This window comes from Methyloglobulus sp., assembly GCF_964779595.1.
In genome coordinates this window covers 1-57671 of record NZ_CBAROL010000006.1, presented here as the reverse complement: position 1 = coordinate 57671, position 57671 = coordinate 1, and the positions used below count along the sequence as shown (strand labels likewise).

The following is a 57671-nucleotide window of genomic DNA, read 5'->3' as shown; positions in this document are numbered from 1 at the left end:
AATAGCCCGCTCGATAGATGCAACGGCAGAATCCTGATTGCCGCCTTGGCTATTCTCATTAGCCGCCATAACTAGCGATCCTACAGCGGGAGTTTGTGGAGCAAAGGTTTCTAATGGGACTAACGCTTCGGGTGCTTTCGGTACTACCGGAGCTGGAGGAGCTATCGGAGCAACAATCTCTGCGGGTTTTGGTTGATCCGCAGGGGGCTCTGTTTCCGGCAGGTTTCCTGTTTCCGCCGTTGGATCAGTTCCAAATGGATCAGTCGTTTCAGGAGGTTGCGTGGGGTCACTGCCAGGTGCTACTGGCGGCGGCAAATCAGGTTTAATCTCTACCATTTCCGGCGCTTTACCTAAGCCTTCAAGCGGTTTAGTAACTATGATTTGCGGTGGCTGATGTTGGACTGGATTGTCTGGCGTACCCAGATACGGGTCATCGCCATTATTTCCAGCTTGTCCGCCAAATACCGGTGCTGGCGGTTGCCCACCAAAATCCGCACAAGCAGTAAGCAGAAATGTTACGAAAAAAGCGAATAGTAGGTGTCTGATTTGCATGTGTTATTGAAAACCCCTTTAAACTTCATAAGCCGTGAACAATGACTAATCAATTCATTTCTAGTCAGAAATGAACCCGTTTTGCGACATTCTAACCTACAAAGTATTTCTTCCAAAAATACCCTAAATTAGCAAAGATAACTCGCATTTTTTACAATCATAAACAATCAACATCGCTTTTAACAAAACTATATTATCAATAACTTAAAGCACAAACTTAATATTCTTATAGGAAATTAAGCTTAATCTAGTATTAAGCTGAATCCCACGAAGCGGCTAAACAAGCGACCGCAATCGCAGGAGCGCAATCAGCTACGGTATGTTCTGAGTTAAACCACGTGTCTGAACATAATTCGGCAAAATCCAGATACGGGCGACCTACATTTTGTGCTATCTGCTTGACCAGAAACCGCCCTACGCCAGCACCTATTATTGGGCTATTATTTGTTGCTAATTGAATGCGTTTCCCGTGTCGCTCACAAGCAGTTTGGATTCTTGCCAGTTGCTGTAGCCGAAGATTGTTAGCAAAGCATTGCCAGCGAGCCAGTTCATTATCGTGATAATCGCAACCTATCATTCTTGCCAGCCGTTTGGCACTGGCTGCTACGGTTTTTTCTGCGCCATCAGCACTATCGCATTGGTCGTGCGATTCGTTCAATTCGCCAGTTAGCCGATACACGTCTGCCATCGTGGCAAAATATTCTGCCATTATGCCGACTTCTTTGCCCTCATCCTGGGCAGATTGTGCGACTGCCATGACGGCGGTACGCACGATTCCGGTATAAATCATTTCCTGCGAAATTAACCGCTGATAGTCGCTATAACCTTCTGCCAACACCTTGCCACCACTTAATAGTAGAATATCGGTAGTTGTGCTGCCAACATCAACAAACAAACCGCTGCCAATCTTTTGCGCCGCCCAAGTCGCGCTTGCCAGCCAATTGGCTGACGCAATGTTGGCATAATGCTTCGGTTTAACCTCAGCCATCCGCAAAAAGCCGTCTTTACCTGCATAAACTATCACCTCAGCATTCGGTAAAAGCTGGCTCATTGCCACCAGAATATGCTTAACGCCATCATCCCTGCCCTCAAACAGATCAACCAATTCGCCGGTCATGGTCAGCACATGCTTATTGATGTGCGTTGGCGATTGGCTAAGTATTGCTTGCACGGCTTCATGCAGTTTATCTATGCCCTTCCATAACTGGCAAGGACGTTGATAGACAGCAATGATGTCCGATGGTGGCTGAATAATCGCGGCCTTAAGATGAGCACCGCCGATGTCCCAACCCATGATGTTAGTTTGCATGGTTTTCCTGCCCCGTGATATTGATGTAAACGGGTTGATTACGGGTCGGTTCTAGTTGCGGATCGCCCGACAATAAATCTAGGACTGCACTGGCGCAATTAATGCCCAGGGCTTCATGTATACCCGCATAAGATGTCGTAAGACGCGGATTGATTTCAAGAACAAGAATCTCACCTGCCGTTTCTATCAAATCAATGCCCACATAACCCCATAAACCCTGCATTGCTAGGGCTATGTTACTGACTATATGATATTTTGCGGTATCTGAGGTGAAATTCACGGTTATTCCGGTTAACTGGTATTGCTGGTCGATACGCTCAAAATATTGCCGATTAGCGCAGACCAACCAGCCGCGACCGTTTTTAAACAAGCAAGATAAGCTGGTTTTTTCACCTTGCTTGTGGGGTTGGATAATGTATTTTTGCTTGTCAATCGACTCTGTTATCGACGTAAATTCTTGTTCGTCTACAACTACATAGCTATCCGTGCAGCCGACTCCATTAACCGATTTTATTATCCATTCACCTGGCAGATAACTAAAATCGACCAGCTTTTGTGTTGGCACAGTCGCAATGCAATGCTTTTGCAAACATTGGTAAGTCAGCCATTTATTACCTGCAACAGCAACTGCGGTGGACGATGAATTCAGTAAAATTTTGCCGGACTTCTCTACGGTTTGACATAAGTTTTGTAAAACATCGTCACTTTCTGGTGCAACAACCCAAACTGCATCGCACTCCGCCAACAGACCTAGGAATTTTTGCTGACATTCGTGTTCCGGTTTAATAATATGGCTGTTAATGTGGTGCGTTAACCTTCCTATCATGCGGTAATCCAGCATGACTAAAGGATCTACTAATTCTATCCTGGTGAGATCATCCACCAAAGCTTGCAACATCAACAAGCCTTCCTGCGCCAAAGGTTCGGGAAGTTTGAACGAATTGAAGCCGCCACCAGTGATATACTCAAACACGAGAGTTTTTAACTTTTTCATAGCCGCTATTCTAGCATCACGCACCCAGACAGCGGATTAAGGTCAGATAAGCTATGCAAATAATCCCCGTCATCGACCTCAAAAACGGCATTGTCGTTCACGCCAAACTCGGCAATCGCGACGACTATGCACCATTGAAATCCGACATTTGCGCTTCTTCAGATATTTTTGACGTAATCAATGCCTTTTCGTCACTTTTTGGCTTTTCGATTATTTACATTGCCGACCTTAATGCGATTACTCGACTAGGCAATAATGCAAGCTTGCTGGATGACGTGCTAACGGCATTTCCTCACCTCCTGTTCTGGGTAGATAGCGGTTATCCTTTATGTGATGCGAGTCTACAAAAGCACAAAAATTTTTTTCCGGTGTTAGGCAGTGAATCTTTTCAGGATGAAAATACTGCTGAAATAGAACAATTTGGTAACCGTTTTATTCTATCCTTGGATTATTCAGCCACTGGCGAAATGGGCGCAAAAACTTTGTTTTCTAAGCAAGAATTATGGCCTGAAAGCATTATTATCATGAGCTTACCCAGAGTGGGCAGCAAGCTAGGTCCTGATTTTGATAGCTTAACAGCTTACCGCAAGCGCTATCCCCAACAAAAAATCATTGCCGCAGGTGGCATAAGGGACAACGAGGATTTGATAAAATTAGCGCACATAGGAACTTACCAAGCTTTAGTAGCTACTGCGCTGCATAATGGCAAAATTAGCCCTGATGACATCGCACGCTTGCAGAAAAAATAAGCTTAAAACCAAAAATGCACACCCGCAACAAATCGGGTTTCTTCGGCTTGTTTACCTTGGAATTGAATTATATCAGCCGCTGAGCCAAAGGTGCTTGCCCATTCTATGCCGATATAAGGTGCAAATTCACGTTTGATTTCATAGCGTAAGCGTAATCCCGCTTCAATATTAGATAAACCACTGCTAACCAAACGTGACGGATCACTTTGGCTATAAAAATTCACTTCGACGCGGGGTTGAAGTATCAGTTTTTGGGTGATAAGCACGTCATATTCTGTTTCGAGACGAAAGGCGGTGCGGCCTTCTTCACCTACATAAGCGGTCGCTTCTACGTATAGCCAATACGGCGCAAAGCCCTGTACCCCAAAAGCCCCCCAAACTCGGTCAGTTCCTAAGCCACTATCGACACGAACACCCAGTTGCGTATCCCAGAACGCGGTCAGGGCATGACCCCAAAGTGCTTCATTACGGTTATTTTTGAATGTACCTTGGTCGATTTCGCCTTCCGCCCTGATAACTAACTTATCGTAGTCTTGCCCGTACCACGCTTGCCAGTCGTAAGTCATGGAAAAGTCATCTCGTGCGTTTACGCCTTCCAAACGATCAACAATAAAAGCACCTAAATAGTGTGAATCCCCCATTACTGGTTTCGATAAGTCACTGTAATCGTGACCATCAGTATAAGCATGGGGATCGCGGTTGTCTTTCAGTTGTTGAATGCCTTGGTCTGGCTTTAAGCTGTAATTTTTATGTTCCTCAGTTTGATCATCAGTTAGAGGCTCGTGAAGCATCATTTTGGAATGATCCATGCTTTGGTGGTCATGGCCTGGCATCATGTCCATGTTGTTTGATTCAGGCATTTCTGCCCAGGCATTTGCACACACAGTGACAAGCAATACGAAGGTAATCTTCATAAAAACATTAAGGAATGCCTTATTATGTCCTTCGACAAAGCTCTCCTGAGCATAGTTGAAGGGTTCAGGTAGAACGGCGATGTGTTTATTCCGTTCGTGGTGAGCTGGTCGAACCATGAGTGGAATAAATACATCGCCCAGATGTTTTTTAAGTAAAAAACTCAAGACACCACCACTTCCCTAAACATTCCCGCGTGCATGTGGTAGAACAAATGGCAATGCCAAGGCCAACGACCTAGCGCATCGGCGGTGACCAGAAAGGTAACGCGTTGGGCAGGTTGCACGATAATCGTATGCTTTCGTGCCTGAAATTGCCCGTCCTCGGATTCCAACTCACTCCACATACCGTGCAAATGCACCGGATGCGCCATCATGGTGTCGTTGTGCAATATAACCCGAAGCCGTTCGCCGTATCGGAAATGAATCGGTTTAGCATCGTTATATTCCACGCCATCGAAAGACCAGGTATAACGCTGCATATTGCCAGTAAGGTGTAGCTCCATTTCCCGTGTCGGCGACCTGGCATCAAGCGTTCCACCTACCGTGTGCAAATCAGCATACGTTAAAACTCGTCTGCCGTTATTTCTTAAGCCAACGCCGGGGTCGTCCAAATTAGTACGTGGCGTATCAACCCGCATATCGACACTGGCATCAAACTCCGTGCTGGCATGGTGAACTTGGATACTTTTCTTGCTGGCAGTTTTGACATCACTCATGCCAGCCATAGCGTGCATACTGTGATCCATCTGGCTCATTTGCTCAGGTGTCATTTTGCTACGATCCATACCCGCCATATCATGATCCATCGCACCCATCATATCGCCCATCGTCAACGGCTGCGCTTTGTCTAACGCAGGCACAGGCGCAGATAAGCCTGATTGTGTTGCTAATGTGCCGCGAACATAGCCGGTGCGATCCATAGACTGTGCGAAAATGGTATAAGCGTTGTCTTCCGGCGTTACGATTACATCGTAAGTTTCCGCCAAGCCGATACGAAACTCATCGACTTCTACCGGATCAATATTTTGCCCGTCCGCCGATACCACAATCATTTTAAGTCCAGGAATGCGGACATCAAAAAACGATTGCGCGGAGGCATTGATAAACCGCAACCGAATTTTCTCACCCAGTTTGAATAAGCCTAGCCAGTTATCTGTGCTGGTGTGTCCATTGACTAAATACGTGTAAGTCGATGCTGAAATGTCCGCTAAATCCGTTCGATTCATCCGCATCATGTTCCATTCATGGCGCTTTTCAACTGCTGAGGAAAGCCCTTCATCGGCAACATCATCAAACAAATCAACAATCGTCGGCTGATTGTGGTTGTAATAAGCACTTTCTTTTTTAAGCTTGGCAAATACCGCCATCGGGTCTTCGTCCGTCCAATCTGACATTAACACCACATAATCGCGGTCAGCTTGATTAGGATCGGGTTTTAAAGGATCAATAACGATAGCGCCATATAATCCAGTCTGCTCCTGCATCTCGGAATGTGAGTGATACCAATAAGTGCCGGATTGCTGCACCTTGAAGTGATAAGTAAAAGTTTCTCCAGGCGCGATACCATCGAAACTGATTTGCGGCGCACCGTCCATCTGGTAGGGCAGGATAATGCCGTGCCAATGCAGGGAAGTTTCTTCGGGAAGGAGGTTTTTAACCCTTAAAGTAACAATATCGCCTTCCTGCCAGTGCAATGTAGGCCCAGGCACAGTGCCGTTAATGGTCGTAGCGTACTTTTCTGTGCCGCTGATATTAACTATGTTATGGGCAATTGTTAGGTCGAATTCTGTGCCATTCAGCACTGGGACGGCTTGTGCATTTGCCTGTGCTTTTGCTGGCTTGATATAAGGCAGTGTAGCTATCAGGACGCAACTGTTGAACAATCCTTTAAGGAATTTTCGGCGTGAACGGCTGGCTAAAGACTTTAGGCGATTTGTTGTGATGGTCATTTGTTAATTATCAATCAAGGCTTATTAAGCCATTAATTCCTTATAGAACAATCAGTTAATATTTCCCCCATAATCCATTTATGTGGATCAAGCCCTACCTAAAATCAACAAAATGGGTGCAATTATAGTGTTTTTACGCAGCTAACTTATGTTTTTAATCAACATTAGTGTATTCAGCTTTCAAGCTCTTTGGCTAAATTGCGACCAAGCTCTCAAAAATAATGCTATTGCCCTCTTGACTTATTAATGAGAATTGTTATCATTAGCATAACATTTAGCTAGTCAGGAAATTTCCATGTACGTATGCGTTTGCAAGGCAGTAACGGATACCCAAATTAAGCAAGCCATTGACGAAGGCCTGAGATCTCAGCGTGAGCTGTTCAAATGTTTAGGTGTCGGTGGTAGTTGCGGCAAGTGCAATCCCGATGTAAAAGAACTGCTGAATGACCACAGCCGTAATCAAACCTTGATGCAAAATAACGCAAATCCCTCTATACTCGCAGCTTAATCAGCTAGCGAGATAGACCGATGAAAGGTGACCCTAAAGTTATAGAATTCCTCAATACTGCCCTGACCAATGAATTGACGGCGGTCAACCAGTACTTCTTACACGCCAGAATGTACAAAAACTGGGGCTTTAGCAAGCTTAATGAGAAGGAATATCACGAATCCATCGATGAAATGAAACATGCCGATCAGTTGATTGAGCGCATACTTTTTCTTGAAGGACTGCCCAATCTGCAAAATCTTGGCAAGCTTAGGATTGGCGAAAATCCAGAAGAAATGCTGAAGTGCGACTTAAAACTGGAACTTGAAGCCATTCCGCCGCTCAGAGAAGCCATCGCCTACTGCGAGCAGATAAAAGACTATATTTCCCGCGAAGTTTTTCAGCATATCCTTGAAAATGAAGAAGAACATGTTGATTGGCTGGAAACTCAGTTTGAGTTAATAGGTAACATTGGCATCCAAAATTATCTGCAATCGCAAATGTAAGCACTTAGTCATCCTCGTTTTATCCACTTAATTTTAAAAAAGATTTACCCAGCAATGCCCCAAATAGTTGTTTGCGCCCTGTACAAATTTGTTGAATTGCCCGATTACCAACAATTGCGGCAGCCTTTGTTTGATGTTATGGACAATAACCAAGTTAGAGGAACGCTTTTGCTTGCTCGTGAAGGCATCAATGGCACAATTGCAGGCTCACGATTTGCAGTTGATACGGTAGTAAATTGGCTAAAATCAGATCCGCGCTTGGCAGGGCTTGACTGCAAAGAATCTTTCACCGACATCCCGCCTTTCAACCGCACCAAAGTAAAGCTCAAAAACGAAATCGTCACGATGGGCATTGAAGGTATTGACCCTAAACAGGTCGTGGGTACTTATGTTGCTCCTAAAGATTGGAACAGCTTGATTTCAGACCCTGAAGTCCTACTTATCGACACACGCAACGATTACGAATATCAAGTCGGCACGTTTAAAAACGCCATCAACCCCAGCACCGAAAGTTTCAGGGAATTTCCCCAGTACGTAAAAGATCATCTTGATCCAGTAAAACACAAAAAAGTCGCCATGTTTTGCACTGGCGGCATTCGCTGTGAAAAATCAACGGCTTATCTTAAAGAACAAGGCTTTGAAGAAGTCTATCATCTCAAAGGCGGCATCCTGAAATATCTGGAAGAAGTGCCTGAACAAGAAACCTTATGGCAAGGGGAATGTTTTGTGTTTGATGAACGGGTAACGGTTAACCTCAAGCTGGAAAAAGGCGGTTACGACCAGTGCAACGCCTGTCGTATGCCGATAACCGAAGCTGACAAAGCCAGCAATACCTATGAAAAAGGCGTAAGTTGCCCACATTGTTACGACAAAAAGTCGCCAGAACAAAAATTGCGTTTTGCACAACGTGAAAAACAGATGGGATTGGCTAAACAACGCGGCGAAACCCACATCGGTACAGATGCCGCCAAAGCGTTGATAGCCAAACGAGAAGCTAAATTAAAGCGCAGACTATACGCGGCAGAACAAGAAAATCTGGCATTGCCCACCACAACTCACCATCAGTCTTCTTGATAAAAGTTATTATCAACCATTCATCAAGTAACTATCCGATAACACGGCGAGTACTTTTTCCCTGGTAATTTCATCCGATGCTGTGCGACGAACGAGGCCAGCAAAGTATCCATCAAGGTCATGATGTGACTATCGCCGTTAATTTCAAAGTGGCCGTATTGTTCGATAGCACGTATGCCGGAATCTTTAACATTACCTGCAACAATGCCTGAAAAAGCGCGCCGCAGGTTGGCGGCGAGCAGGTGTTTTTCTTGATTGCTGTGTAAGGCTAGGGCTTTCATGCTGTCGTGGGTCGGGTTGAAAGGTTCTTGAAAAACGGGGTCTATCTTTAATAGCCAGTTGAAATAATAAGCATCGCCGTGTTGCTTACGAAACGCCCTGACTTGGCTGATACCCGCCTGCATTTCACGCGCAACCGATGCAGGGTCGTCGATGATAATTTGGTATCTACGTTGCGCCTCTTCTCCCAACGTGGCTGAGATAAAGCTGTCAATTTGCTCGAAATACGTTTTCGCGCTATCAGGGCCAGAAAAAATCAATGGAAACGGCATATCCTTGTTATCGGGATGGAGCAAAATGCCCAATATATATAGGATTTCCTCAGCCGTGCCTGCGCCGCCGGGGAATACCACAATGCCGTGACCAGTGCGGACAAAGGCTTCCAGACGTTTTTCAATATCCGGCAAAATCACCAAGTCGTTGACAATGGGGTTGGGCGATTCCGCCGCAATAATCCCAGGCTCGGTGATGCCCAAATACTGTCCGTTTTTGATGCGTTGCTTGGCATGACCGATGGTTGCGCCCTTCATCTGGCCCTTCATCGCGCCAGGGCCGCAACCGGTGCAAATATCCAAGCCGCGCAAACCCATTTCATGCCCGACGTGTTTGGTGTAATCGTATTCTTTGCGATTAATAGAATGCCCACCCCAGCACACGACCAGCTTGGGGTTAGCCATCGGGCGCAAAATATTGGCGTTACGGAGGATGTGGAACACGGCATTACTGATACCGTTAGAGGTTTCGAGATCAAAGTGTGAGTTATGATTGACCTCATCATTCACATAAATAATGTCTCTTACTACCGCAAACAGATGTTCGTTGATACCTTTAATCATGTGTCCATCGACAAAAGCGTGTGCGGGCGCGCTTTTTAGCTCCAACTTAATGCCGCGCTGTTCCTGCACGACACGTATGGCAAAATCGGGATAACGCTCCAGCAATTCCTTACCATCATCCATCTCGCTGCCGCAGTTCAAAACCGCCAACGCGCAATTTCGGAAGATTTGGTACAGCCCTCCTTGGCTGCTGTCCAGCAACTTGCTGACTTCTTGCCTGGAAAGCACTTCCAATCGACCATCAGGCGATATTTGTGCATCTATCACATCGTATTTCATCTTATTCCTCGTTTTTCTTATTAAATAGCGAAGTGAGTTATTGCCATCTTCGCCACATTGAATCTATGGTAGTGGGATAAACCTGTATTTTTAATGAATTGACCGACCTCATGCCTGTGAGTCGCGTGTATTTTGGTGTGACAAACCTAGGTTTGTCACTCCGCCGTACATCATTTTACAGATTTAAAACACTATCGAATTTTTTAGCCATAACACGCTATTGTACAAGTTTTAGGGCTTTGTTGATTGTGTACGCGCTCATCCAGATGTCATTCTGATTTCCAGATCATGCTTGCAACCTTAGGAAAATCTTTTAACATTTCAAAAGCAATTCAGACGTGTCTGTTAAAATGCTTCAACTTTCATATTAATACAACAACACGCTACATGGAAAAAACTTACGCACCGCACGACATCGAACAACGTCTGTACAAAAATTGGGAAGCCAAAGGCTATTTCGCGCCTTCAGGTCAAGGTGAGCCATACTGCATTATGATTCCGCCGCCCAATGTGACGGGCAGTTTGCACATGGGGCATGGCTTTAACAACACGATTATGGATGCGCTGATCCGTTACCATCGGATGCAAGGACGGAATACCTTATGGCAGGTGGGTACGGACCATGCTGGGATTGCGACGCAAATGGTGGTGGAGCGGCAATTGGCGGGCGAAGGGTTAACCCGCCATGACTTAGGTCGGGACAAGTTTCTGGAAAAGGTGTGGGAATGGAAAGCAGAATCCGGTGGCACGATTACCCGCCAGTTGCGGCGTTTGGGTTCGTCGGTGGATTGGACGCGTGAGCGTTTCACGATGGATGAAGGCTTATCCAAAGCGGTGCAGGAAGCCTTCGTGCAATTGTACGACGACGGTCTGATCTATCGCGGTAAGCGTTTGGTCAATTGGGATCCGAAGTTGCATACCGCAATTTCCGATTTGGAAGTAGTCAGCGAAGAAGAAAAAGGTTCGATGTGGTACTTCCGTTATCCACTTGCTGATGGCTCTGGGCATCTTGTTGTTGCAACCACCCGTCCAGAAACCATGCTCGGCGATACGGCGGTGGCGGTTAATCCTAATGATGATCGTTATCAGCATTTGATTGGAAAGACGATTTTACTGCCGATTACCCATCGTGAAATCCCTATTATCGCTGATGATTACGTTGATCCTGAATTCGGTACGGGTTGCGTCAAGATTACGCCAGCCCACGATTTCAACGATTACGAGGTGGGCAAACGCCACAATCTTCCGCTGATTAACGTACTGGATCTTGATGCCAAAATTGTTAGCGAATTCACCGTATTAACGTTTGAAGGTTATGCCAGTACGCACGGTGAAAAAGCACCGGAAGCCTATGCTGGACTAGATCGTTTTGAAGCACGTAAGAAAATTGTCGCAGAAATTGAAAGCCTGGGGCTGCTGGAAAAAATCGATCCCCATACCTTGAAAGTGCCGCGCGGCGACCGTTCCGGCGTGGTCATCGAACCGTGGCTGACCGACCAGTGGTACGTGAACGCGAAAGAACTGGCGAAACCGGCAATCAAAGCCGTGGAAGACGGCGACATCAAGTTCGTGCCGCAGCAGTATGAAAACCTATATTTCTCATGGATGCGGGATATTAAGGACTGGTGCATCTCGCGGCAACTCTGGTGGGGGCACCGCATTCCGGCTTGGTACGATAATAATGGCAAAGTCTACGTAGGCCGCGATGAAGCGGAAGTGCGTACAAAATATGCGCTAACTGCCGAGACTGCCCTACGTCAGGATGAAGATGTATTGGATACCTGGTTTTCATCAGGTTTATGGACATTTTCCACCTTGGGGTGGCCGGAGCAAACACCGGAACTCAAAACCTTCCACCCCACCGATGTGTTGGTGACAGGTTTCGACATCATTTTCTTCTGGGTGGCGCGGATGATTATGATGACCATGCACTTCATGAAGCATGAAGATGGCACGCCGCAAGTGCCGTTCAAGAACGTCTACGTGCATGGCTTGGTGCGCGATGCCGAAGGCCAGAAGATGTCCAAGTCCAAAGGCAATGTACTTGATCCATTGGACATTATCGACGGCATTAGCCTTGATGAACTGGTGGCGAAACGCACCAGCGGATTGATGCAGCCACAAATGGCGGAGAAAATCGACAAGCGCACCCGCAAGGAATTCCCCGACGGTATAGCACCTTACGGTTGTGATGCACTGCGTTTCACGTTTGCTTCGCTGGCTTCCACAGGGCGAGATATTAAGTTCGACATGGGACGGGTGGAAGGCTACCGCAATTTCTGCAACAAGCTGTGGAATGCGGCACGTTTTGTTTTGATGAATGTTTCAGAGGACAGAGGACAGTTGACGGAAGACAGATGCCAAGATAGTAATCAGTCCTCAGTCCTCAGCCTTCAGTTTTCTGTCCCTGATCGCTGGATCAATACTCGCTTAAATCAGGTAATTGCGACGACTAGCCAATCTATCGACACTTACCGTTTTGACTTGGCGGCACAAGCAATCTACGACTTTACCTGGAACGAATTTTGCGACTGGTATCTAGAATTAGCCAAAATTTCATTGCAATCTGACGATGCGGCTTTACAACACGGCACACGCAAAACCTTATTAACCGTGTTGGAAAAATTATTGCGCTTGTCGCACCCGATCATGCCGTACATTACGGAAGAAATCTGGCAAACAGTCGCGCCGCTTGCTGGTATTCAGGGCGAAACCATCATGTTGCAACCCTATCCCAGTGTCGATGACTCTCAAAATGATCCTGATGTTGTCACCGAAATGGATTGGCTGATGAATTTTATCTTAGGGGTTCGCCGTATCCGTGGCGAGATGAATATTGCGCTCGGAAAACCGCTGCCTGTTTTATTGCAGGATGTTTCTGAGCAAGACCAGCAATATTTGACTAATAATAAAATCTATCTACAAAAACTAGGCCGCATAGAATCTATTGCTTGTTTAGGCAATGGTGAGACAGCACCGGAATCGGCGATGGCTTTAGCCGGAAACCTGAAAATTTTGATACCCATGGCCGGTTTGATAGACAAAGCGGCAGAATTAGCGCGATTGGACAAGGAAATCCAGAAAATTAACAACGAACTGCCCAGAGCCGAAGGCAAGCTGAACAATCCGGCTTTTGTGGATAAAGCACCTGCGGACGTTATCGAAAAAGAAAAAGCGAAATTGGCAGATTTGCGCTCATCGCTTAAAAATCTTGAAGTGCAGCGCGAGAAAACCAGGGCGTTGTAGGTTAGCTCGGTACTTGGCTTGGCATTTAGGCGATTTAGTCCCTTCTCCCTTTGGGGGACGACTGCCAGGGATGGCGGAAGTGCAGTAGCAGGTATGGAACCTGCGCCGCTAAGGTTAGAATGAGGGGGATTTAAACAGTTGATTTTAACCCCCTCACCCCAATCCTCTCGGCAACTGCTCCTGGGTTGCTCTACTAACCTACATAATCCACATGGATGTGGTGAATGCAGATATTGCAGGAGCAAATATCTGTCCATGTAGGAATCCAACAGGAGAGGGATTTTACTTTCTTAACTTTAGCGGCATTGCTTATCATCCACCACGCAGCAATCGCCCAATCGCACAACACCGTCAGATAACACATCGGCCCGTAAGCCACCTTTGTTTGTAAAAGCCCTGATGATTTGTGCTTGTGTTAATGAGTCCTGCGGCAGTTGCCGTGCCAGCACACGGCAGGGCTCACACAATTCTATGCCTCTGCATAACACATCACCTACGCGGAAGGTCTTGCCGACCAATTCATTCAATCGAATGTCCCTCGTAACAAAATTACGTCGGGTAGCGTTGAGTTCGATGGATTGTTGATAGGCTCTATTAAACCCATCAATCACTTCTACCTCGATAAGAGTGATATTTCGACCAGGAATTTTTTGGCTAAAGCCAAAAAATCGGTCACCAACCACGCCTTTCCCTGTTTTCAGTTGCACGGATTCAACAGCTAATTGTTCAGCGTGTCTGGTTGGGGCAACAAAAATGGCGATGATGCTACCTGAAGTATTAAGCGATTCGAATGCCATTGTTTAGTTAAGAAGCGAATTCAACCCAAACGTGTAAATCCAACTAATATCTCGCCACCGAACTATCACATTCAATCGACCACGCATCAATACCGCCAACCAGATTACTGATATTCTTAAAACCGACCTGCGTAAGAAAGTTGGCGGCTTGCATACTACGCATACCATGATGGCAAATCAGCACAACCTCCTGATCCATATCAAGTTCCTGCAACCTTTGTGGAATTTGGTTTAGCGGTATCAAAACACTGCCGTCGATATGGGCAAACTCAAATTCATTCGGCTCTCTTACGTCAAGCAGGAAGAACTGCTCTTTATCCTGAAGTTTAGTTTTTAATTCGGTGGCAGAGAGTTGTTTAATGGGCATGGTTATCCTCTTCTTGTTAAATCCGGCTAATAAAGTGTTCTAATCGTTGCATAGCAACTGCCATGCGTTCGATAGTGGTCGTATAGGCAAAGCGCAAATGATGATGGGCTTGATAGCTACCAAAATCTTTTCCTGGGGTTATGGCAACGCCTTCTGCTTCTAAAAATTCTAACGCGAATTGATAGCTGTCGTCGGTAAATTTCGCGCAATTAGCGTAAATATAAAAAGCGCCGTCGGGTTTGACGGGAATTTCAAAGCCTAATTTTATTAGTGCGTCATAAAGATAATCTCTTCTAGCGGAAAATTCGACTCGCCTTTTTTCCAATTCACGAAGGGTAAGCATATCAAAAGCCGCCAATGCTGCATATTGCGACAGCGTTGGGGTGGCAATAAATATATTTTGTGCCAGCATTTCTGTGGCTTCCACAAATTCATCGGGAACGATTAACCAGCCGATTCGCCAGCCCGTCATGCCAAAATATTTGGAAAAGCTGTTGATAACAAAAACATTATCAGCATATTCCAGCGCAGTGTGCGCGCTCTTGCCGTAAACTAGACCGTGGTAAATCTCATCCGAATAAAAACAGCCGCCCAACTGCTTAACGGCATGAAGCATTTTTTTGAGCTTTTGTAGTTCAACCACTGTGCCTGTTGGATTTGATGGCGAGGCAAGCAACACACCTTTTGTCGCTGGCGACCAATGTTGCCTGATTAACTTAGCAGTTAATTGATAATTCGTTGTCGCATCGACAGGCAGGGTTGTCGCTTTGCCTTCAAACAACTTGATAAAATTGCTGTTACAGGGATAACAAGGGTCAGCCATCAAGATTTCATCGCCAGGATTGAGGCTGACACCCAGTGCCAACAAAAACGCCCCAGATGCACCAGGCGTTACGAATATGCGTTCCTTATCGACAGTTACCGCATAACGGGTTTGATAAAAAGCCGCAATTTTTTCCCGTAATTCCGGCAAGCCAGCGGCAGGCGTGTATTTGATGTCACCCGTTTGCAGGTGTTTGATGCCAGCATCTATGATAGTTTGCTGGGTAGGAAAATCGGGTTCGCCGATTTCCATGTGGATAATATCGCACCCCTGGCTTTCCAATTCCTTCGCACGACACAATATCTCCATAACATAAAAGGGTGCAATATCGGCTGTACGTTTTGCTAATAGACTCGTCATAAAGGCAGGTTTGGTTTTATTGTCCAAAATCATAGCAATAATCCTTGCTAACTGCTGACTATTCTGCTAAAAATGCGCGGTTTATTTAGTTTGCCATTTAGGAGTTCTTGAATGACCGATAATCCCAGAGCGGGTATGTCGCCTTTCAGTTTTAAGCCTTACGTTGAAAAGGAAGGCGAAGAATACATGGATGATGCTCAATTAAAGCATTTTGAGACCATCCTTAACAATTGGAAAGTGGAATTGATGAAGGAGGTTGATCGCACCGTCCATCACATGCAGGATGATGCTGCCAATTTCCCCGATCCGAATGACCGTGCCACCCAGGAATCAGAATTCAGCCTGGAACTGCGGGCGCGTGACCGTGAACGCAAGCTCATCAAAAAAATTGATGAAGCCCTTAAAGAGATTGAATCCGGTAGCTACGGCTTTTGTGAGTCGTGCGGTATCGAAATAGGCATACGTCGCCTGGAAGCAAGGCCGACTGCAACCTTATGTATCGACTGCAAGACGCTCGATGAAATTCGTGAAAAACAGATGGGTTAATACTGATCCCACCTCTACTTAAGCCCGGTCAAGACATTTATACCGAGCGGTTTGCCCCCTCACCTACAGGGTCGCTACACCTCGGCTCTTTATTCACGGCACTTGCCAGTTATCTTGATGCCCGTTCCCGACAGGGTAAATGGCTGCTCAGGATTGATGATCTTGATTTGCCGCGCAATAAAGATGGCTCAGTTGCCGCTATCTTAAAAACCCTGGAGGCTTTCGGTCTGCATTGGGACAGTAGCGTTCACTACCAAAGCCAACATCTTGACGATTACGCCGCTTTTTTAGCAAAGCTGGCGCAAAACCAGCTTACTTATCGTTGTATTTGCAGCCGCAAATTATTGGCTCACTTGCCCCCTGACGAAAGCCCCAATACCAAACACAGTATTTATCCCGGTATTTGCCGACATAAATCAATTTCCCCTGATACGCCTCATGCCATCCGCATCAAAACTAGCGATTGCACCTTATCTTTCAATGACGAATTGCAAGGCACAGTTAGCCATAACTTGGCAGAGCAACATGGCGACTTCATTTTAAAACGCAAAGACGGCATTATCGCTTATCAATTTGCCGTTGCAGTCGATGATTATCTGCAAGGCGTTAACCGCGTCGTGCGCGGTTGTGATTTACTCGAAGAAACGCCTAAGCAAATCTATCTTCAACAACTATTGAGTTTTCCTACGCCCGATTACATGCACGTGCCTGTTATCGTCGATCACCACGGCTATAAACTCAGTAAACAAACCCTGGCAACGGCAGTCGATACCAAAGCCCCTAATCAAACACTCTTTGACTTGCTGGTGTTGCTTAAGCAAAATCCGCTTGATGAACTTAATGGTGCTACAGTTAATGAACTGTTGGCTTGGGCGATTGCAAATTGGTGTCCTGATGCTTTGGCTTTGTGCCGTGCCATCAATCCATAAGATATGCCATGTGTATGATAATGGTATGGATTACCGATTTGCCCAAATCAAGAGTTAAACTTGTAAAACCATACAGATAAAAACTGAGTAACTATATGTCCGAAGCCAAACTCTATGCCGTTAAACCAGAAATCGCTGCAACCGTGAACATCAATCAGGCTGAATACCAAGCCCTCTATCGCCGTTCAATAGAAGAACCGGAACAATTCTGGGCAGAACAGGCTGAGCAGTTCCTGGATTGGAGTCAACCTTGGCATACTGTCATGGAATACGACTACCCCAAAGGCTTTATCCGCTGGTTTGAAGGCGGTAAACTGAATGTTAGTGTTAACTGCCTGGATCGGCACTTGGCCCAGCGTGGCGACCAGGTTGCCATTATCTGGGAAGGGGATAATCCTGAGCATGACCAGAAAATCACCTACAAGGAATTACACCAACAAGTCTGCAAATTTGCTAACGTACTGAAAAACCAGGGCGTAAAAAAAGGCGACCGCGTGTGTATTTATTTGCCTATGATTGCCGAAGCGGCAGTCGTCATGCTAGCGTGTACCCGCATAGGCGCTGTGCATTCTGTGGTATTTGGGGGGTTTTCTGCCGAAGCATTGAAAGATCGCATCCTGGATGCCGATTGTAAGGTGGTGGTGTGTGCCGATGAGGGTTATCGCGGTGGTAAGGTCGTCCCCATTAAAGCGAATGTCGATCAGGCAATAGCGCATTGCTCAGGTGTAAACAAGGTTATCGTCATTAAAAATACGGCGAATCCTGTAGCTTGGGATGAAAGACGAAATATCTGGTATCACGAAGCGATGGCGGCAGCTTCAGATGTTTGCCCACCTGAAGAGATGGATGCTGAAGATCCCTTGTTCATCCTCTACACGTCCGGTTCAACAGGCAAACCGAAAGGCGTGTTGCATACCACGGGCGGTTACTTGCTGTTTGCGGCAATCACCCATAAATACGTATTCGACTATCATGACGGCGATATTTACTGGTGTACCGCCGATATAGGCTGGGTTACTGGGCATTCTTACATGATCTACGGCCCCTTATGCAATGGTGCAACTACCCTGATGTTCGAGGGAGTCCCCACTTATCCCGAAGCCGACCGGTTCTGGCGGGTGATTGACAAGCATCAAGTCAATATTTTCTATACGGCACCCACCGCCATTCGCGCATTGATGGCGCAAGGCAATGATTTTGTCACCCGTACAGACCGCAGCAGTCTTAGGATTCTCGGCAGTGTCGGCGAGCCAATCAATCCAGAAGCATGGGAATGGTACTATCACGTAGTTGGTGATGGTCGCTGTCCCATTATGGACACTTGGTGGCAGACCGAAACTGGCGGTATTTTGATTACACCTTTACCTGGCGTAACCCCGTTGAAACCGGGTTCTGCAACCTTGCCTTTTTTTGGTGTACAGCCTGAGATTATGGACGGCGAGGGTAAAATCATGGTCGGCGAGGCAACCGGGATTTTGGTTATCGGAATGCCTTGGCCTGGTCAGGCACGGACGATTTACGGCGATCATCAACGTTTTGTGGATACCTATTTTAAGGCTTATCCCGGTTATTATTTTGCTGGCGATGGCGCACGGCGCGATGAGGATGGTTATTACTGGATTACCGGACGGGTGGATGATGTCATCAACGTATCAGGCCACAGGTTAGGCACGGCAGAAGTAGAAAGTGCGCTGGTGCTGCACGAGAACGTCGCCGAAGCCGCTGTGGTAGGCTATCCGCATGACATCAAAGGTCAGGGCATTTATGCTTACGTCACCTTAAATGCAGGGGTAACGCCAAGTGAAGAACTGAGGAAAGAGCTAATCAAGCTGGTCAGGCATGAAATCGGCGCGATAGCCACGCCAGATGTTATCCAATGGGCAACAGGCTTGCCGAAAACCCGGTCCGGCAAAATTATGCGCCGCATCTTACGTAAAGTCGCCGCCAATGAACTCGATAATCTGGGTGACACCTCAACCCTAGCCGATCCGGCTGTGGTTGAGGATATAATCAAAAATCGGGCTACGCATTAAGGTTTGGCATACTCCAAAATTTCTTGCCCCATCAATAGGCATTCTGCTTTGATGTGGAAGTAAATCAAACGTATTCGGTAATTTCCTTTGTATTGCGAACCCCACAACTCAAGGACTTGAAACTTCTGTTTTTTGTATGCCGGATTGCTAATGGCGGGAAGCTCTTTTACCTTGCTATCAATTGCTAAATCTACGCCGTGAAATTTACCCAGTCTTTTCGCCTGTTCTATGGCGACATCGACACATTGCGGGTTTGTTGTTGCAATGGCATTGAAAGTGGTGAGCAAGCCTAGGATAACGATTACGTAATTGATTGTTTTCATTATGGCTAAGCCTGATTGGCTTGTATCCAAATCAATTTACTGGTGCTAATTAAAGCAAATGCCTAACAATATCCCGCTCCTCTTTTAATTCAGCTTCCGTTACTTGCATCTTTGCTAGGCTGAATTCGTTGATGTCCAGCCCTTTGACTACAGAGATTTCACCGTTTTTTACCAGCACGGGAAACGAATAAACCAAGCCTTGTTCAATGCCGTAACTGCCGTCAGACGGGATGCCCATGCTCACCCATTGGCCTTCGTCTGTGCCTAAAGCCCAGTTTCGCATTTGGTCTACCGCCGCATTCGCTGCCGATGCGGCACTGGACTGTCCACGGGCGTTGATAATTTCCGTGCCGCGTTGCTGCACTTTAGGGATGAAGTCGTTAACAAACCAATCGTATTCCACTAAGGATAACGCATCCAAACCTTTGACTTCAGCATGATGAATATCTGGATATTGGGTGGCGGAATGATTGCCCCAGATAATCACATTTTTGACATCTTTTGTGAGTACACCGCATTTTTCCGCCAATTGGCTTAAAGCGCGGTTGTGGTCAAGCCTGCTCATGGCGGAGAAATTTTCCGGTTTTAAATCCGGTGCATTCCGCAGTGCAATAAGCGCATTGGTGTTGGCGGGATTGCCTGTTACCAGCACTTTAACATTCCTATTTGCCACTTCATTGAGTGCTTTGCCTTGTGCAGCAAATATCTCGGCATTAACCGTCAGCAAGTCATTACGTTCCATACCTGCGCCTCTTGGACGTGCGCCTACCAAAAAGGCGTAATCGACTTTTTTAAAGGCCTTATAAGGATCATCGGTTATTTCAACACGATGCAGCAAGGGATTAGCGCAATCGCTTAATTCCATAACGACACCTTCCAAAGCTTTCAATGCAGGGGTAATTTCCAACAAATGCAGGATGATAGGTTGCTCAGGACCTAATAATTCGCCTGCTGCCAGCCTAAACAGCAAGGAATAGCTAATGTTGCCTGCTGCACCTGTTACCGCTATGTGGGCGGGTGTTTTCATGGTTATCCTTGTGTTGTTTTATGGCGATTGTGGGAGTTTAACCAGCAACACCCCATCCAGCAATAGCTAATTGAGTAATAGGTGTGAATTAGAGATTGTATTGGCTGAATAACGAAAAACTTAGGAGGCAAGCAGATTTGTTGACAAGACCAAAATCACACTTGCCGATTAAACAATCTAATAAGATGTTTTAGCCTATCTGACCGCTCAGGCGTTACCTGATCCCAGTGAAAACGCCACGTCCAATTGCCTGTGGTCGTTCCTGGCGTGTTCATCCGGTGTTCTGAACCCAGTTCCAGAATATCCTGCATCGGGATAACGGCAAGATTGGCAACAGAACCTAATGCAGCATGGATCAAAGCACAATGTATTGAAGTCTGTGGATTGCCCAGGTAATCGTAAATTTTGTCTTGCTCCTCGGTGGTGAGATTTTCCGACCAACCTAATGTCGTATCGTTGTCGTGAGTTCCGGTATAAGCAACACAGTTTGAGACGTAGTTAGAAGGTAGATAGGGATTATCTGAGCCGTCACCAAAGGCAAATTGCAGTATCTTCATGCCTGGCAGATTAAATTCATCGCGTAGTACTTCGACTTCTGGGGTAATAATACCTAAGTCTTCTGCTACCAAGGGAATATCCCCCAACGCTACCTTGATCGCACTTAGCAAGGCTTTTCCCGGTGCTTTTACCCATTGCCCATTGATGGCGGTTTCCTCTGTTGCAGGAATTTCCCAAGCGGCTTCCAGGCCACGAAAATGGTCGATACGCAGAATATCAAATAATTCCAATTGGGTTTGCAGACGATCAATCCACCAATGAAAGCTGGTTTTCTGTAAATAATGCCAGTTAAAGTGCGGATTGCCCCAACGCTGTCCGGTTGCGGAAAAATAGTCCGGCGGCACACCGGCTACAACCAGCATTTCACCATCATCATCCAGTTTGAACACGTCGCGGTTTGCCCAAACATCGGCGCTATCGTAAGATACAAAAATAGGAATGTCGCCAAAAAGTAACACACCGTGCTGGGTGGCATAAGCTTTTAGCTCTAACCACTGCCGGAAAAACACGTATTGTTGGAATTTGATGCAGTCGATTTGTGGTTTTAATCGCCGACGTGCTTCCTGCAAAGCTTTTAATTCCCGATTCTTAAAATGCTCAGGCCACTGATTCCAACATTGCTGTTTAAATTCCTCCCGAAGTGTCATAAACAGGGCAAAATCATCCAGCCAGAACGCTTTAGCCTGACAAAAATCAGCAAAATCATTTTTATAGCCTTCATCGGCATGTACCAAAAAGCCATGAAATGCCTTGGTCAGCAGATAGCTTTTTGGGTAATCGAAAGCGGATTTTGATTCCGTAGAAAGTTCAGCCAATCTCAGCCAGCCTTGTTTACATAACCAATCAACGCTGATTAATTCGGGATTACCCGCATGAGCTGACAGGCATTGATACGGGGAGAGGTCTGCGTGGGTGATACCTAAAGGCAGCGTTTGCCAGACAGTAATGCCGGTATCATGTAGAAATCTTACGAAACCGTAAGCTTCCTGCCCTAAATCTCCAACTGCACCTGAGCCAGGGAGCGAGGTAATATGCAGTAGGATACCTGCACGTCGTTTGTTTAAAATAGCAGACATCCCTAAATTCCTTGGTTATTCTGAAGGATTATTCTTTTGCTCCAGGTCGCATCGCCCCACCCATTGCAGGCGCACCAAAACCTTGCGTAAAAGACAATGCTAGATAAGCAGGTGGTTTTTCGCCTAATAAGCGGTATAAATTAGCCAAATTCAAGCGGAATTGCTTTTCAAAATTACTGACGGCTTCGCCAGGATTGTAATCACCAAACCACCAAAACCAGTCAGAACCTTCACATACAGCCAGTTGAATCTCGGCTACCTTGATCTGCTTATCGGTCAAGCGTTTCGCTGAAATGGCTTTATCGAAAGCCCACTTCACATCGCCCAACATATCCCAACCGCGATTCTTATCGGTGTCACCTATCCAAGTCGAAAACGTCCCATAGACCCAACTACCAGCAACCAGTCGATTCAACGGTTTAACCTCTACCTTATTTTTCAAGCAGTCGGAAAAGGTCGTGAGTTCAATGGCAGGATGTATTGCTAAACGCTTATACAAAGCACTCAGAAAATAATAGCCATTATCAGGGAAATATTCCCAGGCATTTTCACCGTCCATAATAATGGAAACCACCGAACCTTCCTGCTCATTGGCGGCAATCGTCTCCAGATGCTTAATCAAATCACCAACGGCATCATCCGCATGCCACTTTGAATATTCGAAGCCAATCAAGTCAGATAAGCCATCATCCCTGAAAAAACAGGGAATAGTGGTTTTCTTTAGCTTAAAGGGATAATGCAAGCTGATTGGTTTTTCATTTTCCGGCAACAGCAGGCTGTTATGCAGTACAGAACCGCCGCTGGCAGTCCATTTAAACCCGAAATCACCCAGTATTTTTAGGGTTTTGTCACTGATACTGCCTTCGGAAGGCCAACAACCTTCTGGTGCAAAACCGAAAAACCGTTTAAAGGTGTGTACGCCTTTTTCAAGATGCCAGTGAATTCTTTCTTCACCGCCAGGATACGCTTTTAAATCCGGTAATGGCGCAGTCGGCATAGCTTCATGGGTGGAATTCAAATCCAGCAACAGCGGCATGATGGGATGGGCGTAAGGCGTTACCGAAAGCTCAATTTGACCTTTTTTTGCTAACGCTTTGTAGCGACAAATCACCGTAGAAAGCTGCTCACCAATGATTTCCAGTATTTCAATTCGGTCATGCAAGGTGTAATCGCTGGCTTTTTCGATAAGGTATTTTATTCGATTATCGGTTAACTTTAAGGTTTCCCCCATCCAAGCGAGGTGATACCAAACGAGAATGTCACAAATGAACTGGGAATTCACATAATCCAGGGAATCGTAGTTTTTTTCCAACCACTCAGCCATTGTTGCCAGTCGCTTATAAGCAGGGTATCGGTTGATTTGCCGTTCCTGGTTTGCCCGTAAGCAATCTTTCACCAGTTTCATACGGTCTTCTGGCGATGTTGGTATGCTGGGGTCAACCAATGCTGCCAGCAAAGGATCGGTGATGGCTATGCGGTCATGTAAGTAGCCGCTAACCTGCTTGGCATATTCTTCAATTTGCTCCAGCAAAATCGGCGCAAAATTGACCACTGCTTTTGCATTGGGTACGGCTTCCAGATGTGCTGCCATATCCATATAATCTTTGATAACATGCAGATACGTCCACGGCAACTTGAATGTTCCTGTGTGCAAATCACGGTATTCAGGCTGGTGCATGTGCCAGCACAATACTAACTTCAATTTATTTTTTTCCATATTCTTTAATTTAACGGCTCTTTATCTGACATAGCGCAATTTTTGTCCTAACATATCGGGGGATACCAAAACCACCCCGTTTGAGCTGACGTGATATTTTTTCTTATCTTCTTCCAAGTTTTCACCAATCACCGTACCTTCTGGTACTTCGCAGCCTTTTTCTATTATCGCCTTGGTAATACGACAATGACTACCTATGGTGGTATCAGGTAGCACCACGCTATCTTGCACAGTAGAAAACGAATTTACCCTGACATTTGAAAATAACAAGGAATGCCGCACTGTAGCGCCAGAAATAACACACCCCCCTGAAACCATTGAATCAATAGCGATTCCTCGGCGATCTTCATCATCAAAAACAAATTTTGCGGGTGGATTTTGTTCTTGATACGTCCAGATCGGCCAAGTTTTATCGTATAAATTCAGTTCTGGATTAACGCCGATCAACTCCATATTAGCAGACCAGTAGGCATCAATCGTACCCACATCGCGCCAGTAACTTTGTCCACCCGTTTGCAAATCCAGGAAAGGGTAAGCATTAACCAAGTACTTTTCGATAACCGACGGGATAATATCCTTGCCAAAGTCACGAGTTGAGCCTTTGGTATCGGCATCTTTAATTAATTGCTCGTACAAAAAATCGGCATTAAATATATAAATCCCCATCGAAGCCAGCGCAGTGTCGGTACGCCCTGGCATGACTGGTGGATTGGCAGGTTTTTCCACAAATGCCCTAACACTGCGATTCTCATCGACATCCATTACGCCGAAAGCTGCGGCCTCTTCTAGCGATACTTCTATACAACCTATTGTTAAGTCAGCATTCTTTTTAACGTGGTCAGCGAGCATCGCGCCGTAATCCATTTTGTAAATGTGATCACCAGCCAACACCAAAATATGCTTGGGATGCCGCGTCCGCAGGATGTCAATGTTTTGGAACACCGCATCTGCCGTGCCTTTGTACCAGGAATCTTCATCATGCCGTTGCTGGGCGGGAAACAATTCGACGTACTCGCCAAATTCACCGCGCAAAAATCCCCAGCCTTGCTGAATGTGAAGAATTAAGGAGTGAGCCTTATATTGGGTTAAAATGCCTATCTTGCGAATACCTGAATTCATGCAGTTGGATAAGGGAAAATCTATGATGCGGAACTTTCCGCCAAACGGCACGGCGGGTTTGGCTCGCCAATCAGTCATGTTCATTAAACGTGAGCCACGACCACCCGCCAGGATAAGTGCAATGGTATTTCGGGTTAGGTGACTGATATGACGTTCTGACATGATTTATCTCCTGAGTTCGCGCTTGGTTTGAATAGACGCAGAGCAAGTGTTTTTTTGGTACTATGGGTTGGAAACAATTTTACTACATTGAGGCGAACATAAGGTGAAAAAACCATCTATCAACACACTGGATGTGGAATCTACCAAGATTGCCGAGGCCAGACATCATGACCCGTTTGCGGTCTTAGGTCGTCACCTTACCGACAAAAATAGTACTACGCATATCAAAGTTTACCTGCCTTACGCAGAGAAAGTTCAACTGACCCATAATGGTGCGGATTTTGTTCGGATAACTGATACCGATTTTTTTGAATATGTACTTGGCAAGGAACAATTACCTCAACATTACCAATTATCCTGGACAGATAAAAGCGGTAATACCCACATAGATTACGATCCTTACGATTTTCCGGTGCAGTTACCTGAATTTGACCAGCACCTGTTTGGTGAAGGCAAACATTGGCATGTTTATCAAAAACTGGGCGGACACCTCCATAATACAGATAGCATCGACGGTGTTTTGTTCACGGTTTGGGCACCCAGTGCTGGGCGGGTCAGCGTGGTGGGCGATTTCAATCACTGGGATGGCCGTTGTCACCCCATGCGTAGTTTGGGCGGCGGTGGCTTGTGGGAATTGTTTATCCCAGGACTAACAACGGGCTGTCTCTATAAATTTGAAATACTAAACCGCTTTAGCAACGAAGTGCTATTGAAAACCGATCCTTATGGTCAGCAGTTTGAATTTCGCCCCAATACTTCATCGATTGTTGTTGATGAAAATAGTTACGAATGGTTTGACCACCAGTGGCTTAAGGAACGTACCAGCAGTAATTGGTTGCACACACCCATGTCCATCTACGAAGTCCATCTGGGTTCATGGCGGCGCGATAAACTGGGCAATTTCCTTAACTACCGCGAGCTGGCAGACCAATTGGTCGAGTATGTAAAGCAACTGGGCTTTACCCATATTGAACTGCTGCCCATTACCGAGCATCCGCTTGATGCTTCCTGGGGTTATCAAACCACGGGATATTTTGCGCCAACCAGCCGTTTTGGATCGCCGGACGATTTCCGCTATTTCGTCGATACTTTTCATCAGAACAACATAGGCGTGATCCTGGATTGGGTACCTGCACATTTCCCTAAAGATGCCTTTGGCCTGGCTCGTTTTGATGGCAGTGCCTTATACGAACACGAAGACCCCCGCAAAGGAGAGCATCGCGATTGGGGGACGTTAATTTACAATTACGGTCGTAACGAAGTCAAAAACTTCTTATTGGCAAGTGCGGTTTTTTGGCTGGAAGAATTCCATCTTGATGGCTTACGCGTCGATGCCGTCGCTTCCATGTTGTATCTGGATTATTCGCGTGAAGCAGGAGATTGGATTCCTAACCGTTATGGCGGACGGGAAAATCTGGAAGCCATTGATTTTCTAAGGGAATTGAATGCCGTGACCCACGACCAGCACCCTGGAACTGTCATTATGGCGGAGGAATCCACGTCCTGGCCGCAAGTCACCCGACCTACGTGGACTGGGGGCTTAGGCTTTTCCATGAAGTGGAATATGGGCTGGATGCACGATGTGCTGGCTTATATGAGCCAGGAATCCGTACATCGTAAGTATCATCATGACCAGCTCACCTTCGGTATGCTCTATGCGTTCACGGAAAATTTCACCTTACCTTTTTCGCATGATGAGGTCGTTCACGGCAAAGGTTCTTTGCTAAATAAAATGCCCGGTGATGAATGGCAACGGTTTGCTAATCTACGACTTTTATTGGCGTTTATGTTTACTTATCCCGGCAAGAAATTGTTGTTCATGGGCTGTGAATTTGGTCAGGGTACGGAATGGAATTTTAACAAAGCATTGGACTGGTATGTGTTGGATTACCCTCATCATCACGGTATCCAAACGCTAGTGAAAGACTTAAACCACTTGTACAGAGCGCATCCGGCTTTGCATCACCATGATTTTGACCATAATGGTTTTGAATGGATTGATTGCCATGACGTGCAGCAATCCATCATAAGTTATCGCCGTAAAAGTGAGCAGGAAGATTTATGTATCGTGCTTAATTTCACCCCTGTAGCCAGAGAAAGTTATCGTATAGGCGTACCTAAAGCGGGAGTTTACACGGAGATATTCAATTCCGACTCCAAATATTATGATGGCAGTAACGTTGGCAATGGCGCGGTGCTATCAGAGCCAGTTCCCTGGATGAACCAGGAAAATTCGATTTGCTTATCCTTGCCGCCTTTAGGAGCGGTTATCCTGAAACCTTAGATATTGTAAATCAGAAGTTCGCTATAATCAGTGATCTTACGCCCAATCCTTAGTTAAATGATCGCCAAGAATCATCTATGAAAAAAATATTGTTTGTCACCAGTGAAGCCCATCCTCTGATAAAAACCGGTGGGCTTGCCGATGTTTCGGGCAGTCTGCCTAAAGCCTTAGCTGAATTGGGTCAAGACGTGCGCTTGATACTGCCGAATTATCAGGCCATAAAAACCAGTGGAGATTTACGGTTTCTGTGTTCTTTACGAGTTGATAACCGTGATGTGAGCCTACTTGAAACGCAAATGCCCGATAGCCAAGTTAAGGTCTGGCTGGTCGATTACCCTGAATTCTACAATCGTCCAGGCAATCCGTATTTAGATGAACTCGGCGAACCTTGGTTGGATAATGCTGACCGTTTTGCACTGTTCTGCCGAATTGCTGTGGAAGTCGCTATGGACAGGGCTGGAGTGGACTGGCAGCCCGATATAGTCCATTGTAATGATTGGCAAAGTGGCTTGGTGCCGGCCTTCTTATCGTTAGAGCCACGCCGACCAGCTTCTGTGTTCACCATCCATAATTTAGCCTACCAAGGTTTATTCCCCGCAGAAAGCACCCAAAGCTTAAACCTGCCCGGTCAGTTATGGCATCCAGAAGGGTTAGAGTTTTATAATATGCTGTCCTTCATCAAAGGCGGCTTGGTGTATGCTGACTGCATCACCACAGTCAGCCCGACTTACGCACAGGAAATCCAAACCGCAACCTTCGGTTACGGTTTGGAGGGCTTGCTAAGGCATAAAAAAGATATACTGACTGGCATCCTCAACGGCATTGATCTTGAAGTCTGGAATCCAGAATCTGACCCCTTTATCCCCCAGCATTACCATGTCGCATCGTTAGCTGAAAAGCAATATAACAAGTCTGAATTACAGCGCCGATTCGTTTTGCCCGTAAACGATCACATCCCCTTATTTGGCTTAATAGGGCGACTTGTAGAGCAAAAAGGCATAGACCTGATTATCGACTGCCTGCCCGATATGCTGTCCATGCCCATGCAGCTAGTGTTGCTGGGTTCGGGTGACAAAGCTTTTGAGCAACGCTTACAAAACTTGGCGCATGTTTATCCTGACCAGATGGCAGTTACCTTGGGTTATGATGAATCTTTGGCACATTTGATTGAAGCTGGCTCGGATGTTTTCCTCATGCCGTCGCGCTTTGAACCCTGTGGTTTAAACCAAATGTACAGCCAACGTTACGGTACCTTACCTATCGTCAGGAAAACCGGTGGCTTGGCCGATACAGTTACCGATACCTTGCCCGAAACGATTGCCGACCAAACCGCCACCGGCTTTGTCTTTAACGATGCCAGTGCCAGTTCACTGTTGGAAGCAGTCAAACGCGCCATGCTGCTTTATAGCGACAAAAAAATCTGGGCAAGCATCCAGACCAATGCTATGACAATAGATTTTTCCTGGCGACACAGTGCGGAGCAGTATTTGATGCTTTACCGGAGTTTGTAAACATAACTCAGGATAAGTTGATTCCGTTCGCGTTGATCTTGTCGAACCTTGAACGGAATCAACTTGCTTAGAACCTGTTCAAGATCGTCACGAGCAGTCGTCAGTTGTGGGCGGACGGAGCGCAGCAACCGGAGTTTACTTGCTGTAAATGAGGATTGCGAGTACCGCCCAACCGCAAATGGCGGCGGCGCAGTAGATCTTGAGCAGGTTCTTAGAGATTCCTTAATTCAACGAGCATGGTTACCGAAAGATGTTAGCTGCACCTTTTCGTCCTCAGAATCTGTGTCTTGTACATGTCATTGATTTTACTAAATATAACGATGCTCTAGCCGCCTTCAAAGAAATCGACCTTCCCCGTTTCAATATCGTACATGCCGCCGATAATTGCAATCTCCCACGCCGTTTCCATTGCGGCAAGAAGCTGACTTTTCTTCCTGACATGCCCAACGATGAGTTGGACATTTTTGTCCGCCACCTTTTGCACAAAATCGTCCTTACTTAATCCGCCGGAAGGCGAAATATCTTGGTGAACACAGTCAATCGCAGGTTTTATTTTGGATAACAAGCCGGTCAGATGATCCAATTGAGCATTGGCGACCGCACCTTTTATTGCGCCACAATGGGTATGACCCAGCACCACGATCAACTTTGAACCTGCCAATTTGCAAGCAAACTCCATGCTGCCTAAAATATCGTCGTTGATGATGTTGCCCGCAACACGGGTGCTGAACACATCGCCCAGACCAAAATCGAAAATGAGTTCGACCGATGTCCGCGAATCCATGCAGCTTAAGATGATGGCGATGGGGAATTGACCGTCGCTGGTGTCGTTCACTTGTTCCAACAGGTTACGGTTGGATTTAAGATTGTTGACGAAGCGTTCATTGCCTTCTTTTAGCAAGTCCAATACTTGGTTTGGCGTTAATGATTTCTGGGTCTCGTAAGTGTGCGTTCTGACATTTTCGAGCGGCGGCAGGGAACCAAAACCGCGCATGTTTTCCAGGATTATCTTGATGTGCTTGTGGTGAGCTTCGCTTTTGAAATTTTGGATGATTTCATGTACATCGTAGTCGATATATTGGGATCGCGTTGCGTCTATCACCACCTCGCTGTTGGGCGGCAAGGCTTCCAAAGTCTGCTGGATATTTGCCCGGTTGAGGAAAGAAACGTGTTCGGCTAACCGGATAATGGTCTTGTTGCCGATTTGCATTTCCTTGAAATAAGTCGCGCTTTTAAAGTTTTCCAGCAAAATGGCAAAGAGCGAGACGACCAGGCCAATGACGATGCCGAACAAGATATTGGTGAACACCAAGCCCAATACTGTGGCACAAAAAGGGATGAACTGATACCAGCCCGATTGGTACAGGGCTTTAAAAGCCGTTTGTGTAGCCAGCTTATAACCGACTACCAACAGGATGGCTGCCAAACTCGCCAGCGGGATTTTGTTCAACAACGTAGGTGCCAAAAGGATCGACACCAACAGCAACAAGCCATTGACGATCCCCGCCAACTTGGTTTTTGCGTTGGACTGGACGTTGATGGAACTACGGACGATGACTTGGGTCATGGGCAAACCGCCCAGCAAGGCGGAGCAGATATTGCCTACGCCTTGGGCGATCAATTCCAGGTCTGATGGTGTGACCCGCTTGTAGGGGTCGAGCTTGTCAACCGCCTCAACCGAAAGCAAGGTTTCCACGCTCGCCACGATTGCCAAAGTAATGCCCACCCCATAAACCTGCAAATTGGCTCGCTGGGCAAAATCAGGGAAATGCAATTGCTGCAACAAGGACGGAATATCCTGCACAACAGGGATCTCCACCAAATGGTTTTCACCTAAAGCAAGCCCGGGATAAAACTGCCGCAGCCATTCATTTATTACAACCGCAAACAACACCGCCACTAAGGGTGCTTGCAGCAGCTGGGCAAACTTTTGCTGTTGCATGGTCGACCTTTCCCACAGCAAGATAATCGACAAAGATACGATAGCGATCAAGACCGCGCCGAGTTGAAGGCTGCCCAACATGTGAAACAACTCGCTGAAAGACGAGTAATCGTCCGCTTGGGCAAAGTCGAAATCACCTTCGTAATCCTTATCGTAGCCGATGGCATGGGGGATTTGCTTCAAAAAGATAATGATGCCGATGCCTGTCAGCATTCCGCTGGTGACGGATGACGGAAAGTAATATGCAATTACACCCGCCCGCGCCAACCCCATGACGATTTGCAGCACCCCCGCGACGATGGCCGCGAGCAAGAACCCGTTAAAGCCCAGGCTTTGGATGGCGGGCAACACAATCAACGAAAGCCCAGCTGCCGTACCGCTGATACCCAAAGCCGAGCCACTCAAAGGCGCAACCACCAAGCCGCCCACGATGCCCGTGATTAGACCCGCAAACAGTGGCGCACCCGATGCCAAGGCAATGCCCAAAGACAATGGCACACTGACCAAAAACACGGCGATCCCTGCCGGAATATCATCCCTGATATTGGCGAAAAGCGATAAATTCTCGCTTTGATATTTTTTCTGTTGCAGTTCAGCCATGACTCAAAAAATCCTATCGAATAATTGCTTGCATTCCGCATCGCCCTCTTATTGGTTCGGCCTTTTAATGTTTGAACCGTTCGCCTTGAGCTTGTCGAAGCACACAGCATCTTTCGACAGGCTCAACGGTAGTTAATACTTCACAAGGTCGAATCAATAGTTTCGCTTACTATAATAGAGCCGCGTTAATTCAGTCCAATTCCAATTCCAATTCCAATTCCAATTCCAATTCCAATTCCAATTCAGATAAAGTTTAACACAACTTTGAGGGCATTTATTCATAGGCGGATCGACTACTAGGTTGCAATACCCATCGGGGTAACAGTTAAAGTTAACGGCATTATGTCCATACGATGGCATAAATAGTCTCCGCCTGTTATTGTTTTGGACTCTTTGATAGAATCAGTAGAGCCTTGTCCAAGCACACACCGCATTACGACAGGTACAAAGCGAACGGAAATTTAAAACTTCTCAAAGCCAGAACTATAATTGTTACACTATGGGGCAAAGGTACAACAATAGGAGACGACTTTGTGAACAACCAACAATTAACTTTGCTGCTGTTGCTGTTTATGGTTTCAACCCTAGCCTTGGCGGAATCCGTTGTCGAAGTCATTTCTGTCTACAACCGCCCCGCGTCTGAAATCCAGCCTTTGCTCATGCCTTTGCTGGAGAACACCGACCAAATTGTCGCCAATGGCGATTCGCTTATCGTAAAGACTACGTCGGAGCGTGTGCAAACCATCACTAACATTATCCGTAAACTGGATAACCCGCTGAATAACCTGCTGATTACCGTCATCCAAAGCCGCGATGTCACTGCCGCACAACTCAATGCGGGTATTGGTTTCGACATCCAAGTGCCGCTGCAACAACCTGGTAATGTTAGGGGCAATGTGCAAGGTTATTACAATCAATACCAAGACCAGAATAATCGCCAAAACACTCAAACTATCAGGACGTTAGAAGGCATTCCGGCACACATCAAAGTGGGTAATATTGTCCCAATAACAAACTATCAAACCTACCGTGACGGCTATGGTTATCCTTATGAAAGCCGATCTACCCAATTGGTCGAAGCCACGACCGGATTTGAGGTAACACCTAGATTGGTAGGACAACAGGTCATGTTGGACGTGTCGCCTTGGTCGGATAATATCAATGCTCAAGGTCAATTCCAAACCCAGGAAGCCAATACCTCCATCAGGGCAAACCTGGGTGAATGGGTCGATTTAGGCGGCGTTAATGAAAACACACAAAGTAGCGGTAATACGCCGTTTGGTTACAATAACCAGTCAGGGCAAAACAATCTGCATATTCTGGTGAAAGTGGATAGAGTGAATTAGAGATGGCACAGCGCACTTGTCCCCCCGTGTAACAAAAGATGGATAAATCTTGATAACTTAAGATACTCAGCACCGTTGGAGATAACGATATGAAACAATTACACAGAAAAGATTTGTTTGGCTGGTCGGAATTTAACCCTGAACGTAACCTGGATTTTCACAGTGTGCTTTGGGTGCGCGTGGACGGCAATGTGTTGTTCGATCCTTTGCCCTTATCAGCGCATGACCAAAACCATTTGCGGCAACTGGGTGGAGCAAAGTTTATCATTGTCACCAATAGTGACCACTGCCGTGATGCTTTTCATATCGCCAAAGTAACGGGTGCTGTTTTGTATGGTCCAGCACTTGAACAAGATAGCTTCCCATTCGCTTGCGAACATTGGTTGCACGATATGGAAGAGATTGTTCCTGGGTTGGTTGTGTATCAACTTGGTGGCTCAAAAACACCGGGTGAGTTGGCTCTGGTGTTGGAAGATAGCACCCTGATTACTGGCGATTTAATCCGTGGTCATATCGCTGGTGAGCTGTGCATGCTACCCGAAGCTAAACTTACTGATGTTATCCAGGCCAAGCAATCTGTACAACGAATGGCTGATTTACCAGGAATTAAAACCGTGTTGTTGGGTGATGGCTGGCATGTATTTAATCATGGTAGTGAAATGCTTAACGCTTTGGCAGATTCATTTTAGTACAGTTAGCATTGGCACTTTTACACACAGCTGATGTCGAAAGTTCGGGGTGGATTAGATGCTCTTCTAGTACCAAAACACAAAACACTATCCGTATTTTTCAACTAAACTTATAGCCAGATAGAATGAGGTTAAAGGTAAATGAACTTAAACGTGACCGATTTACGTAAAAAATTACGTCGATCACCCAAGGCGCAAAAGCCAACAGAACAAAGTTTGGAGGAGCGGCGAAAAACCAGTGACCGTCGTGTGCTACCTGTTGCCCCAAGCAATGTTGAACCTGAAGTACAACGCATTTGGTTAACGCCAGGGGAGCGGACATTGATAGAAGACCTTTACCTCCTGGAAGATGAGTAGTCGCTTATAACCAGTTTTTTGTAACTGACATCCGCTATTTATTCTGCTTACCTATTGGGTCTTTTTGTGTCAGGTTTAATGGGTGTTTGAAATTGTTCTTCCTGCATTCCAGCAAATTCAAAAAGTAACGCAAGTTCTTTAGCATCTAATTCATGAAAAGAATGCGCCTTTAAACGTTCTGGCAACACCACTGGCCCATAACGTACTCGCATCAAGCGGCTGACCACAATATTCTGCGATTCCCATAAGCGCCTGACTAGCCGATTGCGGCCTTCTTTAACGGTCACGTAATACCATTTATTAGCACCTTCGCCCGCATAGAAACGAATATCATCAAATTTGGCGATGCCGTCTTCAAGTTCTACGCCTTGCTTAAGCCTTGCCATGACAGCATCAGGAATTTCACCCAAAAGCCGCACCGCATATTCGCGTTCAATTTGGGTGGACGGGTGCATCAGTTTATTAGCCAATTCGCCGTTATTGGTGACCAGCAACAAACCAGAAGTATTGATGTCAAGACGACCTACCGCTATCCATCTCGATGCGTTTAAACTCGGCAATTGGGTGAAAACAACGGGACGACCTTCTGGATCGCGGCGGGTTACAACTTCCCCGACTGGTTTGTGGTACAGCAAGACCCGCGTAGGCTGGATGGTGAATTTTTCCCACAGTACTACGCGGTCATTAATGGTTAAATAATCGCCAGTTTTGATGCGCGTACCCAAAGATACCGTAACGCCCTTGATTTTCAACCGACCTTCGCTTATCCAACCTTCAATTTCCCGCCTTGAGCCAATACCGCCTCGCGCCAGCACTTTTTGGATGCGCTCACCCAGATCGACCTCACTGCTGTCGATTTTCCTGGTCGTAATCGGTTCAGACGGCTGTAGTTTCGCCGAGTTCTTCGCCAATATCTTCTTGGTTGTCGGCGGTCGCTTGGGTGCTGTTGTCTTGCTCGTCGGTGGTTTGTTCTTCACTCTCTTCCTGTAGGATGTGTTGCGGGTTATCTAACGATAAATCAAGGTCTTGTATCTCTTGCAACGTCGGTAGATCGTTTAGGGTGGTAACATTAAAATAATCCAGAAATTGTTTGGTCGTGCCGTATAAACCAGGACGGCCTGGGGCTTCCTTATGGGCGACCACCTTGATCCAGTCTCGCTCCAACAAGGTTTGGATAATGCTGGTGCTGACGCTAACGCCACGTATGTCTTCAATATCACCGCGTGTCACGGGCTGGCGGTAAGCGATAATCGCCAGCGTTTCTAGCAAGGCGCGGGAATAGCGTGGCGGTTTTTCCTCGAACAAACGCGATACCCAGCGGGACAGTTCCTGCCTGACTTGAAAACGATAACCACTGGCAACGTGCTTTAATTCAATGGGGCGGTCACGATAATCTTCGGTGATGGATTCGATTGCTCCCAGTATCTCAATGGTTTCCGGCTGTTCAATTTCAGGGAACACTTGTTGAATCTGCTTGATGGTCATAGGACGGTTAGCAGCAAAAATGATGGCTTCAACGATGCGTTTTATTTCCATGTTGACATCCAGTATTTCAATGACCGGATCCGGCAGTACTTGCGGTAATTCCACCGCTTTCACCAATTCCGTCAACTCCACCATTTCTATCAAGGGAGTGGGTGGAGCTGGCAGTTCTAACTCGCAGCTCTGCGTAAGGCTCGGACTGGAAGATGTCAATGAGACGCTCTTTACTGAGTTCGAGGATCGCCAGAAACGAGACGACGACCCCTTGTCGTCCTTCTTTTCTGAAGAAAAGTTGCGAAAAAAGGAGACTATCCGCTCCTTTAAGGTTTTCCAAAATGGCTGACATTCGTTCACGGACAGATAACGGCTCTTTAGTGATGTGATGGTGGCTGAGTTGCTCAACCCGTTTCAAGACATCCTGAAATGCCAACAGCATTTCATTTAGCTGGATGTCAGGCAGTACTTGTTCGATATTCAATTTCGAGACATCAACGACGGCGACAAAAATATCGCGTTCCAACCGTGGCATCAGGTCGATTTCCTCGGCAACGCTTTTAATGCACTCGTATTCCTGTAATCTGCGTATCAAAGTCGCCCTAGGGTCTTCTTCCTCGTCTTCCGACTCCGATTGCCTGGGCAGTAACATTCTGGACTTTATTTCGGCCAGCACCGCCGCCATCACCAGATATTCTGCCGCCAATTCCATTTTCATAGTACCCATCACTTGAATATAAGCAATGTACTGATGCGTTATCTGGGCTATCGGTATGTTGATAATGTCAACATTTTGCCGCCTTATCAAGTACAGCAATAAATCCAACGGCCCTTCAAATAACTCAAGGAACACCTCCAGCGCATCCGGCGGTATATATAAGTCTTCCGGCAGCTGGTTGAACGGCGCACCATTGACTATCGCATAAGCTGACGGCGCTGTCGGTCGTTTGATAGTGCTTTCGGGCATATTCATTGCTTTATTTCAACAAAATAAGTCAATGGCTAAGGACACATCTCAAGAATTTAATTCAGCCCAGCTAACGACAAAAACAGGTTTTGGGCTATGTACATAGGATAAGCAAGAATAATATTCAATACTTTGGTATACAGTAAAATTAGCAAAATTATGAAACCATATTTCTCTAATTGATTGTATTTCCAAGCCAATCTGGGGGGCAGAATGCCCGTTAGCACACGACTGCCATCTAACGGTGGTATAGGTAACAGGTTGATTAACGCCAACACGAGGTTAATGGAAATGCCTGCAATACCTGTGTAAATCAGCGGTAAAGAAACACTTTCCGCACTTGCACCTATCGTAACACCAATACGGGCAAGTAATGCCCAGAACACGGCCATGAGTATATTTGAAATAGGTCCTGCTAAGGCAACAATCGCCATATCGTGCAAGGGTTTTTTAAAGTTACGGGCATCAACAGGTACAGGCTTTGCCCAACCAAAAATGAATCCCGTGCCAGTTAGCAGCAACAAGCCTGGAAGAATAATCGTGCCTAGCGGGTCAATATGTTTGATGGGATTTAAAGTCAGCCGCCCCAATCTATCCGCCGTGCTATCGCCATATTTTTTTGCCACCCAACCGTGTGCCGCCTCATGCACGGTAATCGCAAAGACGACCGGCAATAGCCAGACGGCTATGCGCTGCACCATTGTTAATTCATTCATTATGGTTTTAATTCCTGTTAATTCAGCATAGCCGCAATGCCTTTGCCTTGCCGTATGATTTCGGGATCATGATCGGTAAATGCGATGATTGTGGTCTCTTCGTACGGTATCACACCAGCATCTATGACCAAATCTAATTCATATTCCAATCGTTCGCGGATTTCGTAAGGATCAGTCAAGCCTTCATCGTCCCCAGGCAATATTAACGTAGAACTGAATAAGGGTTCTTGCAATTCTTTGACCAGTAATTGTGCGATAGGGTGGTTAGGGATACGGATACCAATGGTCTTTTTATTGGGATGTTGCAAACGGCGCGGCACTTCACGAGTTGCATCCAGAATAAACGTGAACGGCCCCGGTGTTAAAGCCTTAATCAGTCGGTGGGCATTATTGCCCATTTTGGTAAATGTAGAGACCTGGGTCAAATCCATACAAATCAACGTAAAATCGTGTTTGTCATCCAATTGCCGGATACGGCGTATTTTATCCAACGCCTGTTTATCACCAATATGACAAGCCAGCGCATAAGACGAATCGGTTGGATAAGCAATAACGCCGCCGTTCTGGATGATTTCCACGGCACGATGAATCAAACGTAATTGCGGATTTTCAGGGTGTATTGCAAAAAACTGAGCCATGCACAGTGACATAAATAACGAAATTGAGTGCAATTATACCCCATATCCCTTTTAACTTTGTGCTATTGCAACCCCGACAATATCAATAGTTTCATAAGTTGTCGCATGTAAGATGCATGTATTAGTAGTGTTTGAGGCATGAAAAGGTGCAAGAACTTATGAAACTATTAATACTTATATCAAAGTAAATAGGGTGCGTTTTACGCACCAAAAACATTGGTGTTTTGAATGTTACCAAATTCGGCAGTCTTTTGGTTTATGGTTTTTTGGTGCATGGAATGCACCCTACCTTGCTACTTTGCTGAGTGAACATTAGATTTTCCAAGGTTACACATCGAGCAGAGTGTTTGCAGATTGTACAAAAACGTTTCGCCACCCTTGCTCCAGGGGACTATATGGTCAACATGAAGTTCGACACCAGGCGATAGAGCAGGGCTTGCCCCGCAAGTGCAGCAAGTAAATCGGTCTCTCTGTAAAACATGCCAGCGAAGCCGAAGCGATGGGTCGCGCGCCGTCTTAGGTTCGTTTACATTTTTTTCTACGGCTACGGGTGCTTCAGTTCCATTAACGTTAGCATACTCAATGAAAGCTTCTAATGCCGCAGTCCAAGAACCGAATCGTCTATTGTAAGGGTATTGGGAAATTGTTGAAGGTGGTTTTGCAAGCTCGCTACGTCGGGGTTGTCGACCATCATGTTGCCAAAGTATCAAAATATTCTCAAATAAGCGCTCATCGGAGATGTTGACTTCATTTGAGAGAGAAAGGCCGACTTTAAGTAGGGCATTGTTCCAAGAACCAAAGCGTCTGTGAACAGTGCTGACATCGTATTGACCACATTCGTTGTATTTCTGCTGAGATACTGTCGAAGCACCGATTATTTCGGCGACGCGCTTTAAGTCAGCCAAAAGTTCAGCGTCATCTACTGGCTGACCAGAAACACGCGTCAATATAAACTTACCTGATGTCGCCTTACACTGTAATTAGGTAATTTCAATATTCAACGCAAAAACCGTCCACCACTAATATCAATCAAAGCACCATTAATATGCGACGACATATCGCTGACCAGGAAAAGCACCGAGCTAGCAACTTCCTCAGCCATTGTATTACGCCCTAACGGGGTTTGTTTGCGGTAGTTTTCCAGCATTTCGGGGGTGGAGTGGATTTCGTGGTGCTGGGTTTCTACGGTGCCGGGCATGACGGAGTTGGTGCGGACGTGCGGGGCGAGTTCTTTTGCCAGGGTGTGGGTGAATACCATCAGTCCGCCTTTGGGTGCGGCGTAAGCACCAGCACCGTTCGCACCGCCGGTCTGTACGGACAAGGACAGCAGGTTGACGATACGGCCGCTGCCGGTATTACGTAAGTGTGGGATGGCGTGTTTGGTCACCAAAAATGCGCTGGTCAGGTTTATATCCAGTGATTTGCGCCAGTTATCCAGGGTAGTTTCTTCGATTTTTGCGCGTTTGACCAAGCCGCCGCTGTTGTTGACCAGAATGTCCAACCGTCCGGTTTCTGCAACCAGCTTATCAACGACCGCATTGGCTTGGTCTTCGTCGGTTAAATCGGCGGGTAACAGCATCCCTTTGAGATTTTGCAGGGCGAATGTCTCCATCAGGGTTTCGGCTGCGTCCTTACTGGTGTGGTAATTAATACCGACAAAAGCCCCGGCTCTGCCTAATGTCAAGGCACACGCCCGACCTATGCCAACTGCCGCCCCGCTTATGAGGGCGACTTTACCCGTTAAATCCAATGTCTGTTCAGGTATCATGCTGATACTCCTATCAAATTAAGACAATGCTTCACCCGCAAAATTAAGTTCTATCTTGATGCCGACGGGATCATACAAAAAAATCTGTGTCATTTCCCTATCCGCTAAAGATCGTTGTTCCAGCGTATGCGGAATATTTTTCTTGCTAAAATCCACCATAAACTCTGCCAAACCGGTACACGCGAAGGCGACGTGGTTAAAATGGATTTTGTCGGCTTCGTTCATCCAGTCTTCGGTGACGGACAAATGGATCACAGGTGTGTTGCCTGCATATAACCACGCGCCATCCCGTTTGGATTTTGCCCTGAACCCTAGCTTCAAGCCCAACACATCCTCATAAAACGCTTTTACTTTAGGCAGTTGTTCTGCGCTAACTTCAATGTTAATGTGGTTTATTCCTGCGACTGCCATAATTTCCTATCTTACGTAACTTGCTAATTTTAATGTTTCAAGGAAGACCTGACTAAGTCCTTCGACAAGCTCAGGACGAACGGCAAGAAGTTCCCCTAATTTACAAAGCTTTAATTTTTTCCAATACAGCCTGGGCATGACCTTCATGATTGACCCCGTACTCCACATCAACCAATTTGCCTTGTTTATCAATAATAAACGTTGAACGCAAGATCGCCATGCTTTTCACGCCGTTTTTCTCACGTTCCCGCCACACATTGTACAGCTCGCACAATTCACCCGACGTATCCGCCAACAAATCCACTTTCAGGCCGAATTTGTCGATAAAAGCAGTATGGCTTTCGCAAGAATCTTTGCTAACGCCGATGACGACTGTATCCAATGCGGCGAATTCGCTTGCCATCGCGGTAAAATCATTGGCTTCTATGGTGCAGCCTGGGGTGTCGTCTTTGGGGTAAAAATATAGGATGACGTTTTTTTCACCGTTGTAATCAGACAAGCTGACCATTTGATGATTTTGATTGAATGATCTGAAATTGGGCGCTGACTGTTGATTTTCTAACATAAAAATCTCCTCAAGGTAATTATCAGTTGATTATTGTTATCTGTACGCACACAAGAGCGTTAATAGCATCATAGTGAGCCAATGGCTGAATGTCCAGCCATAACTTTTGCGTTTTTGGTAACGATTTTTCGTGAATCTGCTAAGGTCTTACTTATTATTAAAAACTTGCTATCCTTCCAGTTTAAGCAGACCAAAAACATAAGCGTTTATCATTGGGAATGCTAGAATTAAACGTATAGGTAGCTAAGATTGCTGTTCGAAATAGCACCCTGAATGCCTGAAGAAATCATTTATTAATCATTATTTATTAGTCACTTAGGAAGACACATGACCAAAAAAGTTACCAAAGTCGTTTTTCCCGTTGCTGGTTTAGGCACACGCTTTTTGCCCGCAACCAAAGCCGTCCCCAAAGAAATGCTGCCTATCGTGGATAAGCCACTGATGCAATATGCTGTGGAAGAATCCATTGCAGCAGGTATTGATACGATGATTTTTATTACCGGACGTAGTAAAAATTCCATTATGGATCATTACGATAAAGCGTATGAAATGGAAAAGGAGCTCGAAGCCAGAAATAAAACCGAAATCCTTAATTTGCTGCGTAGCATTATTCCGCCCCATATCAAGTGCGTATTTATCCGCCAGCCTGAAGCGTTAGGGCTGGGTCACGCGGTTTATTGCGCCCTGCCTGCGGTCGGCGACGAACCGTTTGCTGTCATCTTGCCTGACGACCTGATAGAAGACGGTGAACGTGGCTGCATGAAGCAAATGGTCGATCTTTACGCACAAACCCAGATATCTATATTAGGTGTGGAAAGGGTAGACCCTTCCGAAACCGACAAATACGGCATCGTCAGGACGGGGGAAAGCAACGGTTCTTACGCGGCTATCGAACATATAGTCGAAAAACCGAAACCGGATGTCGCGCCTTCCAATTTGGCAGTCGTAGGCCGGTACATCTTGAATCCAGGCATTTTCGACAAAATTAAAAACACCGGGCGCGGTGCAGGTGGCGAAATCCAGTTGACCGATGCGATAGCCGATTTAATGAAAGACGAGCAAGTTTTGGCTTACGAATTCGACGGAAAACGTTACGATTGCGGTGCTAAACTGGGCTTTTTAGTGGCAAATGTGGAATATGGACTGCTGCATAAAGAGCTAAAAAACGACTTTAAGGCGTATTTGAAGGATTTTGTGGGAAAGCTATAGGGCTACTAGGTTGAGGTACGAAACCCAGCATTTCCGGCTACTTGCTGGGTTTACCAGCCCAGCCTACAGACTATCCTACGAATTATTTTTAAACGACAAAAACGCTCAATCCTGGCTTTTCTTCCCAGCGTGCCAGGATTCCACAGACTTCGGTAACCGCCCTAAATCGTCGATCACCGTAATGCTATGCGGTTGGGTGTCCGACCATTCCCACAACACCAGGTTACGGTTTTCTTCCTTACAACCCGGTGCAAAACTTTGCACGATTGCGCCGACCATGCCCATGCCATGCAATTTATCGGCGAGTATCCAGCTTGGTGGTTCCATATTTTGTGATGCCAACCCTTCCCAGGCGCAAGCCAAGCTTGCCGTCGTTTGCCCCAGTAAGGCTTGAATTTTGTGATGCGTTAAATCGACCAAATCGGTGCATTCGACTTGATAAGCGACTAAAGTCATGGGCTGCGGTTTGAATGGAAAGCCTTGTTGCGCCTCCATCCAGGCGGTGGTTGGGTCTAATGAGGTGTACAGTGCGTTTTTGCCGGAGCGGTTAAAACGTCCGCCGTGTCTTTTAGCGCCTTCCCCCGAAAGCGGCTGGTAAGACCACATTGGGTGATGGGCGCGGTAAACGATCCCAGAAAAATCAATAGTGGGTATTTTCAAGCATAGCCGCCGTCGGCAATTCGGGAAAGATAGGTTTTAACGGCATCGGCACGGCCTTCTTTGACGAGATCTTCAGCGGTTTTATCGCCAAAGGAAGATAGCGGTTGTGATCGAAACCAGGCAAAAGCACGACCTGAACTACCTGACCATTCCGTTACACGGTTGATGATTTCGACGGTATCCCTTAATCTGGCTTGGGTGGCCTTACTTTTGACCCGTGCGCTTTTGGAAACAGAATCATGCGACAAGCCGGTAACATCTGCCAAGTCATGTTGGGTAATATGCAAGACTTTGGCAAGTGCATTCGCAGCTACGTAACCTTCGTTGTTGATAACTGAATGTAAGAATTCAACGTTACTCATAATGCCTCTTATTTTGTACGTAATTATGGCATTATTGTAGGGCATTTTTGTATTATTTCAACATCAATTGCAAAGAACCGATTATTCCTGCAATAAGTTTTGCACCTGTGTTTCAAGCTCTGGATGTGAGCCAAACGCGCAATCCCTCAGTATTCCGTTTTTATCGACCAAAATGTGGGACGGCGTCCCTTTCAGGTTAAACAGCTCAAAAGTCTGTGCGTGATATTCCAGTTTTTGCAGGTAACTTCGGACTTGTTGCAAGACTTTTTCTTGATATGCTTTGGGTTGGTTTCCAAAATTGGGCAGTTGTTCCTCAATAAAGGCGTTTACTTCATCTTCACTGGCCTCAGCATCCCGCTTTATCAGCCTGTCCATCGCCAGCGGAAAAGGGATGCTAAAAGGTAAACGCCCATCCACCAGGATGCCGTGTTGGTTTAACATAGCTAAGGTTTCGCCGATGACTTCGCGGTCTTTGACGAGCCGAAGTAGATTTTCCAGGGTGTTTTTGTCGAAATCTTCAAATGCGGTGGCTATGCCAAGCACGGTTAAGCCTTTGCCTGAATAGCGTTGGTGCAAGCTTATCGCTTGCGGCAGGGCGTACAGGAAACAGCCTGGGCAATTGACCTGAAATACTTCCAGCAACACGACTTGGCCTGTAAGTTGGTCGAAATTGGTTGGCTTACCCTGAACCCAGTCAGATACTGAAAATAAGGGGGCTTTTTGACCTATACGCACTTTTATCAAGGTATTCGGTTTTTACCTGCCTGCTTCCACTACCGCTTTTAATGAAGCCAAACCTTGCTCAAACATGCCGCCGCACATTTTGTCGCAGTTCATGAATAAGCCCATGACTTTAGCCATGAAGTTGTTGATTCCGGTCATAGTCCAGGTCACGGCAGTTTGATCGCCATCAGGCTTGAAGGTAAATTCTGCGATGTTGGTAGCTTTCATCGGCTTCAGGAATTCAAGCCTGAACTGGATGAAATCGCTAGGACGGCTTTCGGTGACGGTCATGCTGCCTACGCCGACCTTGTTGTTGCCAGCCCAGCTCATTTTTGCATCGACTCCTTCCGATGGGCCTTCAAAGGAATTTTTGGCATTGGGATCGAGCTTTGCCCAAGGCGACCACGCCTCCCAGTTTTGTAGGTTGTTGACGTGGGGGAATATGGCTGAGGCAGGCGCAGTTATTGTGCCTGTTCTGGTAATACGAAAATCGTCTGGCTGCCTGTTTGCGAGTACAAAAACCACTATGATTCCAATTATTATTAAGAATAGTATGATATTGAGCATGGGATTTTTCCTCTTAGTTTATTGTGGTGCACTCTAACTATATACCCTGAAACAGCATCATTCAATTGGTGAATACAGCGATTGGGCATATTAGCTATTGGTCATATAGCAAAACCCAATGATAATATCGGTATCATTAACTTAACTTATGAGAAATCAATGAGCAATGTATTCAGTTTTACCGGAACGGTCGGCCGCGATGCGGAAGTCAGGTACACCCCATCGGGATTGGCGGTATTGAGCGTGACGGTCGCCAACAACATCGGCTTTGGGGACAAACAACAGACTTTATGGGTACGCGTGGCACTATTTGGTAAACGTGCCGAAGGTGGCTTGCAAAATTATCTGAAAAAAGGTCAACTAGTATTTGTCTCTGGCGAATTGACCCAAAACGAGTACAAAGCCAATGACGGTACGATGAAATCCAGCTTGGAACTTAATGCCAATATTATTGATTTACTTGGCAAAAGAAGTGAATCCAGCCAACCCCAGCAAGCCTATCAAGCATCAGAAAAACAGCCATCGACACCACAAAGCGGTAGCCATGATAATTTTGACACACCTTATGATGACGATATTCCGTTTTAACGGATGCCTGAGTCAGCTACTGTAAAAAATACAATTAAGCCCATGAAATAATTGAATATTTATCATTAAAATATTCGTCATGACATCAGGGTAGCGATATTGTCTGCTAAATGTTCGAGTGTCGCTTTGGTATGCTTTACCTGATTTCGTAGCTTCTGAAAAGCCATTGGATACCGATTTTTGAGACTTCTATGCTTCCTGCGGACACCTTCCAACATGCGTTAACTTCTATCAAGTCCCAATGGCTTCGGACGGTGCTGATTATATTGGCGATGAGCATAGGTGTGACTTCAGTAACCGTGCTGATTTCCTTGAGTGAAAGCGCACGTACCTACATCGTCAATGAGTTTGAAGCCTTGGGTACGCATCTTGTCATTGTTCTACCAGGGCGAACTGAAACCACGGGCGGCGCTCCGCCGGTGTTTGGTGAAACACCCAGGGATTTGACTTTAGACGATGCGGAATCTTTGTCGCATAGCCCTTATATTGCTGCGATTGCGCCGCTGACGATTGGTTCTGCGCCCGTTACGGCGGCAGGGCTAGAGCGGGAAACCAATGTGTTTGGTTCGACGCATGAGCTGCTGCGGGTACGGCATTTGACTATGGCGCAAGGCAGTTTTTTGCCAAAAACGGAATCCAATGAAGCCTTGTCCGTTTGCATAATAGGGCAAACGATACGCGAACAGTTATTCGCCAATACGTCCGCGCTTGGGCAATGGTTGCGTATTAACGACAGGCGTTTTCGTGTTGTTGGCATCCTGGCTTCGGAAGACCAATCAGTGGGTGTTGATTTTGATGAGATGGTGATTATTCCGGTTGCATCCGCCCAGGCCCTGTTCGATACGCAATCCCTGTTTCGTATTTTGATCGAAACCAAATCCAGGGACGCGATGATAAAAGCAGTTGATGATGTCAAAAAAATCATAAAGCTACGTCATGAAGGTGAAGAAGATATTACTATCATCACGCAAGACAGCGTGGTGAGCGCGTTCAATAAGATCCTGATTGCGCTGACTATTGCAGTCGCAAGTATTGGCGGCATTAGCTTGATTGTAGCGGGTGTGCTGGTGATGAATGTCATGTTAGTCAGCGTTACCCAGCGGACTGCTGAAATCGGTTTGTTAAAGGCATTGGGCGCATCCCAAACCCAGGTGCAGTGGCTGTTTTTGGCGGAAGCGGTCTTATTATCGTTGGCGGGTGCGCTGGTCGGTTTGCTGTTCGGTCAATTGGCAATTGCACTGTTGCACGTTGTTTACCCGAAATTTCCTATTGAGCTACCGAACTGGGGATTGCTGTCCGCATTAGGTGTTTCAATTTTGACTGGCTTGATTTTTGGTGTTTTGCCTGCGCGTAAAGCGGCAAGACTTGATCCTATCATAGCATTAGCAAAACGATAATCATGCACTTCATCGACATACTGCGGCTGTCATTTCGGACGATCACATCCTATAAATTGCGCTCTGCGTTAACGTCGTTAGGATTGATTATCGGTATTGCTGCGGTCATCATTTTGACCTCATTGGGCCGTGGTCTGCACAGTTTCGTCATCGCTGAATTTACCCAGTTTGGGACGAATATCATCGGCATTCATCCTGGCAAGAAGTCCACGTTTGGGCTATCTGCCGCTACCATGAACACGGTAAGACCCCTATCAATGGCAGATGCCGCTGCTATCAGTAAGTTGGGCGGCATTGTTGCCGTTGTGCCGGTGGTGCAGGGCAATGCGCGGGTTGAGACCGACAACAAACAGCGGCGCAGTAATGTCATCGGTGCTGGGGATGCTGTCCCGAAAGTATGGAACATTCGTCCAGCGCTAGGTCAGTTTTTGCCTGCTGGTGAGGAAACAAACCCGCGTGCCTTTGCCGTCCTGGGGGATAAGCTGGCTACCGAATTATTCGGGCAAACAAGTCCATTAGGAAAGCGCGTACGTATCGGTACTGATCGTTACCGCGTGATTGGCGTGATGGAAAAAAAAGGCCAAATGCTGGGTTTTGATATGGATGACACGGTCTACATTCCCGCCGGAAAAGCCTTGGAGATGTTCGACAGGGAAAGCCTGATGGAAATAGATTTGCTGTATGCCAATAACGTATCCGTCGCGACCTTGCAAAACAGTATTAAACGGTTATTAGTCGCCAGGCATGGCGGTGAAGATTTTACCTTGATTACCCAAAACCAGATGTTAGAAAGCATGGATTCAGTCCTGAATATTTTGACGCTAGCAGTGGCGGCTTTAGGTGGAATTTCATTATTGGTCGGTTCTGTTGGGATCATCACTATCATGACGATTGCCGCATCAGAAAGGGTATCGGAAATTGGCTTGCTCAAGGCAATAGGTGCGGAAAGGAAGATAATATTCAAGTTGTTCTTGTTTGAAGCCCTGACATTAAGTGCGGTGGGTGGCGTAATAGGCGTTATCGCCGGGATTGGGGTGGTCGGTTTAATCGGTATCCTAGTGCCAGCTCTTCCTGCTGAATTGGCGTGGGCGTACGTTGCAGCGGCATTTTTGCTTTCTTTGCTTATTGGCATTGTTTCCGGGGTGATGCCTGCGATCAAGGCTGCCCGTTTAGATCCCTTGCAAGCATTGCATTCTGAATAAACAATCTCCTGCCATACGAGTTTCATCCAAGCTATGCAATCTGCCCATCAACTATCCTGATCCTGTGCGGCGCACGATTACCTAATGCTTGGTCGTGGGTAATCATCACCAAGGTAACACCTTGCTTATTAAGGCTTTCCAATAGCTCCATAATTTCCAGGCCGGATTTGCTGTCGAGGTTGCCTGTGGGTTCGTCCGCCAACACTACTTCTGGGCGCATAATCATTGCCCGCGCAATCGCCACCCGTTGCAGTTGTCCGCCGGACAATTGGTTGGGCTTGTGGTGCATTCGATCCTGGAGATTAACGGCGACAAGAGCTTCCTCAACCCGCCGCTTGCGTTCTTTGCTGTCGATACCTGCCAATATCATGGGCATTTCCACGTTTTCTGCGGCGGTCAGGCGGGGAATGACGTGAAAAAACTGGAACACAAAACCGATGTTTTCCCGGCGTATTTGTGCCAGTTCATCATCGCTGCGCTTTATCACATCCAGATCGTTCAACACGTACCGCCCCGAAGAGGGTCGATCAAGCAAGGCGATAATGTTCAATAAGGTGGATTTGCCTGAACCTGACGGACCCATTATGGATACGTATTCGCCCTTGTTAATCGTGAGGTTGATGTCATCCAAGGCGTGGACGGTGTGTTCGCCGACCTGAAAATAACGGTGGATATGCTCCAATTGGATCACGGCTTTTCCTTGACGAATGTTCCAGCCACCACGCCATCTTGGCCGATTGATTTGACGATTTTATCGCCGACATTCAGACCAGATAGCACCTCTACGGTATTCCAGTTAGTCAATCCTGGCTTGAAACTGCGTTCTTCCAACAAGCCATCGTCTTTAACCAGCAATACGCGGTTATTTTCCATGACGGCTTCCGCCGGAATACGGACCGCCTGCGGCTTGCTGGTCAGCAAAACTTCGATGTCGGCACTGTAGCCGGGCAACAATTCTTTCAGGTCTTTGGGATCGGTCAGTTTGACTTCGACCTCGACAGTACGCGCCTGCTTTTCTTTTTCCAGCACATACGGGGCAATTCTGGACACCGTGCCGGAACAGCGTTTTTCCGCAAAGGCATCGAGTGAGACACACGCTGTCATCCCTGCCTTGATTTGCGGTGCATCGACTTCATCAATGGGCGCGGAAACATATAGGCAGCTAATATCCATCAAATCAATGGGCGGCAATGTCAATATTCCGGGCGGCGAAGGTGTAACGAATTCACCCAATTCCGCATTAATTTCTGCAATTGTGCCGTCAAAAGGCGCGAATACCAAGGTGCGTTCAACTGCCGCTTGTGCTGCATCCTTGCTTCTTTCGCTTACCGTAACGCTTTCTCGTGCAGCATTACAGCCTGCTTGTTTGGATTTGGCAGCAGATACTTTGCTATCTACCGCTTCTTCAGACACGATATGATTATTTTTGAACAACTTGGAGATACGTTGCGCTTCTCTCCCCGCATTTGCGCCCAACTGGCAAGCCTGTTCTGCGGTTGCTTTATTTGCTTTGATTTGTGCTTCTTGTAACTTAACCTGATCTTTTAAATCGGCATTCCACACTTCCAGCAATAATTGATTTTGCTTAACTTGATCACCTTCCTTCACATGCAGTTTTGCCACTTGCCCACCCGTTGCTGGCGCAAGAAACGCTCGTCGGCACGCTTTCACCGTTCCTACCCGCGTATTGGAAACCGTCGATTTAACTTCTCCTTTTTCGACCGTATAGACATCAACTTCTATAGCTACGGGCTGCTTTTTGTAAAAATAAGTCGCAATAAGCCCGATAAGGATAATTGCGATTAATAGATAGCGTTTTCTCATTTGCACATTCCGCTGTGGAAATTAACAATATTTTATTAACTAAAAAACATCCAATTTGAATCCGCCTTTTGTAAAAGTTCGCGTTATTTTTAAGGACACTGTGATTTTACCGTGGATTTACTTTTTCAGACCAAATTTGCCTAATATTGAGCAATGTCAAATTCTTGCAGGTCTGCGGTTTCTAAACCCATAAGTCCTAATCGCTCCGAGGCAGCATTTTCAATCCTTATCACCCCATTTCCAACCAATCCAATTCAGCATCCGAAAAACCCGCAATTTTCCGCATTTCTCGGTTAAATGGCCCTTTGGGTTTGCCGCCTCGGTAATACTGGGTTATTAATGCTTGGTATTGGGTTTCTGGCTGTAGCCCTTGCTGGTTGCAGAGGGTTTTAAACCAATATGAACCACGTTCTACATGCTTAACTTCATCACTTAAGATGCGGTTTAAAATCGCTACTCCAGCAGTATCTTCCTGAGCAGCAAATTTAGTAATGATGGCGGGCGTTACATCCAGCCCCCTTGCTTCCATACAACGGGGGACTAATGCCAATCGCGCCAATAAATCATCTGCCGTCTCAACTGCGTGATCCCACAGACCACCATGTGCAGGCAAGTCGCCGTATTCGACGTTTAAACTGCGTAAATGTTGCCTGATGAGTTCAAAATGCTGGGCTTCTTCATCGGCAACGCACAGCCAATCCTGATAGAATTGCTCTGGCAAGCCACGAAAGCGGTAAAGCAAATCCCAAGCCAAGTAAATCGCCATGAATTCAACATGGGCAATGGCGTGAAAAAATGCAATTACGCCTTCTGGTGATGTTATCTTGCGCTTGGGCATATTGCGCGGGGCTTGCAAAATCGGCTTTTCGGGGAATTTTACCCCTCCAATCGCTTGTACCGCTTGGTTTGAACTAAAATCCAATTGACCATTATCTAACAACAACTTGGCGTGATGGGTTTGTGCCAGTTTTTCATCGATAGTGGGATTATGGAGACAGGCTTCGGCTATCTCAAATATATTGTTCATCATGCAATTTAATACGGACTATGCTTAAAATTATCGATATTCTGACGTTGCTACTTTACTGCGCGGCAATTTTCTGGCTTTCACACAAGCCATCATTGCCTATACCCATGCTATTCGAATACCAGGACAAACTCCACCACGCAACGGCTTATTTTATTATGGCGATGTTGGCATGGCGCACTTTCCGGCATTTTGTTACACCGCCTTTTATACTGGCAATTGTCAGCGTTGTATTTTGCAGTTTATACGGAATCTCGGATGAATGGCATCAATCATTTGTGGTAGGTCGAACAGCCGATGCTTGGGATTGGGTGGCTGATACTTTTGGTGCATTTATGGCGATAGTTTTGCTGACACGATTTTACCCTTATCAAAAACTGAACTGAACAAAGTGGAAAAGCCATTCAAAATCCACAGCCCATTCCAACCCGCTGGTGACCAGCCCACGGCGATCAAGCAACTGATCGAAGGCTTGAATGATGGCGAAGTACATCAAACTTTGCTGGGCGTAACCGGTTCGGGCAAAACTTTTACCATCGCCAATGTCATTAGCCAAGTGCAACGCCCCGCCATGATTATGGCACCGAATAAAACGCTGGCAGCACAATTATATGGCGAAATGAAAGAGTTCTTTCCTGAAAACAGCGTGGAATATTTTGTCTCTTATTATGATTATTACCAACCCGAAGCTTATGTACCCGCCTCTGATACCTTTATCGATAAGGATGCTTCCTTAAACGAACATATCGAACAAATGCGGCTATCTGCTACCAAAGCATTAATAGAAAGAAAAGATACCATTGTAGTCGCAACCGTTTCTGCAATTTATGGCTTAGGTGAACCGGAATCGTACTTCCAGATGGTATTGCATCTGGTAAAAGGCGATATGATTAAGCAACGGGATATTCTGCGACGGCTTGCCGAAATGCAATATACCCGTAACGACATTGAACTGCGCCGGGCAACTTACCGAGTACGCGGTGAAGTGATCGACATTTTCCCTGCCGAATCCGAACAGGAAGCCTTACGGGTTGAGTTATTTGATGATGAAGTCGAACGATTGTCCTTATTCGACCCCTTAACTGGCGAAATCATCAGCCGGATTGTCCGTTACACAGTCTACCCTAAAAGCCACTATGTCACGCCCCGCGAGCAATTATTATCTGCCGTCGAATCAATCAAGATAGAACTTAAAGAACGCTTGGCTTATCTGTATTCTGCCAATAAGCTGGTGGAAGCCCAACGCCTGGAGCAACGCACCTTATTCGACCTAGAAATGATAATGGAAGTTGGCTACTGCTCGGGTATCGAAAATTACTCGCGCTACTTATCCGGCAGGCAAGCGGTTGAATCTCCGCCCACTATGTTCGATTACCTGAGTGAAGATGCCTTGGTGATTATCGACGAAAGCCATGTTACCCTGCCGCAGATTGGGGCCATGTTCAAAGGCGACCGTTCGCGCAAAGAAACCTTGGTGGAGTACGGTTTCAGACTACCTTCTGCGTTAGATAACCGCCCCCTGATGTTCGACGAATTTGAGGCAAAATCGCCCCAACGCATTTATGTCTCGGCAACACCAGGGCCTTATGAGAAAGCCCATTGCGGGGATTTTGTCGAGCAGGTCGTCAGACCGACGGGCTTGCTTGACCCCATCGTAGAAGTTCGTCCTGCCTCAACCCAAGTTGATGATTTGCTTTCTGAAATCAATAAACGCGTGGCGGTAAACGAACGCGTACTCGTCACCACCTTAACAAAACGGATGTCCGAGGACTTGACGGAATACCTTTCGGAACACGATATTCGGGTGCGTTATCTGCATTCCGATGTCGAAACCGTGGAACGCGTCGAAATTATCCGGGATTTACGTTTAGGCAAGTTTGACGTTTTGGTTGGGATTAACCTGTTACGCGAAGGGCTTGATATTCCCGAAGTGTCTTTGGTGGCTATCCTAGATGCCGATAAGGAAGGCTTTTTGCGTTCCGTCGTCTCACTGGTACAAACCATTGGCCGAGCCGCCAGAAATTTGCACGGCAAAGCTATTTTATACGGCGATAAGATCACCCGCTCGATGCAGCAGGCGATTGATGAAACCGACCGCCGACGTGAAAAACAACACACGTTTAATCAACTGCACCACATAGAACCGAAAAGCATCAACAAATCCATCATCGACATCTTACAAATCGCCATTCCAGGCTCAGGATTGCCCGGATTCAGCAAAACTCAAGGAAAAATCGCGGAAAGCGCAGCGGAATATCAGGTAATGTCACCCAAACAATTGGGCAAAAAATTGAAGCAACTTGAAGATTCCATGTATAAACACGCCAAAAACCTGGAGTTTGAACAAGCCGCTAAGATCAGGGATGAAATTAAGGAGCTACAGGAACGCGCTTTGGTTTGATTGTTTTGTGGAATTGAGGATTTTATTAAGCCCCCAAACACTACTCACATTTTAAAAAATGTGCATCCTTGCACTGCACTAACAAGGTGTATTCAATACCTATTAGTTATGAAGATTGATTACAATCCCTGCCCCATCTGCCGATTTGATTTTTCCGGCTTCTGGTTCTTGCGACATAATAACCTTACCTTGAAGCTCAACCGCTCTTGTTCTGTTTTTGCTATTGTTGATAAGGGCTTCTGGTGATTCCCCCTGCACTATCGCCAACGTTTCGGGCAAATCCTCAAAGCTCACAGTTCTCAATGGTACTGTCAAATCCAAAGGCTTTTGTTGTTTTGCTTCTTCAATAGAGGGATGATTTTTTGTTGATGATGCGTGATTAGGTATATGTTTCTTAAATCCGGTCAGAAAAAAACACGCCACAACCACAAAACCGACTAAAACTGAACGAAAACATTTCATCTTGACATCCTCACTCTGGATAGCAGAGTTAAATCGATTAGCGTTTTATAACTGAAAAATATAAAAATAATATTTATATACAATAGGTTATGAAAACTATTTAAAATAAATATTAAATTCTTCTTAAGTTTAGCAGAGAATTTTATTCTGTCAGTGTCAAGCTGTGATTTGGGTTAAATATTTCAGGACAAACATTACCGCACTAACAAATCATTTCCAAACCAGTCCACCAAAACGTGGCGGTAATGCTCAGATTTATGGGTTTGTAAGTGTTCCAAGGGATTAAGATTATCGGTCAGAATAATGCCATTACTGGCATCAACGGTGAATTTACGCTTGTTTAGCCAATCAGCTTGTTCGGCATTGAGCGAGGGTGAAGCTGAATCAATCGGCTGACTGCTGGCAAGAAATATATAATCATTGAAATCTTCACCCGGTTCGGAGACAAACAAAGATTGGTTCGGAAACACTTGCGCGACAGTTTTAGCAACGGAAGCTAACGCTTTTTGGCCTTCGCCTTGACCGAAGGCAACAAAATTAAGCGCGACTATGCCTTGCGGAGACAATAATCCCTGCAATTGTTGCAAGGTTTCCACGGTCAACAGATGTGACGGTTCCGAACCACCCGTAAAACAATCGTGGATAATCAAATCATACGGCCCAGTCAAATGCCGGATTTCATAGCGGGCATCGCCCACGATTGCTTTACCGTTCGATTTAAAGCCGAAATAGTCTGTCGCCGCTTGCGCGACAGCAGGATCAATTTCCAAAGTATCGGTCACAATACCGTATTTGTCACGCAGTGCCATCGCCATGTGTCCTGCGCCCTGCCCTATCAATAAGGCTTTTTTGATTGTCGGTTTGATTGCCGGAATTAAGACAACTATATCCTGATAAGTCAACCGGTTAGCACCATCAGAAATGTTAGCAGCACCAATCATGGAGGCATCAGAGGTGAGAAATCGCAAATCGCGGCTACTTTGCTCGATGACACGAACATAGCCATATAAGCTTTCACGCTCCGAAAGCACGTTAAAACGTCCATCAGGTGGAACATGTCCCGCACCGACAATTTTTGGCACCAAACACAAACCTGCTAACGCAAGAATCGTACAAGGCAAAACAGCAATGGTTTTGCCAAAGCGTTTCTGTTCAAACACAGCAACGGCAACGGCAAGTACGAACAACAACAACCCCAAACTCACCAGAATTTGCCGCGAACCTACCCAAGGGAACAGAAAAAAACCCAGTAACAAAGTGCCTATTACACTGCCCAAGGTGCTGACCGCATAGATAGTGCCGGAGCTGCTACCAACCCCATCCAGTTGTGATGTCGCCAATTTGATGGCAAACGGCCCCACCATACCGAGCAAAGTCAAGCTGGGGAAAAACAACACCAGCGCACTGGTAAATGCGCCACCGCGTAAACCCAACGGGTCGGTCGCCAGTAATACCGGACGTGCTGCCCAGGGAATTAGTAAAGTGAATATCGCAGCCAAAGCAATAATCAACGACAATCCGGTACGTTGCGCCCGGTCAGCCCAACGCCCACCGACAAAATAGCCGACCGCCAAGGCAATCATGGTGACTGAAATTAAGGATGACCAGACGTAAAGACTGGCACCGTAAAACGGCGCTATTAGTCGAGCTCCCAACAATTCGATGACCATTACCGATGCGCCAGTCAGAAATACGATGAAATAAAGCCAGGTTTTGCTGTGGCTAGTGGTAGTACTGTCAGTCATTATCTTTTAACCTAATTATTATTTTGCTTATTTTCAATTTTTGGAATCTCTTAACAAGTTGATTCCATTCATGGTTCGACGACCAGCGGAAGTGCATGCGGTGCAAGCTCGCCGCTAACGGCTCAAACTTTAAAAGATCCAATCAATAGCTAATGCACTGGAATCTTAATATATTGAGGTTCGTATTTAGTCAAAAACTATCTTACCCCATTGAGCCGCCCGTTTCACCGTGGGTATCCACCCAAAGATGAGGTAAACCCAAATTCTGCAACCATTCAGTTCCTTCACCTTCCTTAAGCATAGCTATTGTCGATGCACTGCCTGCCACCACACAAAAATCACCGATCACGCTAACTGCCGCCAGATGCCGCACCGGCCATCCTGTTTTGGGATTTAACACATGCCCATAGCGTACGCCATCAACGATGATGCAACGCTCATAATCCCCGCTACTAGCGAGTCCACCCTTTTTACTAAAAAATAACTTAATAACTCCGTAATAACACTATTCTATTGAAATACAATAATAAACACTTACGAGTTTAGTCTATTTGTCGCTTTTGTCACAAAATTCATGTCCAATTAAGTTGTGAAAGCCGCCGCTATTTTTTTGATATTTGTGACGAAGTTCTCAAAAAATATCATAGCTCCAAATGCAGGATTACACAAAATTTATGAATGGTGGTAACAATTTACGTCACTACCTTACAATTTTGTCAGGTTGACGTGAAACTCACTCAGATAACTGCCCAAGTCAGCCCACCTTTTCCGCATAACGTATGGATAATGCCCATATCAAATCGACAAATTCCGGCTGATTAAAATGGGGAACACCTGAAATAACTAAAACAAAGCGATTTTTACCGATAAACAGCGGCCAAAAGCCGATCTGGTTGTTACCGAATACGTCGATTATTCCCCAGGAATGATTAGCTACACCGAGGTTATTCATCAACACGCCAGAACGCCGACTATGAACAGTTGCCAGTTCTGCACTCAGACCTGATAGCTCTTCCGCGACTTCGTGTGGAAAGCCGTGGCTGGCAAGATAAAAGCCCTGCATATCAGCCAATAATACCTTGCCGCTTTCAGACATTTTACTGAGCAAATCAGGTAGAATATTTTCAAGCAGATCAGATGGATAGCTGCGTTCGGCATTCAAGCCTTGTACCCAGCCCAGCTTTTGACATTGATGTAGTAGCTCAAGGCACTTTTCCGGCTCATCAAGACCAGTCATTTCTTGGAGTTTATCAAGATTTAACGCCTGAGTTACCGGCTGCTGGAGCATTTTCCTGAGAAATTGCCGAGACTTATCCGTGTCACCAGAGGAGACAGCATAAAATGCACCGGCTGGCGTGGGGTATAAAAATAGACCTTCGGATAGGGTATAGGTACTCATAATTATTCTGCCAAGCCAGGATCCAAAGAATAGAGCAATGATTGTACCAGCAAAGATATATCTTCTTTGACTCTTGCATCAACTGCAAAAATCGGCGGTTTCAAATCTGAAATTTGCAATTGAGCGTGGTAGTCGGCAATGGTCGGCTTGCTGCTGATGTCCATTTGCGTAACACCGATGGCAACCCCAGTTTCGCCGATATATTTCTTAAACGCCTCCAAAAAGAAGCGCATATCTTTGAATGGATCGGCTCTGGTATTGTCCAGCAACAAAACCAAACCAATCCCGCCAGTAACGAGGATGTCCCACATGAAGTCGAAACGCTCTTGGCCTGGCGTGCCGTAGAGATGAATTTTCTCACCATCGTCAAGATTCATAATGCCATAATCCATCGCAACAGTCGTTGCAGCCTTTCTGGATTTGGTCATATCACTTGCGGCGGCATCGGTTTTAATCGGTGGCACATCGCTGATGGAATTTATCGCGGTGGTCTTGCCTGCGCCGACGGGACCGGTAAAAATAATCTTATATTGACTCATGATCTCGATGTTCCGTTATACCTAATTAATTACCGCGCAATTTACTCATAATGCGACCCAACAATCCCTTAGCTTTACTTGGTTGAATATCCGGCGCTTGCACGAGAACATCCTCCGCCCTTCTTGCCTGACCAACCAAACCGACGGCATACGCAGCACTGACAAACACAAAGACATATTGCGGTCTGATATTGAGTGCCTGAGCGACATTGACCATCGTCCTAGGACCTTGAATGAGCAAGGATGCAATTCTAAGTGCATGGGGCGTAATCACTAAGCGGGTAAAATTAGGCCAGTTTTTTAAGTAAATCGGTAGTTTGAAGTCAATTTCTTGGGGATAGCGTCCCCTTGAAGTCCAGCACGCCAGCTTCCATAAAAACGCGTCCATGTTTTGAAACTTATCCAAAGCACCGCCTATATCCATTTTTTGTGGGTCTACTGGTGTAAGAAACAATTCTGCTGTCTTAGTCTTACGATTGAGCTGTATCCCCGCAAAACCTTTCAGCTCAATATCACCCGCCTCCAGCCAAATTTCTTGGGTTCGTGGAAATAAGGTAATCGGCCACCAGCTAGATTCCAGCAACATTATTTGATTGTTTATCTTAGCTTCTGCAATAGCGGCTTGGAAAAAACCTTGAAAGTAGTCTTTGGGATTGTAATTAGCATCGTTGATAAATTGCTTAGGTCCATTTGCGTCAAGCCCGTCAATTCCGCCAATTAGCTCATTAAAGCTTTTTTCATCCAGCCGCATCGCAGTTTGATGTTTTGCTGTTTTGCTGCGCTCACCCTGATCGGCTACAAAGGTTTTAAGTACGGGCTGTTCCGGTTCGACTGGCGGTTGCGTCGCTTCTTCAGGTTTAGTTTGCGGTACTGGCGCATCTTGATTCTGCGTCAAACTGTAATTGAACAGATCCAAAACATCTTTTTCAGCCGCTTTTGGATCTGGCGGCATGACTCTTTCCGCCGCTTTTATTGAACGTTCAGCGATAATGGTTTTGGCTTGCTCCAAAACCTTTAGCATTTCGCTGGTTTTTACCGGTTTGGTTACGTTTAGTATCCCTTCTTGTACAAAATCCTGTACTGAAAACACGATTACAGGCTTGTTGCTGTTGCTCTGACTATTCTGTTCTAATAATATTTCTTAGATTCAACTCATAAGTGCAATTCATTTTAACGTGATTGAAAGAGGTTAGCTGATATAGTTCAAGGCTTTTTCAATCCGACCAAAGATGAGGAAGCTTATGAAAGGTTATAAACAGCTAACCCAGATACAAAGATACCAGAT

55 protein-coding genes and 1 pseudogene (1 of these 56 running past the window's edge) are annotated in these 57671 nt (G+C 46.1%); 19 read left to right on the top strand and 37 right to left on the bottom strand.

Going from position 1 to position 57671, the window contains the following annotated elements; all coding sequences use genetic code 11:
* From AC1YY3_RS04050 to AC1YY3_RS04040, 3 genes are all read right to left on the bottom strand, one after another.
* A protein-coding gene (locus AC1YY3_RS04050; protein ID WP_481824070.1) for a tetratricopeptide repeat protein crosses the window boundary here: on the bottom strand, nt 1–552 show its 5' portion. It extends 225 nt beyond the left edge of the window; only the first 552 of its 777 coding nucleotides appear in the window; the start codon lies at nt 550–552; its stop codon lies beyond the left edge, outside the window.
* A 253-nt stretch (nt 553–805) separates the two neighbouring features.
* Nucleotides 806–1861, bottom strand: a complete 1056-nt coding sequence (locus tag AC1YY3_RS04045; protein ID WP_481824069.1) for a hydantoinase/oxoprolinase family protein — start codon at nt 1859–1861, stop codon at nt 806–808.
* Nucleotides 1851–2855 carry an ATP-grasp domain-containing protein gene (locus AC1YY3_RS04040; RefSeq protein ID WP_481824068.1) on the bottom strand — a complete coding sequence of 335 codons (1005 nt, stop codon included), beginning with the start codon at nt 2853–2855 and terminating at the stop codon, nt 1851–1853. Before AC1YY3_RS04040 ends, AC1YY3_RS04045 begins: the two co-directional genes overlap by 11 nt.
* Nucleotides 2856–2908: 53 nt before the next feature.
* Between AC1YY3_RS04040 and AC1YY3_RS04035 the strand changes: the two genes are divergently transcribed.
* Nucleotides 2909–3604 carry a HisA/HisF-related TIM barrel protein gene (locus tag AC1YY3_RS04035; protein WP_481824067.1) on the top strand — a complete coding sequence of 232 codons (696 nt, stop codon included), beginning with the start codon at nt 2909–2911 and terminating at the stop codon, nt 3602–3604.
* Between the two features lie 2 nt (nt 3605–3606).
* Here the strand turns inward: AC1YY3_RS04035 and AC1YY3_RS04030 are convergent, their stop codons facing one another.
* Nucleotides 3607–4683 (bottom strand): copper resistance protein B, encoded by a 1077-nt coding sequence (locus AC1YY3_RS04030; RefSeq protein ID WP_481824066.1) that lies wholly within the window; start codon nt 4681–4683, stop codon nt 3607–3609.
* Nucleotides 4680–6467: a copper resistance system multicopper oxidase gene (locus tag AC1YY3_RS04025; RefSeq protein ID WP_481824065.1), complete on the bottom strand. Its 1788-nt coding sequence runs from the start codon at nt 6465–6467 to the stop codon at nt 4680–4682. Before AC1YY3_RS04025 ends, AC1YY3_RS04030 begins: the two co-directional genes overlap by 4 nt.
* Nucleotides 6468–6762: 295 nt before the next feature.
* On the opposite strand from AC1YY3_RS04025, the gene AC1YY3_RS04020 reads away from it, so the two are divergent.
* The 3 genes from AC1YY3_RS04020 to trhO are packed head-to-tail and all read left to right on the top strand — an operon-like array spanning nt 6763 to nt 8534.
* On the top strand, nt 6763–6975 hold the full coding sequence (locus tag AC1YY3_RS04020; RefSeq protein ID WP_481824064.1) for a (2Fe-2S)-binding protein: 213 nt from the start codon (nt 6763–6765) through the stop codon (nt 6973–6975).
* Nucleotides 6976–6995: 20 nt separating this feature from the next.
* The gene (gene bfr, locus AC1YY3_RS04015; RefSeq protein WP_481824063.1) at nt 6996–7460 is read left to right on the top strand and encodes a bacterioferritin; all 465 of its coding nucleotides are present in this window, start codon (nt 6996–6998) and stop codon (nt 7458–7460) included.
* Between the two features lie 54 nt (nt 7461–7514).
* Entirely contained in the window at nt 7515–8534 is a 1020-nt protein-coding gene (gene trhO / locus AC1YY3_RS04010) for an oxygen-dependent tRNA uridine(34) hydroxylase TrhO (protein ID WP_481824062.1), read from the top strand.
* A gap of 23 nt (nt 8535–8557) precedes the next feature.
* Here trhO and ppnN read toward each other — a convergent pair whose 3' ends face one another.
* Nucleotides 8558–9928 (bottom strand): nucleotide 5'-monophosphate nucleosidase PpnN, encoded by a 1371-nt coding sequence (gene ppnN / locus AC1YY3_RS04005; RefSeq protein WP_482194332.1) that lies wholly within the window; start codon nt 9926–9928, stop codon nt 8558–8560.
* Between the two features lie 387 nt (nt 9929–10315).
* Between ppnN and AC1YY3_RS04000 the strand changes: the two genes are divergently transcribed.
* Nucleotides 10316–13174 (top strand): valine--tRNA ligase, encoded by a 2859-nt coding sequence (locus tag AC1YY3_RS04000; protein ID WP_482194331.1) that lies wholly within the window; start codon nt 10316–10318, stop codon nt 13172–13174.
* Nucleotides 13175–13470: 296 nt separating this feature from the next.
* Here the strand turns inward: AC1YY3_RS04000 and AC1YY3_RS03995 are convergent, their stop codons facing one another.
* From AC1YY3_RS03995 to AC1YY3_RS03985, 3 genes are read right to left on the bottom strand one after another with little or no spacing between them, the layout of a single operon-like run.
* On the bottom strand, nt 13471–13971 hold the full coding sequence (locus tag AC1YY3_RS03995) for an MOSC domain-containing protein (protein ID WP_481824059.1): 501 nt from the start codon (nt 13969–13971) through the stop codon (nt 13471–13473).
* Nucleotides 13972–14014: 43 nt separating this feature from the next.
* On the bottom strand, nt 14015–14338 hold the full coding sequence (locus AC1YY3_RS03990; RefSeq protein ID WP_481824058.1) for a rhodanese-like domain-containing protein: 324 nt from the start codon (nt 14336–14338) through the stop codon (nt 14015–14017).
* A 16-nt stretch (nt 14339–14354) separates the two neighbouring features.
* Nucleotides 14355–15521 (bottom strand): pyridoxal phosphate-dependent aminotransferase, encoded by a 1167-nt coding sequence (locus AC1YY3_RS03985; RefSeq protein WP_481824075.1) that lies wholly within the window; start codon nt 15519–15521, stop codon nt 14355–14357.
* A 111-nt stretch (nt 15522–15632) separates the two neighbouring features.
* On the opposite strand from AC1YY3_RS03985, the gene dksA reads away from it, so the two are divergent.
* From dksA to acs, 3 genes are all read left to right on the top strand, one after another.
* Nucleotides 15633–16067 (top strand): RNA polymerase-binding protein DksA, encoded by a 435-nt coding sequence (gene dksA, locus AC1YY3_RS03980; RefSeq protein ID WP_481824057.1) that lies wholly within the window; start codon nt 15633–15635, stop codon nt 16065–16067.
* A complete protein-coding gene (gene gluQRS / locus AC1YY3_RS03975; RefSeq protein WP_481824074.1) occupies nt 16067–16996 on the top strand; it encodes a tRNA glutamyl-Q(34) synthetase GluQRS in 930 nt (309 codons plus the stop codon). The genes dksA and gluQRS overlap by 1 nt, the downstream gene beginning before the upstream one ends.
* A 95-nt stretch (nt 16997–17091) precedes the next feature.
* Nucleotides 17092–19029, top strand: coding sequence for an acetate--CoA ligase (acs, locus tag AC1YY3_RS03970; protein WP_481824056.1), 1938 nt, complete (start codon nt 17092–17094; stop codon nt 19027–19029).
* Here acs and AC1YY3_RS03965 read toward each other — a convergent pair.
* From AC1YY3_RS03965 to glgC, 5 genes are all read right to left on the bottom strand, one after another.
* Entirely contained in the window at nt 19026–19352 is a 327-nt protein-coding gene (locus AC1YY3_RS03965; protein WP_481824055.1) for a hypothetical protein, read from the bottom strand. The two genes, acs and AC1YY3_RS03965, sit on opposite strands and share 4 nt — an antisense overlap.
* A gap of 49 nt (nt 19353–19401) precedes the next feature.
* Nucleotides 19402–20379 (bottom strand): malate dehydrogenase, encoded by a 978-nt coding sequence (locus AC1YY3_RS03960; RefSeq protein WP_481824054.1) that lies wholly within the window; start codon nt 20377–20379, stop codon nt 19402–19404.
* Between the two features lie 155 nt (nt 20380–20534).
* Complete coding sequence (malQ, locus tag AC1YY3_RS03955) at nt 20535–22013, bottom strand: 4-alpha-glucanotransferase (protein WP_481824053.1); 1479 nt, start codon at nt 22011–22013, stop codon at nt 20535–20537.
* Between the two features lie 28 nt (nt 22014–22041).
* Nucleotides 22042–23730, bottom strand: coding sequence for a glycoside hydrolase family 57 protein (locus tag AC1YY3_RS03950; RefSeq protein WP_481824052.1), 1689 nt, complete (start codon nt 23728–23730; stop codon nt 22042–22044).
* Between the two features lie 21 nt (nt 23731–23751).
* Complete coding sequence (gene glgC / locus AC1YY3_RS03945; protein WP_481824051.1) at nt 23752–25011, bottom strand: glucose-1-phosphate adenylyltransferase; 1260 nt, start codon at nt 25009–25011, stop codon at nt 23752–23754.
* 103 nt (nt 25012–25114) lie between these two features.
* Here glgC and glgB point away from each other — a divergent pair, with 103 nt between their 5' ends.
* The gene (gene glgB, locus AC1YY3_RS03940) at nt 25115–27295 is read left to right on the top strand and encodes a 1,4-alpha-glucan branching protein GlgB (protein ID WP_481824050.1); all 2181 of its coding nucleotides are present in this window, start codon (nt 25115–25117) and stop codon (nt 27293–27295) included.
* A gap of 77 nt (nt 27296–27372) precedes the next feature.
* Nucleotides 27373–28806 carry a glycogen synthase GlgA gene (gene glgA, locus AC1YY3_RS03935; RefSeq protein WP_481824049.1) on the top strand — a complete coding sequence of 478 codons (1434 nt, stop codon included), beginning with the start codon at nt 27373–27375 and terminating at the stop codon, nt 28804–28806.
* Nucleotides 28807–29131: 325 nt separating this feature from the next.
* On the opposite strand, the gene AC1YY3_RS03930 is transcribed toward glgA, so the two are convergent.
* Nucleotides 29132–31348, bottom strand: coding sequence for a bifunctional SulP family inorganic anion transporter/carbonic anhydrase (locus tag AC1YY3_RS03930; protein ID WP_482194330.1), 2217 nt, complete (start codon nt 31346–31348; stop codon nt 29132–29134).
* Nucleotides 31349–31881: 533 nt separating this feature from the next.
* Here AC1YY3_RS03930 and AC1YY3_RS03925 point away from each other — a divergent pair.
* From AC1YY3_RS03925 to AC1YY3_RS03915, 3 genes are all read left to right on the top strand, one after another.
* Nucleotides 31882–32694, top strand: coding sequence for a hypothetical protein (locus AC1YY3_RS03925; protein ID WP_481824047.1), 813 nt, complete (start codon nt 31882–31884; stop codon nt 32692–32694).
* An 89-nt stretch (nt 32695–32783) separates the two neighbouring features.
* The gene (locus tag AC1YY3_RS03920) at nt 32784–33383 is read left to right on the top strand and encodes an MBL fold metallo-hydrolase (protein ID WP_481824046.1); all 600 of its coding nucleotides are present in this window, start codon (nt 32784–32786) and stop codon (nt 33381–33383) included.
* Between the two features lie 141 nt (nt 33384–33524).
* On the top strand, nt 33525–33740 hold the full coding sequence (locus AC1YY3_RS03915; protein ID WP_481824045.1) for a hypothetical protein: 216 nt from the start codon (nt 33525–33527) through the stop codon (nt 33738–33740).
* A 47-nt stretch (nt 33741–33787) separates the two neighbouring features.
* Here the strand turns inward: AC1YY3_RS03915 and rluB are convergent, their stop codons facing one another.
* The 9 genes from rluB to AC1YY3_RS03870 form a co-directional block, all read right to left on the bottom strand.
* Nucleotides 33788–34717 carry a 23S rRNA pseudouridine(2605) synthase RluB gene (gene rluB, locus AC1YY3_RS03910; RefSeq protein WP_481824044.1) on the bottom strand — a complete coding sequence of 310 codons (930 nt, stop codon included), beginning with the start codon at nt 34715–34717 and terminating at the stop codon, nt 33788–33790.
* Nucleotides 34617–35330, bottom strand: coding sequence for an SMC-Scp complex subunit ScpB (scpB, locus tag AC1YY3_RS03905; RefSeq protein WP_482194329.1), 714 nt, complete (start codon nt 35328–35330; stop codon nt 34617–34619). The genes rluB and scpB overlap by 101 nt, the downstream gene beginning before the upstream one ends.
* Nucleotides 35293–36183 (bottom strand): segregation and condensation protein A, encoded by an 891-nt coding sequence (locus tag AC1YY3_RS03900; protein ID WP_481824042.1) that lies wholly within the window; start codon nt 36181–36183, stop codon nt 35293–35295. The genes scpB and AC1YY3_RS03900 overlap by 38 nt, the downstream gene beginning before the upstream one ends.
* A 56-nt stretch (nt 36184–36239) precedes the next feature.
* Nucleotides 36240–36902 carry a site-2 protease family protein gene (locus tag AC1YY3_RS03895; RefSeq protein ID WP_481824073.1) on the bottom strand — a complete coding sequence of 221 codons (663 nt, stop codon included), beginning with the start codon at nt 36900–36902 and terminating at the stop codon, nt 36240–36242.
* A 14-nt stretch (nt 36903–36916) separates the two neighbouring features.
* Nucleotides 36917–37537, bottom strand: coding sequence for an L-threonylcarbamoyladenylate synthase (locus AC1YY3_RS03890; RefSeq protein ID WP_481824041.1), 621 nt, complete (start codon nt 37535–37537; stop codon nt 36917–36919).
* A gap of 293 nt (nt 37538–37830) precedes the next feature.
* Complete coding sequence (locus AC1YY3_RS03885; protein WP_481824040.1) at nt 37831–38484, bottom strand: homing endonuclease associated repeat-containing protein; 654 nt, start codon at nt 38482–38484, stop codon at nt 37831–37833.
* A 50-nt stretch (nt 38485–38534) separates the two neighbouring features.
* Entirely contained in the window at nt 38535–39305 is a 771-nt protein-coding gene (locus tag AC1YY3_RS03880; protein ID WP_481824039.1) for an SDR family NAD(P)-dependent oxidoreductase, read from the bottom strand.
* Nucleotides 39306–39323: 18 nt separating this feature from the next.
* A complete protein-coding gene (locus AC1YY3_RS03875; protein ID WP_481824038.1) occupies nt 39324–39716 on the bottom strand; it encodes a VOC family protein in 393 nt (130 codons plus the stop codon).
* A 100-nt stretch (nt 39717–39816) separates the two neighbouring features.
* On the bottom strand, nt 39817–40281 hold the full coding sequence (locus AC1YY3_RS03870) for a peroxiredoxin (RefSeq protein WP_481824037.1): 465 nt from the start codon (nt 40279–40281) through the stop codon (nt 39817–39819).
* 327 nt (nt 40282–40608) lie between these two features.
* Here AC1YY3_RS03870 and galU point away from each other — a divergent pair, with 327 nt between their 5' ends.
* Nucleotides 40609–41490, top strand: a complete 882-nt coding sequence (gene galU / locus AC1YY3_RS03865; protein WP_481824036.1) for a UTP--glucose-1-phosphate uridylyltransferase GalU — start codon at nt 40609–40611, stop codon at nt 41488–41490.
* Between the two features lie 105 nt (nt 41491–41595).
* Here galU and AC1YY3_RS03860 read toward each other — a convergent pair whose 3' ends face one another.
* The 4 genes from AC1YY3_RS03860 to AC1YY3_RS03845 form a co-directional block, all read right to left on the bottom strand.
* A complete protein-coding gene (locus tag AC1YY3_RS03860) occupies nt 41596–42150 on the bottom strand; it encodes an RES family NAD+ phosphorylase (RefSeq protein WP_481824035.1) in 555 nt (184 codons plus the stop codon).
* Entirely contained in the window at nt 42147–42512 is a 366-nt protein-coding gene (locus AC1YY3_RS03855; RefSeq protein WP_481824034.1) for an antitoxin Xre/MbcA/ParS toxin-binding domain-containing protein, read from the bottom strand. The genes AC1YY3_RS03860 and AC1YY3_RS03855 overlap by 4 nt, the downstream gene beginning before the upstream one ends.
* A gap of 81 nt (nt 42513–42593) precedes the next feature.
* Nucleotides 42594–43247 (bottom strand): peroxiredoxin family protein, encoded by a 654-nt coding sequence (locus AC1YY3_RS03850; RefSeq protein ID WP_481824033.1) that lies wholly within the window; start codon nt 43245–43247, stop codon nt 42594–42596.
* A gap of 21 nt (nt 43248–43268) precedes the next feature.
* Nucleotides 43269–43760 carry an SRPBCC family protein gene (locus AC1YY3_RS03845; protein ID WP_482194328.1) on the bottom strand — a complete coding sequence of 164 codons (492 nt, stop codon included), beginning with the start codon at nt 43758–43760 and terminating at the stop codon, nt 43269–43271.
* A 201-nt stretch (nt 43761–43961) separates the two neighbouring features.
* Between AC1YY3_RS03845 and AC1YY3_RS03840 the strand changes: the two genes are divergently transcribed.
* From AC1YY3_RS03840 to AC1YY3_RS03830, 3 genes are all read left to right on the top strand, one after another.
* Nucleotides 43962–44390 carry a single-stranded DNA-binding protein gene (locus AC1YY3_RS03840; protein ID WP_481824031.1) on the top strand — a complete coding sequence of 143 codons (429 nt, stop codon included), beginning with the start codon at nt 43962–43964 and terminating at the stop codon, nt 44388–44390.
* Nucleotides 44391–44581: 191 nt separating this feature from the next.
* Nucleotides 44582–45787, top strand: a complete 1206-nt coding sequence (locus AC1YY3_RS03835) for an ABC transporter permease (RefSeq protein WP_481824030.1) — start codon at nt 44582–44584, stop codon at nt 45785–45787.
* A 2-nt stretch (nt 45788–45789) separates the two neighbouring features.
* Nucleotides 45790–46989 (top strand): ABC transporter permease, encoded by a 1200-nt coding sequence (locus AC1YY3_RS03830; RefSeq protein ID WP_481824029.1) that lies wholly within the window; start codon nt 45790–45792, stop codon nt 46987–46989.
* A gap of 31 nt (nt 46990–47020) precedes the next feature.
* On the opposite strand, the gene AC1YY3_RS03825 is transcribed toward AC1YY3_RS03830, so the two are convergent.
* From AC1YY3_RS03825 to AC1YY3_RS03815, 3 genes are all read right to left on the bottom strand, one after another.
* Nucleotides 47021–47680, bottom strand: coding sequence for an ABC transporter ATP-binding protein (locus tag AC1YY3_RS03825; protein WP_481824028.1), 660 nt, complete (start codon nt 47678–47680; stop codon nt 47021–47023).
* Nucleotides 47677–48813 carry an efflux RND transporter periplasmic adaptor subunit gene (locus tag AC1YY3_RS03820; RefSeq protein ID WP_481824027.1) on the bottom strand — a complete coding sequence of 379 codons (1137 nt, stop codon included), beginning with the start codon at nt 48811–48813 and terminating at the stop codon, nt 47677–47679. Before AC1YY3_RS03820 ends, AC1YY3_RS03825 begins: the two co-directional genes overlap by 4 nt.
* A gap of 229 nt (nt 48814–49042) precedes the next feature.
* Nucleotides 49043–49840 carry a ferritin-like domain-containing protein gene (locus AC1YY3_RS03815; RefSeq protein WP_481824072.1) on the bottom strand — a complete coding sequence of 266 codons (798 nt, stop codon included), beginning with the start codon at nt 49838–49840 and terminating at the stop codon, nt 49043–49045.
* 20 nt (nt 49841–49860) lie between these two features.
* On the opposite strand from AC1YY3_RS03815, the gene AC1YY3_RS03810 reads away from it, so the two are divergent.
* Complete coding sequence (locus tag AC1YY3_RS03810; protein ID WP_481824026.1) at nt 49861–50226, top strand: VanZ family protein; 366 nt, start codon at nt 49861–49863, stop codon at nt 50224–50226.
* Nucleotides 50227–50231: 5 nt separating this feature from the next.
* Nucleotides 50232–52241 (top strand): excinuclease ABC subunit UvrB, encoded by a 2010-nt coding sequence (gene uvrB / locus AC1YY3_RS03805; RefSeq protein WP_481824025.1) that lies wholly within the window; start codon nt 50232–50234, stop codon nt 52239–52241.
* Between the two features lie 102 nt (nt 52242–52343).
* On the opposite strand, the gene AC1YY3_RS03800 is transcribed toward uvrB, so the two are convergent.
* From AC1YY3_RS03800 to AC1YY3_RS03775, 6 genes and pseudogenes are all read right to left on the bottom strand, one after another.
* A complete protein-coding gene (locus tag AC1YY3_RS03800; protein ID WP_481824024.1) occupies nt 52344–52703 on the bottom strand; it encodes a hypothetical protein in 360 nt (119 codons plus the stop codon).
* Between the two features lie 194 nt (nt 52704–52897).
* Nucleotides 52898–54448 carry a fused MFS/spermidine synthase gene (locus AC1YY3_RS03795; protein ID WP_481824023.1) on the bottom strand — a complete coding sequence of 517 codons (1551 nt, stop codon included), beginning with the start codon at nt 54446–54448 and terminating at the stop codon, nt 52898–52900.
* 202 nt (nt 54449–54650) lie between these two features.
* Nucleotides 54651–54914 (bottom strand): annotated as a pseudogene (locus AC1YY3_RS03790) (FAD:protein FMN transferase); the annotation flags it as partial.
* A gap of 288 nt (nt 54915–55202) precedes the next feature.
* A complete protein-coding gene (locus AC1YY3_RS03785) occupies nt 55203–55847 on the bottom strand; it encodes a hypothetical protein (protein WP_482194327.1) in 645 nt (214 codons plus the stop codon).
* Nucleotides 55848–55849: 2 nt separating this feature from the next.
* On the bottom strand, nt 55850–56386 hold the full coding sequence (locus AC1YY3_RS03780) for a GTP-binding protein (protein WP_482194326.1): 537 nt from the start codon (nt 56384–56386) through the stop codon (nt 55850–55852).
* Nucleotides 56387–56411: 25 nt separating this feature from the next.
* The gene (locus tag AC1YY3_RS03775; protein ID WP_482194325.1) at nt 56412–57476 is read right to left on the bottom strand and encodes a hypothetical protein; all 1065 of its coding nucleotides are present in this window, start codon (nt 57474–57476) and stop codon (nt 56412–56414) included.
* Nucleotides 57477–57671 lie beyond the last annotated feature (195 nt).

Excerpts from the sequence above, each read along its gene's own strand:
- acs (WP_481824056.1), top strand. The coding sequence starts at position 17,092 with ATGTCCGAAGCCAAACTCTATGCCGTTAAACCAGAAATCGCTGCAACC.
- AC1YY3_RS03840 (WP_481824031.1), top strand. The coding sequence starts at position 43,962 with ATGAGCAATGTATTCAGTTTTACCGGAACGGTCGGCCGCGATGCGGAA.
- AC1YY3_RS04035 (WP_481824067.1), top strand. The coding sequence starts at position 2,909 with ATGCAAATAATCCCCGTCATCGACCTCAAAAACGGCATTGTCGTTCAC.
- AC1YY3_RS04000 (WP_482194331.1), top strand. The coding sequence starts at position 10,316 with ATGGAAAAAACTTACGCACCGCACGACATCGAACAACGTCTGTACAAA.
- AC1YY3_RS03900 (WP_481824042.1), bottom strand. The coding sequence starts at position 36,183 with ATGCCCGAAAGCACTATCAAACGACCGACAGCGCCGTCAGCTTATGCG.
- malQ (WP_481824053.1), bottom strand. The coding sequence starts at position 22,013 with ATGTCTGCTATTTTAAACAAACGACGTGCAGGTATCCTACTGCATATT.
- ppnN (WP_482194332.1), bottom strand. The coding sequence starts at position 9,928 with ATGAAATACGATGTGATAGATGCACAAATATCGCCTGATGGTCGATTG.
- dksA (WP_481824057.1), top strand. The coding sequence starts at position 15,633 with ATGACCGATAATCCCAGAGCGGGTATGTCGCCTTTCAGTTTTAAGCCT.
- AC1YY3_RS03920 (WP_481824046.1), top strand. The coding sequence starts at position 32,784 with ATGAAACAATTACACAGAAAAGATTTGTTTGGCTGGTCGGAATTTAAC.
- AC1YY3_RS03855 (WP_481824034.1), bottom strand. The coding sequence starts at position 42,512 with ATGAGTAACGTTGAATTCTTACATTCAGTTATCAACAACGAAGGTTAC.
- AC1YY3_RS03830 (WP_481824029.1), top strand. The coding sequence starts at position 45,790 with ATGCACTTCATCGACATACTGCGGCTGTCATTTCGGACGATCACATCC.
- trhO (WP_481824062.1), top strand. The coding sequence starts at position 7,515 with ATGCCCCAAATAGTTGTTTGCGCCCTGTACAAATTTGTTGAATTGCCC.
- AC1YY3_RS04020 (WP_481824064.1), top strand. The coding sequence starts at position 6,763 with ATGTACGTATGCGTTTGCAAGGCAGTAACGGATACCCAAATTAAGCAA.
- galU (WP_481824036.1), top strand. The coding sequence starts at position 40,609 with ATGACCAAAAAAGTTACCAAAGTCGTTTTTCCCGTTGCTGGTTTAGGC.
- AC1YY3_RS03950 (WP_481824052.1), bottom strand. The coding sequence starts at position 23,730 with ATGGAAAAAAATAAATTGAAGTTAGTATTGTGCTGGCACATGCACCAG.
- AC1YY3_RS03815 (WP_481824072.1), bottom strand. The coding sequence starts at position 49,840 with ATGAACAATATATTTGAGATAGCCGAAGCCTGTCTCCATAATCCCACT.
- AC1YY3_RS03810 (WP_481824026.1), top strand. The coding sequence starts at position 49,861 with ATGCTTAAAATTATCGATATTCTGACGTTGCTACTTTACTGCGCGGCA.
- AC1YY3_RS03870 (WP_481824037.1), bottom strand. The coding sequence starts at position 40,281 with ATGTTAGAAAATCAACAGTCAGCGCCCAATTTCAGATCATTCAATCAA.
- AC1YY3_RS03785 (WP_482194327.1), bottom strand. The coding sequence starts at position 55,847 with ATGAGTACCTATACCCTATCCGAAGGTCTATTTTTATACCCCACGCCA.
- AC1YY3_RS03960 (WP_481824054.1), bottom strand. The coding sequence starts at position 20,379 with ATGAAAACACCCGCCCACATAGCGGTAACAGGTGCAGCAGGCAACATT.
- AC1YY3_RS03780 (WP_482194326.1), bottom strand. The coding sequence starts at position 56,386 with ATGAGTCAATATAAGATTATTTTTACCGGTCCCGTCGGCGCAGGCAAG.
- AC1YY3_RS03985 (WP_481824075.1), bottom strand. The coding sequence starts at position 15,521 with ATGACGAGTCTATTAGCAAAACGTACAGCCGATATTGCACCCTTTTAT.
- AC1YY3_RS03835 (WP_481824030.1), top strand. The coding sequence starts at position 44,582 with ATGCTTCCTGCGGACACCTTCCAACATGCGTTAACTTCTATCAAGTCC.
- AC1YY3_RS03930 (WP_482194330.1), bottom strand. The coding sequence starts at position 31,348 with ATGGCTGAACTGCAACAGAAAAAATATCAAAGCGAGAATTTATCGCTT.
- glgA (WP_481824049.1), top strand. The coding sequence starts at position 27,373 with ATGAAAAAAATATTGTTTGTCACCAGTGAAGCCCATCCTCTGATAAAA.
- AC1YY3_RS04040 (WP_481824068.1), bottom strand. The coding sequence starts at position 2,855 with ATGAAAAAGTTAAAAACTCTCGTGTTTGAGTATATCACTGGTGGCGGC.
- bfr (WP_481824063.1), top strand. The coding sequence starts at position 6,996 with ATGAAAGGTGACCCTAAAGTTATAGAATTCCTCAATACTGCCCTGACC.
- AC1YY3_RS03965 (WP_481824055.1), bottom strand. The coding sequence starts at position 19,352 with ATGAAAACAATCAATTACGTAATCGTTATCCTAGGCTTGCTCACCACT.
- AC1YY3_RS04045 (WP_481824069.1), bottom strand. The coding sequence starts at position 1,861 with ATGCAAACTAACATCATGGGTTGGGACATCGGCGGTGCTCATCTTAAG.
- glgC (WP_481824051.1), bottom strand. The coding sequence starts at position 25,011 with ATGTCAGAACGTCATATCAGTCACCTAACCCGAAATACCATTGCACTT.
- AC1YY3_RS03890 (WP_481824041.1), bottom strand. The coding sequence starts at position 37,537 with ATGGCTCAGTTTTTTGCAATACACCCTGAAAATCCGCAATTACGTTTG.
- AC1YY3_RS03875 (WP_481824038.1), bottom strand. The coding sequence starts at position 39,716 with ATGGCAGTCGCAGGAATAAACCACATTAACATTGAAGTTAGCGCAGAA.
- AC1YY3_RS03795 (WP_481824023.1), bottom strand. The coding sequence starts at position 54,448 with ATGACTGACAGTACTACCACTAGCCACAGCAAAACCTGGCTTTATTTC.
- AC1YY3_RS03880 (WP_481824039.1), bottom strand. The coding sequence starts at position 39,305 with ATGATACCTGAACAGACATTGGATTTAACGGGTAAAGTCGCCCTCATA.
- AC1YY3_RS03820 (WP_481824027.1), bottom strand. The coding sequence starts at position 48,813 with ATGAGAAAACGCTATCTATTAATCGCAATTATCCTTATCGGGCTTATT.
- AC1YY3_RS03990 (WP_481824058.1), bottom strand. The coding sequence starts at position 14,338 with ATGCCCATTAAACAACTCTCTGCCACCGAATTAAAAACTAAACTTCAG.
- AC1YY3_RS04025 (WP_481824065.1), bottom strand. The coding sequence starts at position 6,467 with ATGACCATCACAACAAATCGCCTAAAGTCTTTAGCCAGCCGTTCACGC.
- AC1YY3_RS03800 (WP_481824024.1), bottom strand. The coding sequence starts at position 52,703 with ATGAAATGTTTTCGTTCAGTTTTAGTCGGTTTTGTGGTTGTGGCGTGT.
- AC1YY3_RS03915 (WP_481824045.1), top strand. The coding sequence starts at position 33,525 with ATGAACTTAAACGTGACCGATTTACGTAAAAAATTACGTCGATCACCC.
- AC1YY3_RS03995 (WP_481824059.1), bottom strand. The coding sequence starts at position 13,971 with ATGGCATTCGAATCGCTTAATACTTCAGGTAGCATCATCGCCATTTTT.